Source organism: Halorubrum sp. CSM-61 (assembly GCF_003781945.1).
Taxonomy (GTDB): Archaea; Halobacteriota; Halobacteria; order Halobacteriales; family Haloferacaceae; genus Halorubrum.
Window position 1 is genome coordinate 224790 of the sequence record NZ_RJJW01000001.1, and the last position, 54202, is coordinate 278991.

Here is a 54202-nt window from a genome sequence, read left to right on the forward strand (position 1 = left end):
CGCGGCGCTCGACGGGCTGGAGCCGAGCACCCACGGGACCGGCGGGTCCGCGCCGGACCGGGGAACCGTCAGGTCGGCGTACGCGTGGTCGTCGGGGAAGGCGTCGTACAGGTGGCTCACGACCGCGCGGATGCGCTCCTCGTGGTCCTCGTCGGGGTTCTCGACGCGGCGGTCCGTGCCGAGCGCGCGGTCGGAGGCCGGCGAGCCGTTCGCTCGTCCGAGGCCGGCGTCGATCCGCCCCGGCGCGAGCCCGTCGAGCGTCCCGAACGCCTCCGCGACCTTGTACGGGCTGTAGTGGTTGAGCAGGACGGCGCCGGAGCCGATCCGGAGCTCCTCGGTGGCGCCCGCGAGGCGACCGAGCAGCACCTCCGGAGTCGTCCCGGCGAGGCGGTCGCCCATGCCGTGGTGCTCGGCGACCCAGAACCGCGAGTAGCCCAGCCGCTCGGCCCGCTCCGCGGCCGCGATCGTGTTCGCGTACGCATCGGCCGCGGTCCCGCCCGCGGGGACCGGCGAGAGGTCGACGATCGAGAGGTCCATACCCGCCGTCGGCGATCCCGGGCGTTAACGGTTGGGCTCCCGGCGGTCGCGTCGGGGGGCCGGAAGCCGCTCGGGGTCGATCGGAAGCGGCTTGAGGGCGATCGAACCCCCGGCGCGACGGCTGGGGAACTGAGAAACGAAGGCGTCGAAAGAGAGCGCGGTCGTCAGTTGTCGCCGGTCTTCGACTGCCAGGCGTAGTCGCGGCGGGAGGCGGAGTCGCCGAAGCCGCACGAGGAGCAGCGCTCCTTCTTGACGTGGTAGGATTTCTCGCCGCAGCGGCGGCACTTCACGTGAACCGTCTTGTTCTTCTTCCCCTGAGAGGGCGTTCCGGAGCCGGTCATGCTTTGATGGTGACGACGTTATCGCCGCGTATAATCGTTGTGTCTTCGATCGCGACCGCGAACTCGCCGTCGAGGTCGTCGTCGACGCGGTCGTCCACGTCGGATTCGGGTTCGATGACGACGTTCATGTGCTGGTCGTAGCCGGCGAGGACGCCGTAGTACGTCGTCCCGTCCTTCAGGTGAACCGTCACCGGCTCCTCCAGCGACGCTTCGAGCACGTCGAGGGGTCGTCCACTCATTGTCCGTATCGCCGCCCGTCGCACTAATAAAAATACCGGGACACAGGGGGATCGCGGTGCGCCACGGCGTCGTGAGGAGCGAACGGGTACCGCGTCCGAACCCGGGTGTTTTTAAAGCGGGCGGGAGTACGGCGAGATACCACACTCCCGCGGGACACGGTGAGTCGACGTCGGCTCGGCCGTAGCGGGGCCTCAACGACGCGCGGACGAACGTAGCGCTGACGGCTCCTTGCGGGGTTTCAGTGATGGACGCCCACCGCGGCGTTCGAACCACAAACCATGGAAATCGAAATTGCGACACTCGGCGGTTACGAAGAGGTCGGTCGACAGATGACGGCGGTCCGAGCGGGCGAGGACATCGTCATCTTCGACATGGGCCTGAACCTCAGTAAGGTCCTCATCCACGACAACGTGGAGACCGAGAGCATGCACAGCCTCGACCTGATCGACATGGGCGCGATCCCGGACGACCGCGTCATGAGCGAGCTGGAGGGCGACGTACAGGCGATCGTCCCCACCCACGGTCACCTCGACCACATCGCGGGCATCCCGAAGCTCGCGCACCGGTACGACGCGCCCATCGTGGGCTCGCCGTACACGATCGAGCTGGTCAAACAGCAGATCGACGACGAGGGGAAGTTCCAGGTCGACAACGACCTCGTGAAGATGAAGGCGGGCGGCACGATGGCCATCGGCGACTCCGAGCAGGTCGAGATGGAGTTCGTCAACGTCACCCACTCGATCATCGACGCGATCAACCCGGTCCTCCACACGCCCGAGGGCGCGATCGTCTACGGACTCGACAAGCGGCTGGACCACACGCCCGTCATCGGCGACCCGATCGACATGGACCGGTTCCGCGAGATCGGTCGTCAGGACGAGGGCGTTCTGGCGTACATCGAGGACTGCACGAACGCCGGTCGGAAGGGGCGGACTCCCTCCGAGTCGTACGCGAAGAAGCACGTCGAGGACACGCTGAAATCGATGGAGGACTACTCGGGCGGGATCATCGCCACGACGTTCTCCTCTCACATCGCCCGCGTGAAGACCCTCGTCGAGTACGCCCGCGAGATCGGCCGGCAGCCGGTCCTGCTCGGTCGCTCGATGGAGAAGTACTCGGGCACCGCGGAGCGGCTCGACTTCGTCGACTTCCAGGGCGACGTCGGCATGTACGGCCACCGGAAGTCGGTCGACCGCGCGTTCAAGCGGATCATGAAGGAGGGGAAGGGGAACTTCCTCCCCATCGTGACGGGCCACCAGGGCGAGCCGCGCGCGATGCTCACCCGCATGGGCCGCGGCGAGACGCCGTACGAAATCGACGACGGCGACAAGGTCGTCTTCAGCGCGAGCGTCATCCCGGAGCCGACCAACGAGGGGCAGCGGTACCAGTCCGAACAGCTCCTCCGGATGCAGGGCGCGCGCCTCTACGACGACATCCACGTCTCCGGCCACCTCCGCGAGGAGGGCCACTACGAGATGCTGCAGGCGCTCCAGCCCCAGCACGTCATCCCCGGTCACCAGACGCTGAAGGGCCGCTCGCCGTACGTCGACCTCGCGACCTCGCAGGGGTACAAGCTCGGACGTGACGTCCACGTCACGCAGAACGGCAACGTCATCCAGCTCGTCGAATGACGAGCGAGACGAAGGAGGCGCGGGTGCTGGAGGCCATCCGCGAGCGGCGTGACCTCGTCAACGCCGCTATCGACGAGGAGCTGCCGGTACAGCACCCGGAGCGGCTCTACGAGGCGACGCGGTACATCCTCGAAGCGGGCGGCAAGCGGCTCCGGCCGACGGTGACGACGCTGGCCGCGGAGGCGGTGACCGGGACCGACCCGCTCGACGCCGACTTCCGCGAGTTCGCGGCCCTCGACGGCAACACCGTCGACGTGATGCGCGCCGCGGTCGCCATCGAGGTGATCCAGTCGTTCACGCTGATCCACGACGACATCATGGACGAGGACGACCTGCGGCGGGGCGTCCCGGCCGTCCACGAGAAGTACGACACGTCGACCGCCATCCTCGCCGGAGACACGCTCTACTCGAAGGCGTTCGAGTTCATGACGGAGACGGGCGCGGACCCGCAGAACGGGCTGGAGGCGATGCGGATGCTCGCGTCCACCTGTACGGAGATCTGCGAGGGGCAGGCGCTCGACGTCTCCTTCGAGAGCCGCGACGACATCCTCCCGGAGGAGTACTTAGAGATGGTCGAGCTGAAGACCGCCGTCCTCTACGGCGCTTCGGCCGCGACGCCCGCCCTCCTGCTCGGCGCGGACGAGGAGGTCGTCGACGCCCTCTACCAGTACGGGATCGACTCCGGCCGGGCGTTCCAGATCCAGGACGACGTGCTCGACCTGACCGTCCCTTCCGAGGAGCTGGGCAAGCAGCGCGGATCCGACCTCGTCGAGGGGAAGGAGACGCTGATCACCCTCCACGCCCGCCAGCAGGGCGTCGACGTGGACGGGCTGGTCGAGGCCGACACCCCCGCCGAGGTGACCGAGGAGGCCATCGACGACGCGGTGGCGGCCCTCGAAGACGTCGGCTCGATCGCGTACGCCCGCGAGACGGCCGAGGACCTCACGGAGCGGTCGAAGGAACACCTCGAAATCCTCCCCGAGAGCGGGTCCCGAGAGCTGTTGGCCGATCTCGCGGACTACCTGATCGTTCGCGGCTACTGAGCCGAAACGGACACCGCTTTACTCCCGGACCGCCTTCGATCGGTCGTGTCCAGGTACCGAGACGTCGCCCTCTTCTTCGCGCTCGCGCTGCTTTGGGGCGGCTCCTTCGTCGCGATCGAAGTCGGCCTCGACTACTACCCGCCCGTGCTGTACGCCGCCTACCGGTTCGACTTGGCGGCGCTCGCGCTCGTGTCGTACGTCCTCCTGACGGACGCCGGCCCCTTCCCACGTACTCGCGCCGACGCGGCCGCGATCGGGTTCAGCGGCGGGCTCTCGGTCGCCGCCAACAACGCCCTGCTGTTCGTCGGCCAGCAGTACACGACCAGCGGGATCGCGTCGATTACCTACAGCCTCGTTCCCATCGCGACCGCGGCGGTGGCGGCCGTCTGGGTCGGCGGCTCGGACCTCGACGCGCGCGGCGCGCTGGGCGTGGTGCTCGCGTTCGTCGGCGTCGGGCTCGTCGCCCAGCCGAACCCCGCGAACCTCGCGGGCGGCGTCACGATCGGCGTCGGCCTCATCTCGATCGGCGTGCTCGCGGTCGCGGTCGGCAGCGTCGGGCTCAGGACGGTGGAGACGAGCCTCTCCAGCATCGCGCTCACCGGGTGGGCGATGCTGTTCGGCGGGCTGCTCATCCACGGGCTGAGCCTCGGGCTCGGCGAGCCCCAGCAGCTCCCGTCGACCGCGCTCCCGGCGGTCGCCTCGCTTTTGTTCCTCGGCGTGCTGTCCTCGGCGATCGCGTACACCATCTACTTCACGCTGCTCGACCGGCTGGGCGCGTTCGAGATCAACCTCGTCTCCTACGTCGTCCCCGTGGTCGCGACCGTCGCCGGGGCGGTCCTCCTCGCGGAGCCCGTGACGCCGCTGACCGTCGCCGGCTTCGCCGTCATCGTCGTCGGATTCACGCTGTTGAAGCGGCACGCGATCGCCGACGAGGTGCCGCGGCTCCTCTCGCGGGTCGGCGGGTTGTTTTAAACGGGTTGGTGAGGTGATCGCTGACGGGTGCGTCTTGATCGAGAGCGAGAGTACGTGGATCGGGCTTTCTCGGTTGGTGTTTATAAGTCGAATCGCGTTGTTGCCGGCGGCTGTTTATACGTTATCGACGGCTCTGCGGAGAACACCACCAAAGCTCCAGGCGCTCGTTTATAAGTGATTGCTGACAGCGGATCGGCGGTAAACATCTCCAAAGCCCCAGCCGCGAGGGCGGCGCACGTTCGCTGCGCTCCTCGCTCGCGTTGCTCGCTGCGGTGCTTGCGTCACCTGCGCCGCCCTCGCGACTGCCCCTTTGAGTCCACCCGACCGCACCGCAACCGCAGCCTCACGCCTCCCCAGCCTCGTCGGCCTCCCGTCGCTTCGCTCCGGTCGGCCGACTCCCTCGCACGCGCTCCTCGCGGCCGCCGGAGGCGGCCGCTCGAAGGCGCGCGCCACCACAGGTCATTTATAAGCGATTATCGCCGCCGCTCATCAGCCCTCCAGCGCCTCGATCTCCTCGAGGATCTCGACCGCGTGGTCCTCGGGGGAGACGCCCTCGTACGCGAGGACGACGGTCCCCTCGTCGTCGAGCACGTACGTGTTCCGGAACACGCCGTCGAAGGTGTTGCCGAACATCTGCTTCTCGCCGTAGGAGTCGTACGCGCTCGCGACCGCGCCGTCGGGGTCCGAGAGCAGCGCGAACGGGAGGTCGTACTCCTCGGCGAACGGTTCGAGGTCCTCGACGGGGTCGTCGCTGATCCCGACGACCGCGACGTCGGATCCCTCGAAGGCGTCCCACTCGTCGCGGAAGCCGCACGCCTCGGTCGTACACCCCGGCGTGTCGGCCCGCGGGTAGAAGTAGACGACCGTGTACCGCGCCGCTGACGGGTCGACGGTGACGGCCGCTCCGTGCTGGTCTGACAGCGTGATCTCGGGTGCGGGATCGCCCGGTTCGAGCATACCTGCCGTGGCTTCGCCCCGGTATTAGGACGTTCGGTCCGGTTCCTTTTTATCTGTCACTGTCATGCAGTCGGTATCGATGGAGTGGCAACCGACGCCGTACACGGCCCCGTTGCTCGTGGCGGCGCTCGCGTCCTTTTCCTTCGCCGCGTACGCCCTCCGGAACCGGTCACGCGGGGAGACGCCGCTCGTGCGGAGTTTCGTCGCCGTCACGGTCGCCAGCGGGGTCTGGTCGCTGGCGTACGCGGCGCAGCTGTCGGCGACGACGCTCGAGGCGAGCCTGTTGTGGAACCGCCTCGTCTGGGTCGGGATCGCGGCGCTCGCGGTCGCCTGGCCCGCGTTCGTGTTCGCGTACGTCGGCTGGACGTCGTGGCTCCGGCCGGGCCGCATCGCCCTCCTCTGTGCCGTCCCCGCGACCGTCCTCGGCGGCGTCCTCCTCGTCGGCGCCGACGCGCTGTTTTACGCGTCCCCGTCGCTGTCCGCGACGAACGGATACCTCGTCTTGGAGTACCTGCCGACGCCCGCGCTCCTCGCATTCATGACCTACAGCTACGCCGTGAACCTGTTCACCTTCGGCGTGCTCGGCTACGCCGCGCTCGCCCGCGACGGCGTGTTCCGGCGGCAGGCCGCGCTGCTGCTCGCGGCCGGCGTGGCGCCGATGACCGTCGGGGTCATCGGAATCGCGGGGGTTCTGGGTCCCGCCTTCGTCGACCTCACGCCGGTCACGTTCGCGGCCACCTCCGGCCTGCTCGGCTGGGTGGTGTTTCGGCACCGGCTCCTCGACCTCTCCCCGATCGCCCGCGACGCGGTGTTCTCGAACCTCTCCGACGGCGTCGTCGTCGTCGACGCCGCCGGTCGCGTCGTCGACTTGAACCAACCGGCGCGCCGGCTGTTCCCCTCCGCGGCGGTCGGCTGCGGAGTCGACGAGGCGTTCGAGCGCGCGCCGGCCGTGACCGACCTCGTGACGTCGACCGGAGGAGGCGACGGAGTGGGGTCCGCCCGCGCCCCCGGGGCGAAGCCCGACGACGACCTCAGGGTGACCGTCGACGGGGGGTCCGATCCCCGCTTCCTGACCGTCGCCGCCCACTCGATCGCCGCGGCGGGGGGCGGACACGGGGTCGACGGTGAGACGGGGTCCACGGCGGGCGGAACCGTCCTCCTGTTCCGCGACGTCACCGAGCGCGAGACGCTCCAGCGTCGCTACCGAGCGCTCATCGAGAAGTCGCCGAACGTCATCGCCGTCTGCGGGGCCGACGGCCTGCTCCGATACGTGAGCCCGTCGATAGAGCGGCTGCTCGGTCACACCCCCGCGGCGATCGAGGGGCGGCCGGTGATCGATCTGGTCCACCCGGACGACCGGCGGGAGGCGCAGCGCGCGTTCGAACAGGCGTTCGAGACCGACGAACAGCGGTCGCTCGACCACCGGATCGTCCACGCCGACGGGAACTGGCGCCGGTTCGAGACGACGGTCGAGCGTCTGTTCGAAGACACCGAGGAGGTGGTGATCACCGCCACCGACGTGACCGAGAGCCGGCGGTACGAACAGCGGCTCCAGGTCCTCAACCGGGTCCTTCGACACGACCTGAAGAACGACACGAACGTCATCGGCGGGTACGCGGACCTCCTGCGGGACCACGTCGACGGCGAGGGCGACGAGTACCTCGACGTCATCGACCGGAAGGTCGAGACGCTGACTCACCTCAGCGATCAGGCCCGCGAGATCGACGTGGCGCTTCACAGCGACGGGACGCGCGCGGTGATCGACCTGTCGGGGCTGGTCACGCGACTCTGCGACATGCTTGAGTCGTCGTTCCCGGACGCGACGGTGACGGTGTCGACGCCGGACGAGGCGGTGGTGTGCGCCGACGAGCTGTTGGAGTCCGCGGTCCGGAACGTGCTGGAGAACGCGGTCGTCCACAACGACGGCGACCAGCCGATCGTCGAGGCGGCCGTCGACCCGGACGGCGACGGGTACCGGATCGCCGTCGCCGACAACGGCCCCGGGATCCCGCCGGTCGAGCGGAGCGTGTTCTCGGAGGCGCGCGAGACGGCGCTCGAACACGCGAGCGGGCTCGGCCTCTGGCTCGTCCACTGGATCGTCACCGAGTCCGGCGGGGAACTGGAGATCCACACCCGCGAGCCGACGGGGACGCTGATCACGATGTGGTTCCCGACGCCGGACGGGGCCGCCGCGGAGGGGGAGACGACGGGGGAATCGGAAGGGGAGTCGGAGGGCGAGGAGGCCGCGGAACCCGAAGAGGAGACGGACGACGGTCCGAGCTCTGGCCGCGACCCGGCGGCCGCCGATACCCCGTCCGCCGACCGCGACCTCTGACCCCGTCGCGACCGCCCCCTTTAGCCCGCGTTGCGACCGACAACTTCGGTCCCGCCCCACGGCCCGTCTCCCGACCGCTGTGAGTCCGTGACCTCCCTCCGCAACCTCTTTGCGGTCGCTCGCCGAACCCGGTGACATGAGCCACGGATCCCTGGACGACGACGCGGTCGAGAGCTACCGGGAGGCCGGCGCGGTGCTGGTCGAGGCGATGAACGAGGCGCGCGAGATGGTCGAGCCGGGACGGACCCACCTCGAGGTGGCCGAGTGGACGGAAGACTTCATCCGCGAGCAGGACGCGGGGCTCGCGTTCCCCGTCAACATCAGCGTCGACCCCGAGGCCTCCCACGCCACCCCGAGCCGCGACGACGACACCGAGTTCGGCGAGGAGATGGTGTGTCTCGACGTCGGGGTCCACGTCGACGGCTACATCGCCGACGCGGCGGTCACGGTCGACCACACGGGGACCCCAGAGCTGGTTGAGGCCGCCGAGATGGCGCTTGAGGCCGCGGTCGACGAGGCCGGGCCGGGCGTCGAGGTCGGCGTGATCGGGCGGGCGATCGAGGACGTGATCCGCGGGTACGGCTACACCCCCGTCCTGAACCTCTCCGGGCACGGCGTCGAGCGCTACGACGCGCACACGGGGCCGACGGTCCCGAACCGCGGCGTCGACCGCTCCGTCGAGCTGGAGCCGGGACAGGCGGTCGCCATCGAGCCGTTCGCCACCGACGGCCGCGGGAAGGTCGGCGAGGGGACCGAAGAGGAGATCTTCGAGCGCGAGGGCTCCGCGAGCGTCCGCGACCGCCGCGCGCGACAGGCCCTCGAAGAGATCGAGGCGTTCGACGACCTCCCCTTCGCGGCGCGGTGGCTGGAGGGCGACCGCGTGGAGATGGCCCTGCGACGCCTCAAGCAGGCGAACGCGGTGAAGGGGTACCCCGTCCTCAAGGAGGCCGACGACGCCCTCGTGAGTCAGGCGGAACACACCCTGCTCGTCACCGACGACGGCGTCGAGATCACGACCGCGGGCATCCACGACTTCGACGGCTGATGGACCGGATCTACGCGCCGTGGCGGATCGAGTGGGTCGAGCGCGATTCCGACCCGATCGACGGCTGCCCGTTCTGCGTCCTTCCCGAGCGCGAGGACGCCCGCGAGGCGCGCGTGGTCGCCCGCAGCGAGCGCAACTACGTCCTGTTGAACAACGCGCCGTACAACCCCGGCCACGCGATGGTGATCCCGGACGAACACGTCGAGGACCCGACCGACCTCGACGACGCGGCCCTGCTCGATCACGCGAAGCTGAAGTCGGCGACGCTCGCGGCGCTGCGCGACGACGTGGACCCCGACGGGGTGAACACCGGGCAGAACCTCGGCGACTCGGCGGCCGGCGGCTCGATCGACCACCTCCACACCCACGTGGTCCCGCGGTGGAACGGCGACACGAACTTCATGCCCGTCACGGGCGACACGAAGGTGATCGTGGAGGCGATCGACCGCACCTACGAGCACCTCCACGCCGGTTTCGCCGCCGGCGACGACGTGGTCGATCCGGGCGACGCCGACGCCGGCGAGGCGGTGCGGCTGTCGTTCGATCTCGACGCGCACTCCCGGTGAGTCGGGTTCGTCCTCGCTCGCCACGGATCTCTCGGAATCGAAATTCCAGAGAAGGGTTCCGCTTCAGTATTTAAAACAACCGTGAGTGACGTCGACGATTGCTTATAAAAAAAAACGGTGCGGTCGGCGTCGCCGGCGTCGGAGCCGTCGGCTGTCACCGGGCTTCGCCCGGTTGCCCGGGGGACTGTGTCCCTCGCTGCGAGAGGCGCGTCGCGCCTCCCCGCGTGCCTCCGAGCGCCCATCGGGCGCGAATAGGGAGAGACCGAACCGGCTACTCCCCGCGCCACTGCCCGCCGAGGTCGGCGCGCTGCATCGACTCCGCGTCGCCGTCGCGGAACACGCTCACCCGCCCGCTCTCCTCGCTCAGCGTCACGGTCGCGACGACCTCCGGCCGGACCGAGGTCTCGATCGCGCTCATGTGGCGCGACCCCATCCACGGCTCGTAACTCACGTCGTCGACCAGGTCGGTCTCTCCGCTGCGGGTGCCCAGGTCCCGGAACCGAACCATCTGTTCTTCGATCTCGCCGTCGACCGCGACGACGATCCCGCCGTCCTGCTGGCGGCTCACCGACCCGACCGCCTCGACGAAGGCGCCCTCCGCGAACACCGTGGGACAGCTCTCGCGGGGCCACCGGTTCTCGCCCATCGGATCCGCGTAGTCGCCGTAGTCGCGGTCGGCGACGACCGCGAAGTAGAGCCCCGGTCCCTTGACGTGTGGCTCGTCCCAGTCGTCGAACGCGAGGCTGACGTGCTCGGCGCAGTAGGTCAGCCGGTCGACGATCTCCCGGACCCGGTCGTGGGTGCCGTACTCGATCGCGAGCCCGCTCATCGCGTCTCCTCCGGTCGGTTGTCGACGCCGTCGGCGGAGCCCGCTCCGTCGACGCCGTCGGTGGCGCGAACGCTCATGAGTACGTGAACGTTCGGGGCGTATATAAGATACTCCGAGTCGGCCGTGTAGGCCGGATCGGGTCGAGTCGGAACGAAGCGCGCCCCCTCACCGCCACTGCGTGAACAGGCTCGCGTCGAAGCGGTCGGCGCGGACGAGCCCGACGCCGAACGCGGCCGCGACGGCGGCGGGGAGCAGGTTCCCGTACCAGAGGTTGATCCCGCCCCAGAGGATCACGAAGCTCACCATGTCGTCGAGCATGAACTCGCAGTCCCACAGCCGATCGGCCAGCGTCGTCCCCGCGAACGCCCGGTCGAGCGTGACCACCGCGACGGTCGCCGACAGCACCCAGCCGGCGTAGTTCGAGAGGGGAACCCCGTAGAAGCTCCCGCCCCCGAAGCTCCAGAAGCCGAGCGCGACCGCGCCGGGGTCTAACACCACGTCCATCGCGACCACCGCGGCGATCACGCTCGCGAGCCGGAGCCATCCGTTCGACGCCCGCGGGCCGAGGAGCAGGAGACAGAGCAGGTACGCGTTTACCACGAGCGGGATGAAGAAGACCGGGAGCGCCAGCGGCACCCCGCCCAGCATCGGCCCGAGGCTCACGGTGTACTCGAAGGTGCCGTACGGCCAGCCGGTGGCGACGCCGAACAGCTCGATCGCGTAGGTGTACGCGACGAGGACGCCGACCCACCCGAGCGCGCGGCGATCGACAGCGGGCAACACCCCGACGACGAGCGGCGAGCGCATCACTAACACGCCGAACAGCACGAACCACGGGTGGAAGGCGAACGGCGCGGGCACCCATCCCTCCGCGCTGCCGACGAGCGCGATCGCGCCGACGAGGGGGAACAGCACGGCGATGGTGAACCGGTTCTCGCGGACGATCCGATCGAGGGAACGCTCCGCCTCGCGGCGCGTGTCGGGGAGCCGCGCGCGGAGCGCGGCGAGTCGCCCCGACGTCGAGGCGGAGGAGGGAGAGGGGGAGTCGCTCACGCGAGCGCCTCCGTGATCGGGTAGACGCGCCAGAGCCCGCCCATCGCCAGCAGGGTGCCGACGGCGGTGTTCAGCGCCGGGAACCACCAGTACGCCCGGTCGACCGCGATCGACGACCGGGAGACCCACGCGACGAAGGCCGGATACACGGCGAGCAGCGCGCCGAGCCGGAGGTCGACCGCGGCGAACGCGACCGCGGCGGCGACCCAGCAGGCGGCGCAGTAGGCGTAGGTCCGGCCCTCGCCGAGCAGCGTCGCCGTCGTCCGGATTCCGGCGGCGCGGTCCGGCTCGATGTCGGGGATCGCCGAGAAGGTGTGCATCCCCATCGCCCAGAGCCACGCGCCAGCGAGCGCCGCGATCGGCGGGTGCGCCCCGGCCACGGCGGCGTACGCGGCCGCGCCCGGCAGGACGTACAGCCCGTTGGAGGCGGAGTCGAGGAGCGGCGTCGTCTTGAACCGGAGCGGCGGGGCGCTGTAGCCGGCGCCGAGCAGCAGGAAGCCGGCGAGGTAGGGCCACGCGACGCGCGGCGTGGCCGCGAACGCGGCGACCCCGAGAACGCCCGAGGCGACCACCACGAGCGAGACGAGGCGGTCCCCCCGCCAGCGCGCCTCGCGGCCCTCCTTCTTCGGGTTCAGCTCGTCGACGTCGGCGTCGAAGGCGTCGTTGACGCCGTAGAGGAAGACGTTCGCCGGCACGAGGAAGTACGCCGCGAGCCCGACCGTCACCGGCGTGAACAGCCCGCTCACGTCGGCGATGCCGTAGGTGACGCCGACGGCGACGGGGCCGGCGAGGTACAGCCAGAACCGCGGTCGCGACAGCACCAGCAGGTACCGGAGGAGGCCCGGGAGCGAGCGTCGGTCGGACGGTCCGGCTCGGTCGGTGTCGCTCACGGCTCCGATCACGCCGTCTTCGACAGCTCCTCGGCTGTCAGCTGTCCGCTGATGAGACACATCGGGACGCCGATACCGGGGGTCGTCGTCGACCCCGTGAAGTAGAGCCCGTCGACCGCGGTAGAGCGGTGGGGCGGGCGGAGCAGCGAGGTCTGTCGCAGGGTGTGTGCCAGCCCGAGCGCGCTCCCCCGATAGCTGTTGTACCGGTCCGCGAAGTCGTCGACGCAGAACGTCTCCTCGAAGACGATCCGGTCGCGGAGTTCCGTGTCGGTGTTCTCGGCGACGTCGTCCAACACGAGGTCGCGGTACTGTTCGCGCAGTTCGGGCGTGTCCTCCAGCCCGGGCGCGATGGGGACGAGGGCGAACAGGTTGCTGTGGCCGTCGGGCGCGACCGTGTCGTCGGTCTCGGAGGGGACACAGAGGTAGTAGGCGGGGTCGTCCGGCCACGACGGGTCGTCGAATATCTGCTCGAAGTGGCGGTCCCACCCCGTCGGCAGCACCAGCGTGTGGTGTTCGAGGTTCGGCACGTCGCCCTCGACGCCGAGGTACAGCAGGAACGCGGAGGGCGCGTACGTCCGCGACTCCCAGTACTCCTCGCTGTACTGCCGCTTGTGTTTCGGGAGCAGCTCCTGTTCGGTGTGCGCGTAGTCGGCGTCGGAGACGACCAGGTCCGCGAGGTGGCGCTCGCCGCCGGCGGTGTCGAGCGCGAACGCTCCCTGTCGACCCTCGATGGCCGTCACCTCGGCGTCGGTGACGTACTCCACGCCGAGCTCGTCGCCGAGGTCGACGATCCCGTCGACGACGGCGCCGATCCCGCCCTCGGGGTAGTAGACGCCCATGTTGTAGTCGACGTGGCTCATCAGGTTGTACAGCGCGGGGGTGTTCGTCGGCGAGCCGCCGAGGAAGACGAGCGTGTACTGCATCAGCTGCTGGAGCTTCGGGTGATCGAAGTAGTCCTCGACGTGCCCCTGCATCTTGCCTAAAAGCGAGAGTCCCCACGAGTAGCGGAGCACGTCTTTATCGACGTAGTCGCGGAGCCGCGGGCGGTCCTCGTACACGAAGTGCTCCATCCCGATCTCGTAGGTGCGCTCGGACTCTTTCAAATAATTCTCGAACGCCTCGCCCGCGCCGGGCTCGTACTCCTCGAAGAGGGCCTTGTTCGCCTCGCGGTCGGGGAGCACGTCGACCCGGTCCCCGTCCTTCCAGAACACCCGGTAGTGGGGGTCGAGCCGCTCTAACTCGTAAAACTCCGACGGCTCGCGGTCGAAGTGGCCGAAGAACCGCTCGAACACGTCCGGCATGAGGTACCACGACGGCCCCATGTCGAACCGGAAGCCGTCGGCCTCGAGTCGGCTCGCGCGCCCGCCGAGCTGCTCGTTCTTCTCCAAGAGGGTCACGTCCGCGCCGGCGTCGGCGAGGTAACACGCGGTCGAGAGGCCGCCGAACCCGCCGCCGATCACGGCGACGGACTCGCCGGCCACGGCGTCGATGTCCGGGGCCACGTCCATGTCGGATCCTACGGCGGGAACGGTATAAATACCGGCCAGACGGTCGGGCGGTCTCGGCGGGGCGACGGGCCGAGCCCCCCGCGAGTGAGTACGCCTAAGTCGGCGACCCCCCTATGGGTTCTCACATGGATCCCACGGTCGCGATCACCGGCGCAACGAGCGGGATCGGGCGGGCCGTCGCCGAGGCGTTCGTCGACGAGGGGGCGTTCGTCGCCGTCTCCGGGCGCGACGGCGACGCGGTCGACCGGACGGTCGCGGCGCTGAACGAGGGCGGGGGAGAGGGGGACGGAGCCGGCGACGAGGGCGCCCGAACCGACGCGGCGGACACCGCGTGGGGCGCCCGCGTCGACGTGCGCGACGAGTTCGACTTAGAACGGTTCTTCGAGGGCGTCGCCCGGGAGGCCGGCCCCGTGGACGCGGTGTTCGCGAACGCCGCCGTCTTCCACGGCGCCCCCGGCGAGAGCCCGACCGACGAGACGAGCTACGCCGGCTACGACGACACGATGCGCACCAACGCCCGCGGCGTCTTCGCGACGGTCTCGGAGGCGGTCCCGCACCTCGCCGAGGACGCGCGGGTCGTCGTCCCGTCCGGGGGCGTCGCCCGCGAGTCCAGAGCCGGGATGGGCGCGTACGCCGTCTCGAAGGCGGCGGCCGAGGCGGTCGCGCGGGGGTTCGCGGCCGACCTCGACGCGGCCGTCGGCGTCGTCGACCCCGGGCTCGTCGCGACCGACCTCACCGGAAAGGAGCGCGCCAGAGACCCCGAGAGCGTCGCGCCGCTGTTCGTCTGGGCCGCCACCGAGGCGCCCGCCGAGGACTTAAACGGCGAGCGGCTCGGCCTCCGCGAGTGGAAGGCGGCGACGCGGTGAGACGCCCTCGAAGCGCCTGAGCGACCGCTATCGGGTCAGACCTCCTCGACCCGCGACGTGACGTCGAGCGGGGGCCGCTCCGACGCCAGCGCGGCGACCGCGTCCATGAACGCCGTCCGGTAGCTCGCCGGTCCCGCCGGGTCGCCCTCCGCGGCGCGCTCGCCGGCGAACCCGTACGCGGCGCACGCGGCGAGCGCGGCCTCGGTCGTCGACGCCGGCGCCCCGTCCTCCCCGACGACCGCCGAGAACGTCCCGAGCGTGCTCGCGAGCATACAGCCCGACCCGACGAACGAGCCCATGCGCTCGTGGCCGACCGCCACCCTGTAGGCACTCTCGCCCTCGTCGTCGGCGACGACGTCGGTCGGGCCGGACGCGACGACGACCGCCCCCGTCTCCGCGGCGAGCGCCCGCGCCGCGTCGGCGACGCCCGCGTCGCTCTCTCCCACGGATTCGACGCCGCGGACCCTCGCCTCCTCGCCGGCGAGCCCGCGGACCTCCCCGGCGTTGCCCTTGATAACGTCAAATGCGACCGCGTCCAGCAGTTTCCCGACCGACTCGGCGCGGTGCGGCGTGGCCCCGTACCCGACCGGGTCGAGGACGACCGGGACGCCCGCCTCGTTCGCGCGCCGGCCCGCGTCGACCATCGCGTCGACGTCGGTCGTCGACGCGGTCCCGGTGTTGATCACGACCGAGTCCGCGCCGGCGGCCATGTCGCCCGCCTCCGCCGGGGCGTCTGCCATCACCGGGAGCCCGCCCCAGTGCAGCGTGACGTTCGCGGTCTCGCTCGTCGTCACGTCGTTGGTGAGATGGTGGACCAGCGGCGCGGCCGCCTCGATCGCGGACAGGGCCTCGGCGACGACCGCGCCGTCGATCGGGGCGTCGTTGGGACCCTCGACCGGCTCACCGCTCATCGCCGACCACCTCCCGGAGCTCCGCGGTCGCGGCGCGCGGGTCGTCCGCGGCCGTGATCGCCGAGACGACCGCCACGCCGGCCGCGCCCGCCTCCGCGACCGCGCCCGCGTTGCCGGCGTCGATCCCGCCGATCCCGACCACGGGGAGGTCGACCGCGTCGGCGAGCGCCGCGACGCGCTCGGGACCCACCCCGTTCGTCTCCGCCGGCACGTCCTTGGTGTCGGTCGCGTACACCGCGCCGACGCCGAGGTAGTCCGCGCCCGCGGCGGCGGCCGCCCGCGCCTCCGGGACCGTCGACGCCGAGACGCCGACGATCGCCTCGTCGCCGAGCCGCTCGCGGGCGACCCCGACCGGCAGGTCCGACTGCCCGAGGTGGACGCCGTCGGCGTCGACCGCGGCGGCCAGGTCGACCCGGTCGTTGACGATCAGGGGGACGCCGGCGTCGGCGGTGAGATCGCGCAGCCGCCGCCCGAGCTCGTATCGCTCGCGCGCCGACCGGTCCTTCTCGCGGAGCTGCACGGCGTCGACGCCGCCGCCGAGCGCCGCCTCGACGACGTCAGCCGTTTTCCGCCCCGCCGACCGACTCTCCTGCGTCACGAGATACGTCCGCCACTCGCTGGGATTCATCAGTGGTACCTTCGGGTAGTGACTGAAAAGTGATTCCGTCCGCCCCGGCGCGATCTTTTCGGTGCGTCCGCGGTCGTCGTCGGCGACGCTCGGTCGTTCACACCTGCTCGTCTACCACCGTCTCATCGCCGTGACGGACGGCGACGCGCTCCGGAACGGAGGCCTCGACGAAGGTGATCGCGACCTCGTAGGGATGCGTTTGGCCGATGTCGGAGCACGGGCCGCCGTCCCAGTCGGGATCGTCCTCGGTGGTCAGCCGGAGCAGCAGGCGGTCGGCGTCGAGGTCCGACTCGACCAGATCGACGCGGTAGCAGTCTCGCGAGCCGTCGAGCAGGCGTCCCCTGACGGTGACGCGCGGCGGCTCGGCGTCGACCGCGCGGAGCAGGACGGCGGCCTCGTTCGGGTCCGGCTCGTCGGGATCGAACTCCCCCGTGTGCTCGCGGCGGAACGTCACCTCGGCGCCGTCGATCCGCTCGGGGATCTCTCCCCACGGCGGCGTGGGACAGCCGGCGAGCGAGGCGGTCGAGACGGCGGCCGCGGTGGCGAGGAGGGCTCTGCGGCGCATGGCGGGAGCGACGCGGAGCGGCGTGAAGTGTCTTGTGCGGTCGAGGGCGAGACCGCTCCCCCACCGCCGCATCCGAAACCACTATCCCCGATCCGGCGAATTCACCGATATGGACTGGCCACACGACCCCGACGGCGAAGAGGGGAGCGAGGGCAGGCGGCAGTACGGGCACGCGGTGCTCGCGAAGAAGATCGACGAGGAGGAGGACTTCCCGCTGTCGGCCGCCGACTACGTCGAGCAGTACGGCGATCACCCGATCCGGATCGACTACGAGACGGTCGTCTCCGTCGAGGAGATCTTCGAGGGCGTCGAGAAAGCGGAGTTCGCGGACTTCGTCGAGTTCCACCAGGAGCTCGGGCGCGCGATGCGCGAGAACGGCTACTGGTTCTACGAGGGCGCAGAGCAGTTCGTCGACGGCAGCGCCTGAGCGGCGGTCTTTCTCTTAGGCGACCTTCACACCGTCCCGCTTCACCGGCTTTCGCCGGCGACTCCCTCCCGATTCCGGAGCTCGATCCGACCCTCGATCTCGGGGTCGATCCCGTGCTCGCGGGCGTAGTCGGCGAGCACCTCGTACTGGATGTCGGCCTCGTCGACCCGGTGTCGCTGTGCGAGCGTCGGGAACTCGTGGTCGGAGTGGAGCAGGTACTCCGAGACGGCGACCGTGTAGCGCGCCTCGGGGTCGATCGGCTCGCCGCCGACGGCGGCCTCCAGAATCAGCTCGGCGTCGGCGTCCCAGACCACCCGCGCGTTCGAGACGTGGCCGTGCCACCAGTCGTCTTTCCCGAAGTCCACGTCGGGGGCGGCCATCTCGCGGAGCACGTCGCGGAGCTCCGCGCCAGTGACGGACGCGAGCGCGACGGGCTCCTCGAAGGGGATCAGGCTGATCAGGTCGGCCTTCGTCACGTCGCCGCGCCACGGGTCGCCCTGCCGGAGACCGCCCGCGTTCGACAGCCCTACGTCGGCGTCGAGCGCCCAGCGGAACGCGTCCGCGACGAAGTTTCCGACGCGGCACTCCCCGCCGTGGACGACCTCGCCGGTCCGTTCGATCGGCTCGTCGACGCGCCCGACGACCTCGCCGAGGTCGGCGGCGCCCATCCGCTCTTCGAGGGCCGCTTCGAGCGCGGCGATCGGTTCGGCACCGTCCGGCTCGTGGAGGGTCGCGGTGGGGGTAACGCTTTCATCGCCGCCGTCGACCGCTGCCGCGCCGTCGACCGCTGCCGCGCCGCCGAACTCGACCTCGACGACGGCCTCGCCGTTGACGCCGGGCCGGACCAACAGGGTGTCGCCCACGCGCTCGTTGCGCGGGCTGTGGACGTGGCCGCCGAGGACCGCGTCCACGTCGAGCTCGCGGGCGAGGTCGTCGTCGCCCGCGCCGAGGTGCGAGAGGACGACGGCGTGATCGAGTCCCTCGCCGTTCTCGGCCGCCTCGGCGCGCATCTCGGCGAGCGCGTCCCGCGCGGCGGCGACGGGGTCGTCGAAGGAGAGGTCGGCGGCCATCGGGTTCAGCGAGTCGGTCGCGGGGTCGGTGACCCCGACGAACCCGACGGTCGCGCCGTCGATCCGCCGGGTCGTCCACGGGACGACGCCCTCGTCGCGGCCGAAGGGGTCGCCGTCCTCGTCGCGGACGTTCGCGGAGACGAACGTCGCGGTGGCGTCGTCGACGAGCCCGCGCAGCGGGTCCGGCCCGTAGTCGAACTCGTGGTTGCCGAACGTGTCGAGGCGGGTGTCGGTCGCGGCGTAGAAGTCGAGGACCTGCCGGCCGGTCGCGACCAGCGAGAGGACGCCCGGCGCGGTGGTGTCGCCGGTGGCGACGACGGCGGCGTCGGGACCCGAGAGCTCCCGGATCCGGCCGGCGAGGCGGGCCGCCCGCTCCGGGGCGTCGAAGACGTTCTCGATGTCGGAGTAGTGAACGAGACGGACCATTCGATGTGCGAGGGGAGGAGCGAGCGACGCTTAAAAAGCGCGGAGTCCGAGCGGAGGGTCGCCGTCGAGGCGCGCCGGGGGATCACGAGAGGGCCGTCGCCAACGCCGCGAGTGCAGCGGGTCCGGCCCCCGTGAGCCCCGCTCGCACACGCGCAGGACATTGAAAGCGCTTTTATGGATGTCCGGACTACGTCGCTTCACAGCCTCTGCGGGGTTGATGATGTGCCGTGCCGTTAGGGACCGACCACGGTGCGAGCACGCGAGCCCGCGCGGAGGATAGGTGAACAACATATGCCCGTTTACGTAGACTACGAAACCCCAGCCGACCTCGCCGAGCGATCGCTCGAGGCGCTCGAGGTCGCCCGAGACACCGGTACCGTGAAGAAAGGAACCAACGAGACCACGAAGGCCGTCGAGCGCGGCAACGCGGACCTCGTCATCGTCGCCGAGGACGTCTCCCCCGAGGAGATCGTGATGCACCTCCCCGAACTCGCAGAGGAGAAGGGCATCCCGGTCGTCTTCGTCGACACGCAGGACGAAGTCGGCCACGCCGCCGGCCTCGAAGTCGGCTCGGCCGCCGCCGCCGTCGTCGACGCCGGCGACGCCGACGACGACGTCGAGGACATCGGCGAGAAGGTCGAGGAGCTCCGATAACCACCCATGAGCGCAGAAGAGGGTACCGGCGACTCGACGACCGCGGAGGTCATCGAGGTCGTCGGCAAGACCGGGATGCACGGCGAGGCCATGCAGGTCAAGTGCCGCATCCAGGAAGGATCGAACCAGGGCCGGATCATCACCCGGAACGTCCTGGGCCCCGTCCGCATGGGCGACGTGCTCCAGCTCCGGGAGACCCAGCGCGACGCCGACTCCATCGGAGGGCGATAACCAATGGTCGAGACACGAACCTGCGACTACACCGGCGAGGAGATCGAGCCCGGCACGGGCACGATGTACGTCAAGACGGACGGACAGATCCTCCATTTCGTCGACTCGAAGGCGGAGAAGAACTACTTCCTCGGCCGCGAGGCGCGCGACCTCGAGTGGACCGAGGAAGGGCGCGACCACGGGGGCGAGTAGATGAGCCACCACGACGAGCGCACCTTCGTGATGGTCAAGCCCGACGGCGTCCAGCGCGGTCTCATCGGCGAGATCGTCTCTCGCTTCGAGGAGCGCGGGCTGAAGCTCGTCGGGGGCAAGTTCATGCGGATCGACGAGGAGCTCGCTCACGAGCACTACGGTGAACACGAGGACAAGCCGTTCTTCGACGGCCTCGTCGACTTCATCACCTCCGGCCCCGTCTTCGCGATGGTGTGGGAGGGCGCGGACGCGACCCGACAGGTCCGCGCGATGGTCGGCGAGACCGATCCCGCCGAGTCCGCCCCGGGCACGATCCGCGGCGACTTCGGCTTGGACCTCGGCCACAACGTGATCCACGCGTCGGACCACGAGGACGAGGGCGCCAACGAGCGCGAGATCGACCTGTTCTTCGACGAGGATGAACTCGTCGACTACGGCCTCGACACCGCCGCGTGGGTGTACGAGGACGAGCAGCACTGAACGACGACGCCGCCTTTCACTTCTCAGTTCCTTCCGCCGCCGCGTCCCCGCGAGCGGTAGCTATTCCGACACACCTCGTTTCCGGTGAAATCACTTCTGAAATTCGGCGACTGCGGCGCTGATCGAACGTGCGCCGACTGATAAACCGGTCGGGAACGAGACCGACCGAGTCAGTCCGACAGCGCCACGATCCGGCCGTCCTCGGCGACCACGAGCACCTCGGCGGTCTCGTCGCCGGTCGCGTCCGCGAACAGCGGGCCCGCGTACACGACGGAGGCGCCGCTGGAACCGCCGATGTCGCCGCGAGCGATCGCCTCGCCCTGCTGGTTCAGCGCGAGCACGCCGCCGTTCCGGTTCACGGCGACCGGGCCGGGCGAGCCGTCGCCGTCGACGTCGGCGACGCCGGGGGCGTTCACCCGCGTGTCGCCGCCGTACTGCTGTTTCCAGACGACCTCGCCGTCGAGTAAGTCGACCGCCCAGACGCTCCCGCTCCCGGCGACGTGGACGCGACCGGGGTCCGCGTCGCCGACGGCGACGGGCAGGTCCTGGAGCCCGACCTCGTAGCGGGTCCCGCCGTCGGCGACGTCGATCGTCTCCAGATTCCCGTTCGCGCCGCCGAGCGCGAGCACCGGGCCGCTCCGGGTGTCGGCCGCGCTCCAGCTCAGGGGGGTGACCGACGGGGTGGTCGTCCACCGCGGCTCGCCGGTGGCGTCGAGCAGGGTGATTGAGCGCTCGTCGCCGGCCGCGGTCGCGACCGCGAGCCCGCGGGTGGTCTCGTCGCTGCTGCCCCCGTTCTCGGCCCCATCGAAGTCGACCGCCAGCGGTCGGCGGTCCACCGGCGCGTCGAGGTCGGTCTCGAACACCGGATCGCCGTCGGCGTCGACGACTCGAACCCGCCCGTCGGTCGTGACCGCGGCGACCTCGCTGTCGCCGTCGCCGTCGAGGTCCCCGATCGCCGGCCGGAGTCCGCCCGGTCCGCCGAGGTCGACCGCGAACCGTTCGGTGCCGTCGGCCGGATCGAGCGCGACGAGGGAGCCACCTTCGGTCGTGAACGCGACGACCTCGTCGCCGTCGAGCGCGCCGGCGACCAGTCCGCTCGTCGCCGGGGGATCCGTGCCGTTCCCGTCGCCGGTGTCGCCGTCCGCCCCGCCGACCCGCGATCTCCACTCCACGTCGCCGCCGACCGCGGTGGCGCGTATCCTCCGGGCCCCGTCCTCGACCGTCGGCTGGAGGACGAGCGATTCGCCGTCCATCGTGGCGACGACCGCGCCGCTGCCGTCGTCGCCGGCGACGGGCTCCGACTCCCAGACGACCTCGGCGTCCGTCGTGGCGTCGTCGACGCCGACGAACGCGAAGACGGCGACCCCGACGCCGGTCGCGCCGCCGGCGAACAGGATCAGACTCGCGAACAGAACGCGCCGGTCCATTACGTGCGGTTCGGGCGTCGCGGTGATACCCCTGTCGGATGCGGCGGGGCGGGTGGCCGCCGACCTGCAGCAGCGCGGTGCCGGGCGATCTACAGCAGCGTGGCGACGCGGTCCGCGTGCTCCGGGCCGACGCGCTCGCGGAGGGCGTCGGGGTCGCGCTCGCCGTCGACGTTCACCAGGTAGGCCGCGCCGTCCGGTCCCCCGTACGCGCCGTGGAAGTCGTAGACGAAGCCGTACACGTCGGCGGCGGCGGCCGTCTCGGTCCCGCGGGCGATCGCCACCTGCTCGTGGACGTTGTACTCGACCAGTCGATTTCGGACGTCCGCGGCCTCCTCGCTCCTCCCCTCCTCGGCTCCGGCCCCGCCCCCGCCGTCGAGCGCGTCGAGGCCCGCCTCGACGATCGGAACGAGCTCCTCCACGTCCGCCCTGACGCCGGGCTCCTCGGGGAACTCGCCGGTTCGGACCGCGGAGAGGGCCGCGCCGACCGCGCCGCACCCGGTGTGTCCGACGACCGCGAGCGCGTCCGTGCCCGTGTACGCGAGCGGGTACGCGACGCTGCCCGCGAGCACGCGCTCGCCGTCGACGCGGGCGCTCACCCGGTTCCCGATGTTGCCGGCGGTGAAGAGGAACCCCGGCCGGTCGACCGCCCACATGCCGCCCTGTGACACGCGGGAGTCAGAACAGCAGACGGAGACGACCGGCGGTCGCTGACCGTCGCGCTGTCCCCTGAAGGCGTCCACGTCGAGCGACGCGACGTGCTCGGCGTTGCGGTCGAGGAGCTCGGTCAGCAGGTCGCGTCCCATACCCGTCGACTCGCTCCCGAGTCTGAAAAGGGAGGCGGAGGGGGCGAGAAACGGGAGCAGAGCGAGAAACGGGGCGGTCGTCGTCGCTCGGTTCGGCGGCGTTCAGACCACCAGACCGACGATCTGCACGAGGAACCCGACGACGAAGACGCCGAGGAGGGCGATCGTCGCCACCACCACCGCGGGCGAGAGCGTCTCGTCGTCCTGATCCAGCACGAGCGACTCCATGTCCTTCATGCGAGACCCGTCGTCGCGGCGGGGTTTGAACGCTTCGCTCGGTCCCGAAGGGAAGCTTCATTTACCTCTCGACGGACCGTGCGGACGAATGAGCGACGGAGGGCGACGGACCACCGGGACCGAGGGGGGCGTCGATGTCGAACGGTGACGCGACCGACGGCGGGGGGTCACAGGGGGCGATCGCCGAGCCGGCCGAGCCGGCGGACCCGGCTTCCGAGGGAGAGGCCGCCGTCGATCCGTCGGCCCGATCGGCGACCGCGACCGAGCCGTCGGCCGGGAGGCTGGTCGTCGTCTGCGGGCTGCCGGGCGTCGGCAAGACGACGGTGGCGGAGCGGGTCGCCGACCACGTCGACGGCGAGATCCTCCGGACCGACGTGATCCGGAAGGAGCTGTTCGACGATCCGGAGTACACCGACGCGGAGACCGAGGCGGTCTACGCCGAGCTCGTCGACCGCGCCCGCGACCGCGTCGTCGGCGGGTCCGCCGTCGTCCTCGACGCGACGTTCGCGGACGCCCGGTTCCGCGCGGACGCCCGCGAGGTGGGCGAGCGCGTCGCGGGCGGGTTCGCGCTCGTCGAGGTGGAGTGCGACGAGCCGGTCGTCGAGCGCCGGATCGAGCGCCGCGACGGGATCAGCGACGCCGACTTCGAGGTCCACCTCCACTTCAAGGAGCTGTTCGACCGGATCGAGACCGACCACGTCGTCGTCGACAACTCCGGCGACCAGGCGGAGACGTTCGCGCAGGTCGACGCCGCGTTCGGCGGGGCGGCGCTCGGCGGCGAGTGAGCGAGGCGGCGAGTAAGAAGGGGCCGCGGTCGGCGTCGCGGTGGCCGCACCCCCGTCCCGGGGCAACAATTCGCACGAGAAACGCGCACACGCGTCTCCCATCACTTATACGGGCGACCGACATACTACCTGTATGAGCGAAGAATCCGGGCGGAAGAACCTCCGAATGCCCAACGACGACGAAGTGTTCGCCGTGGTGACGGAACACCTCGGCGGGAACCACGTGCGGCTGCGCTGCGTCGACGGCGAGACGCGGATGGGCCGGATCCCCGGCCGCATGAAGTACCGGACGTGGATCAGCGAGGGCGACGTGGTCCTCGCGGAGCCGTGGGACTGGCAGGACGAGAAGGCGAACGTCGAGTGGCGGTACGACGACGACGACGCGGATCAGCTCCGCCGCGAAGGACACATTCAGTAACGCCGCGACGCGGCGTCGACAAGAAATTCTTTTTACACTGAGCGACGGCGCCGGACGCTTATCGGCTGAACTCGATCGCCGCGCCCTGCCCGAACCCGACGCAGAGCGTCGCGAGCCCGCGGTCGGCGTCGCGCTTCCGCATCTCGTGGATCAGGGTCACGGGGAGCCGCGCGCCGGAGGCACCGAGCGGGTGGCCGACGGCGATGGCGCCACCGTTGACGTTGTACTTCTCCTCGTCGACGCCGAGTTCGCGTCGCGAGTACTCGCACTGCGAGGCGAACGCCTCGTTGAGCTCCACGAGGTCGTAGTCGTCGATCGTCCGGCCGGCGCGGTCGAGCAGGCCGCGCGTCGCGGGCACCGGGCCGATCCCCATCACGGTCGGGTCGACGCCGGCGACGTTGTTCGTGCCGACCTCCGCGAGCACGTCGAGGCCGTGGTCCTCCGCGAACGCCTTACTCGTCACCAGCGTCAGCGACGCGCCGTCGGAGATCTGCGAGGAGTTCCCCGCGGTCACCGTGCCGTCGCCAGTGAACGCGGGCGAGAGGCCGGCGAGCTTCTCGGCGGTCGTGTCCGGGCGGATCCCCTCGTCCGCCTCGACGAGCCCCTCGTCGGTCTCCACGGGGACGATCTCGTCGTCGAAGCGCCCCGACTCGGTCGCCTCGGCGGCGCGCTGATGGCTCCGCGCGGCGTACTCGTCCTGCGCCTCGCGGCTCACGTCGTACTCCTCGGCGACCTTCTCGGCGGTCATCCCCATCTGGAGCTGGAAGACGTTGTACCGCTCCGAGAGCTCCGGGTGGAGGTGCTGGTAGGCGTCGCCGTCCATCGGGACGCGGCTCATGTTCTCGACGCCGCCGGCGATGACGCAGTCGCGGTTCCCGGCCGCGACCGCGTCCGACGCCGAGATGATCGCCTGCATCGAGGAGGCGCACCAGCGGTTGATCGAGGTGGCCGGCACCGACTCGCCCAGATCGGAGAGCAGCGCGATGACCCGCGCCACGTTGTTGTCCTGTTCCGTCCGCTGCTGGGCGACACCCCACATCAGGTCGTCGACGTGATCGCTCGTCAGCCCGGTCTCCGCGAGCGTGTGGTCGATGAGGCGCGTCGAGAGGTCCTCGCTGCGGACGTCCGCGTAGACGCCCCCGTCGCGTCCCTGCGGCGTTCGGTATGCGGCGGCGATAACCGGGGTGGTCTCGTCTGTCATGATCGATCGCTGGCGCGTCAGGGACTTAAAACGGCGTGGAACCCGAGGGAATCCGGCCGGAGTTCACCGGTTTTCGGGTTCCGTCAGGAGGTTCTTTCCGGTCATCTCCGCGGGCCGATCGAGTCCGATCAGATCCACGAGCGTCGGGGCGATGTCGCAGAGCGAGCCGTTCTCGCGGACCTCGCGTCCCCCGTCGTCGCCGTCCGGCGTCAGGTAGACGAACGGGACCGGATTGAACGTGTGTGCGGTGTGGGGGTTCTCGAGCGTCCCCATGTCGTCGGCGTTGCCGTGGTCGGCCGTCACGACCGCGTGGCCGCCCGCGTCGGCGACCGCGTCGAGGAGGCGGTCGAGCTGGGCGTCCACCGCCTCGACCGCCTCGACGGCGGCGTCGAAGTCGCCGGTGTGGCCAACCATGTCCGGGTTCGCGTAGTTCAACACCAGCAGGTCCGGGTCGTCCGACTCGATGATCCCGACCGCCTCGTCGGTCACCTCGGGGGCCGACATCTCCGGCTGGAGGTCGTAGGTCGGCACGTCCGGGCTCTCGACGATCTCGCGCCGCTCGCCCGGGAACTCCACCTCGCGGCCGCCGTTGAGGAAGTACGTGACGTGGGGGTACTTCTCCGACTCGGCGATCCGGAGCTGGGTCAGGCCGGCGTCGGAGACGACCTCGCCGACGGTGTTCGCCGGCATCTGCGGCGGGAACGCCACCGGGAACGGGAACGTCTCGTCGTACTCGGTCATCGTGGTCATCCGGACGTCCGGCTGGTCCAGGTCGAACTCCCAGGCCGGCCGGGTGTCGGTGAGCATCCGGACCAGCTGCCGGGCGCGGTCCGCCCTGAAATTGAAGAAGACGACCGCGTCGCCGTCGACGAGTGCGGGCTCGTCGTCGACGAGCGTCGGCTCGATGAACTCGTCGGTCTCGCCGCGGTCGTGGGCCCGGGTCGCGGCCTCGACCGCCGTCTCGGCCTCGCGTTCGGCCTCGCGCTCGACGATGGCGTCGTACGCCTTCCTCGTCCGGTCCCAGTTCTCGTCGCGGTCCATCGCGTGGTAGCGCCCCGTCACGGTCGCGACGTGACCCGTCCCCCGCTCGTCGGCCTTCGCGGTCACCTCCGCGAGGAACCGGTCGGCGATCTCCGGGGCGGTGTCGCGGCCGTCGGTGAACGCGTGGCTCGTCGCCGGGACTCCGGCGTCGGCCGCGGCGTCGATCAGCGCCAGCAGGTGCGCCACGTCCGAGTGGACGCCGCCGTCGGAGACGAGCCCCATGAAGTGGACCCGCCCGCCGGTCGAGTCGGCGTGGTCGAGCGCGTCCGCGACGGCGTCGTTGTCCGACAGAGACCCCTCCGCGAGCGCGTCGGAGATGCGGGTGTACGCCTGTTTGACCACGCGGCCCGCGCCGATGTTCAGGTGGCCGACCTCGGAGTTCCCCATCTGTCCCTCCGGGAGCCCGACGCGCCGCCCGTGGACCACGAGCCGCCCGTCGGCGCCGCGCTCGGTCGCGGCGTCGAACGTCGGCGTGTCGGCGGCGGCGACGGCGTCGCGACCCGCGGGTCGGCCCGCGGGGTCGACCGGTTCGCCGCCCGCGCCCGCTCCGCCGCCGAGACCCCATCCGTCGAGAATGATGAGCGCCGTTTCCATACCGTCCGTTTTCGGCGATGGGGTAACTACCCTTCGCTCCGCTCAACCGCCGCGGGCTCGATCGATCGCCGAACCGCGATCGCCGAACCGCGACCGACCGATCGCCCGCAGGGAGACGACCGGGCCGTCTCGCGTAAGTCAGCCTTTTCCCTCTCCGACGCTAACCATACGTTAATGGACTCCGCGGTACTGCTCGATCTCCTCGGTAACGAGAACCGGCGGCGCATCCTCCGGCTGCTCGCCACCAAGCCCTGTTACGTCACGGAGATCTCGGAGTACCTCGACGTGAGCCCGAAGGCGGTCATCGACCACTTGCGGAAGCTGGAGGAGGCCGGCCTCATCGAGTCGACCACCGACGATCAGCGCCGCAAGTACTTCCGTATCGCCCGGAGCCTCCGGCTGGAGGTGAGCGTCTCACCGTACGGCTTCGGCGCGAAGAGCGCGTACCCCGCGAAGAACAGCTTCGACATGGCGGCGCGGTGTCAGCACATCTCGATAGAGACCCCCGACGAGTCCGAGTCGCCGAACGACTTGGCCGAACTCGCCGGCGAGTTCGGCCGGCTCCAGAACCTCGATCAGGAGCTCTCGCTGGCCCAGCGATGGGTACAGGGCCGCGTGGAGGACACGCTGGCCGAGATCGACGAGCGGCTCGGCACCGAGTCAGACAGCCGCTTCTTCGCGGCGGTCCTCGCCGCGCTGGTCGAGACCGACGGCACCCCCGAGGCGGTCGCCGACGAGGTCGGCGCCCGCGAGGAGACGGTCGCAGGCGCCCTCCGGCGGCTCGCCGACGTGGGGGTCGTCGCCCGCGACGGCTCCGCCGACGTCGACCGCTATCGGATCCGGTAGTCGGCTCCGCGAGACACCGATCCCCGCACGGCCGGCCGCTTTCGGAACCTTTTGGCACGCTCCCGGGAGAGGTCGGTGCGTGAGCAGAGCACGGAATCTCGCGTTGTTCCTCGTCCTCGCCGCGGTGTGGGGGTCGGCGTTCATGGCGATCAAGGCCGGGCTGGCGTACTTCCCGCCCGTGCTGTTCGCCGCGTTCAGGTACGACGTCGCCGGCGTCGTCATGCTCGCGTACGCCGCGTACGTCGTCGACGACCCGATACCGCGAGGGCGCGACGAGTGGGCCGTCGTCGCGGTCGGCGCGACGCTGGTGATCGCCGCCTACCACGCGTTCCTCTTCATCGGCGAGAGCGACCCGGCGGTGACGAGCGCGGTCGCCGCCGTCATCGTCAGCCTCTCGCCCGTGCTGACGACCGTCTTCGCGCGCGCCTTCCTCCCCTCTGAGCGGCTGACGGTCGTCGGGGTTATCGGGCTCCTCGTCGGGCTCGCGGGCGCCGTCGTGCTGGCCGCGCCGGACCCGAGCAACCTCGCCGGCGGCGGCACGGTCCCGAAGCTCCTCGTGCTGCTGGCGGCCGCGTCGTTCGCGCTCGGCTCGGTGCTGATGCGGGCCTCCGACGACGACCTCCCGATCGAGACGATGGAGGCGTGGTCGATGATCCTCGGCGCCGCGCTGATGCACCTGCTGTCGCTCGGGCTCGGCGAGTCGGTCGCCGACGTGGCGTGGACCGCGGAGGCGCTCCTCGCGCTCGGGTACCTCTCGATCGCCGCCAGCGGGCTCGGCTTCCTCATCTACTTCGATCTGCTCGACCGGCTCGGGCCGATCGAGATCAACCTCGTCTCGTACGTCGCCCCGGTGTTCGCCGCGGTCTCCGGGTGGCTGTTCCTGCGGGAGGCGATCACCCTCACCACCGTCGCCGGCTTCCTGATCATCTGCGTCGGCTTCGCGCTGGTGAAGCGGGAGGCCTTCGGGGAGGCGCTCCGCGAGTACGGCGTGATCGGGTAGCCGGTTCACGCAACACGGTAACGTGACTCACGTCCGGGGTGGTTTTTATACGTACCCGCGCGACGGGCGAGTATGTTCCCCGAGACGATCGAGACGGACCGGTTGCGGTTGGAACCCCGGTGGCCCGAGCGCGTCGACCTCGACGAGTGTTACCAAATTTGCTCGTCGGACCCCGGGATCGACGAGGTGACCGAACACGTCACGTGGGACCCCCACGAGACGAAAAAGGAGACGCTCGAGTTCCTCGAACGCGGCCGCGAGCGGTGGGAGGACGACGAGGCGGCGAGCTACGTCATCCGCCCCCGCGAGGGCGAGGGCGGTGCCCGCGAGATCGCGGGGTTCGGCGGCTTCGAGGTCGACTGGGAGAAGCGAACCGCCGTGCTGGGCACCTGGCTCCGCAAGCGGTTCTGGGGTCGCGGCTACTCCGGCGAGCGCGCCGCGGCGCTCGTCGAGGTCGCCTTCGAGGACCTCGATCTCGACCTCGTCGCCGTGAGCCACCTCCCCGAGAACGAGCAGTCGCAGCGGGCGATCGAGAAGTACGTGGACCGGCTCGGCGGGCGCCGGGAGGGGCTGTTGCGCAATCACATCACCTTCATGGACGGCAGCGTCCGCGACGAGGTCCGCTACTCGATCTCGCAGGACGAGTGGCGCGAGGCGACCGAGTAGCCGGGAGCCAGCGAATCGCCCTTCGATTCGCCGGTAATCCGACGACCGAACTGGTTCGGCGCCGAGAACGCCGAGTCAACAGACACTTATGAGGGCCGAAACGACTCCGGGCACATGTCTGTCCCCGACCAAACTGACCGAACGAGCGGAATCGTCGGCGGTGCGGCGGCCGGCGCCGTCGCGTACCTCCTCGGCTACCTCGTCGTGTACGTAACGCAGGGCGACCGGATCGAAGAGGGCCTCTCCGGAGTCAACTTCTTCGCCGACCTGTTCGGCGGCGACCCGATCTCCACCTGGCAGGCCGCGGGGTGGATGTTCTACAACGCCCACTTCGTCGACGTCAACGCGCCCTCGCTGATCGGGGGCGCGCAGTCGGCGAACCTCCTCACGCAGGGCGAGGGCGGGTCGCTGCTGTTCGTCCTCCCGCCGCTCCTGCTCGTCGTCGCCGGCGTCGTCGCCGGTCGGGCCGCCGGCGCGTCGGAGCCGGCCGACGGGGCGCAGGCCGGCGCGTTCGTCCTGGCCGGCTACCTCCCGCTCGCGGTGATCGGGGCGTTCCTGTTCCGGTATTCCGTCGGGGACGGGACGGTGGCGCCCGATCTGGTCACCGCGGCGCTGCTCGCCGGTGCCGTCTACCCGGCGGTCTTCGGTGCGATCGGGGGAGCCGCCTCGTCGCTGCTGAGCGACTGAGTCCGACGGAAGAATCCGCTTTCTCGTTCCCGCCCTCGTCCCCCAGAACCGTCAGTACTCGGCGTCCTCGGGGTCGATCCGGTCGCCGTACTCCCGCTCGGGGTCGACCGGTCGGCCCTCGTCGGTCTCGGGCGAGACGTAGTCGATGAACGCCTCCACGTCCGGCTCCCGGACGCGGACCTCGACGTTTATCTCGCCGAGCTCGTCGGGCTCGCCGACCGCGAAGTTGACGACGCCCTCGAAGGCCGCCTGCTTCTTCAGCGAGAAGTCGAACCCCTCGTCGGTGCTGTTCTGCAGGAAGACCCTCCGGGCCGTGTCGAGGATCTCCTGTTCGTGGAGCACGTCCGAGAAGGCGTCGAGGGTGTGCGCCTCCGCGACCAACTGACCGTCCTCGTGGACCGGCTCCGCGTCCGGGAACACGTTCCGGACCGCGTCGGCGACCCGGTCCGTCACCTCGGTGTCGTTGACGGGCGCTTCGATCCGCACGTCGACGCTGTAGATCACGAGCCGTCACCTCGGGCGTTCGCGGCCGCCGGATCGGCGTCGGGGTCAGTGTCCGCGCCGGCGTCCGCCACGTTCTCCCCGCCCGCCGCGACGCCGAGCACCTCTCGGACGCGGCGTCGGAACGCCGCCAGCGTCCCGGTGTTGTCGATCTCGACGTCGGCCCGGTCGAGGGTCTCGCCGAGGCCGAGGTCGATCTCGCGGGCGTCGCGCTCGCGGAGCGCCTCCAGGTCGGAGTCGGAGTCGTCGCGGCCGCGCTCGTCGAGCCGCTCGGCGCGGAGCTCGAAGGGCGCGCGGACCGCCACCAGCGTGAAGTCGTCGCCGAACGCCTCGCGGAAGCGCTCCAGTTCGACGGTCGAGCGCAGGCCGTCGACGAGGACGGTGCCGCGCTCGCTCTCGGCCGCCGCCTCGCGGATCAGCGGGAGCGTCCGGGCGGCGATCGCGTCGTCGCCCTCCTCCTCGCGGAGCGCGCCCGCGATCCGGCCGTGGTGTTCGGCCGGGTCGAGCCCGCGTCGGCGGCACGCGGCGCGGATCACGTCGCCCATGACGACGACCGGGATCCCCGCCTCTGCGGCCACGTTCGCCGCCTCCCCCTTCCCGCTTCCGGGGAGGCCGACGGTTCCGATGACGTTCATTAGCGGCGAGTAGTCCCGTCGCAGACTTAGGTCTGCTGTTGGGGCGGCGAGGTCGGCGCGAACCGTCGGCGTTTTTGTCGCTGGGTGTGAGAACTCCGAGTGAGGGCACATAGCTCAGCCCGGATAGAGCGTCGGACTTCTAATCCGACGGTCGTGGGTTCGAATCCCACTGTGCCCGTTCGTTCCTTCGGTCACTCACGAGCACGGTTTATTCCTGTTCGCTCTCGATAATCCATACACCCATTACAGTGGTCTAGAGCCTCCGCGACCCCTCCTTGTGGGGGATCGCGCGGCATGATATGGTTAGATAATAAATGCGACTGCGAGGACAACCAGACAGAGGAAGCAAATAACCCAGCTTAATAGAGCCATCACCTTTTCTATCAGAAACCATTCCAAAAGTCCCCATCTACTAGACGTATCTGGATTATCAACCAATTCTTGCCCTAATGTTGAGTCAGCCACCTCCTCATTAGTATGATCATTATCTACAATTCGATTTAACAAGAACCTCCCAGGGGCAGGGAATATAAAAAGAAGATTATAGGACAACAAATTCAAAATATTTGCTCCGTATGTATTAGTATAAATTGAATAACAAACAAAAAGAAACAAAATAGATATGGAAATTCGAAGTCCACCAGTGGTTACCTTCTTCCTAGTATCACTGATAAGCCTCTGATTCTTGAAAGCAGATTGGTGTAAATCGATCCACCTTTTTGCTACGGGATACTCATATTGTGGATAGAGTTCGCGGCCTAATACGACCTCATAGAGCTTGTATAGACTGATGAGGCACGCAGTAACACAGAACGATAGGAGTACAAATGAGAGAACTTGGTTCAATAAAATGAATAAGAGTAGACCTTCAGGGTGGATGCTCAGAGAGTTAGCAATACTAATATATGCGTCTGTTTCAGTCGGTACTGGTTCAATTGAGTCGTAAAAAGCTACACTCACAGATGTAATAATAGCAATAATGGCAAGTAGACTTCCTAGAAGCCCTCTTGCTAAACTCTGCTGCTGATGATATTTTTGATGTTGTAAGACTATGACTGTCTCAAGATAATCAGAATCAAAGTGGGAATTGAGATCGTCAGACATTCTCTGAAATAATAAGTGTTCCATATATTACTAATAATAGCACGACGAACGGTGTCGCGAATTGTCCTACTATAGATGACACGGTTGTTACATCGCCACCGATACTAATCCGGTAGATGGAAACAACCACGACAGCTGCGACCGCTAGTATGAATATGCTGGTGACGACTTCCTCAGGGTCAGTCATGGATTGTCTCTATCATACCCGTTTGGTTTGAATTCCAAATATAAGTGAGTACTTCACTGCCGGAGTTCATAAAGTTCATTCAGTCTAGACCAGCCACCAAGCTTTGGTTCCGTTCACTTTTTGACTTTATAATCATTTCCTAGCTTGCTTAATCGCTTGAACATTCCTGGTCGGCTATAACAGAGCATTAGAAACCCTGGCAGTCTAGAGCACAAGTCTATCTGACTCTCTAAAACCCCGCAAGAATCACACGATCTGTCGAGTTCACTGCTCGTCCGACCATACTCTCAATTCCGCTTGAAGGTATGATCTCGACGGCGGCGTACCAATTGTAAATCGCCCTCAGTCCGCCACACTCGGCGTTCCCAGATACTCCTCGTTCATTTCGTACTCGCCGTCATCGCCCTCAACTAGATACTCCCCGTAGTAGGGCACCCGATTCGCCACGACGTCCTCGAAGGTCTCGGCGATCTCGTCGCGGGTCATCTCCCCCATCGATCGGAGGTCGTCGTTGCGGTTGAGACACCCCTTCAGGTACCCCTCGTGGGTGACGCGGACGCGGCCGCAGTTGGCGCAGAAGTCCTCGTTCTCGACGGGATCGACGATCTCGACCATGCCGCCGGTGTCGTCGTCGCTCGCCTCGCCCACGAAGTACCGCTTCCGGTCGTGCATCTCGCGGCGCTCGACGCGGTCGGCCTCCTCGGCGAGCCAGTCGTGGACGCGCCCGATGTCGACGTTCCACTCCGGTTTCCCGGTCAGCTCCGGCATGTACTGGATGAGCTGGAGTTGAAGCCCCTCGTTGTCGGCGACGTGCTCGACCATCTCCTCGACGTAGCCCGCTGTGTGCGTGAACACGACCATGTTGAGCTTCACGGGGGAGAGCCCGGCGTCGACGGCGGCCTTGACCCCCTCCAGCACCTGCTCGTAGGCGCCGGATTTGGTTACCTCCGCGAAGTCGTCGGGGTCGAGCGCGTCCTGCGAGACGTTCACGCGGTCGAGCCCGGCGGCCTTCAGGCCCTCGGCGCGGCCGGGGAGGAAGGTCCCGTTCGTCGTCAGCGACACCTCCATCGAGTCGGGCGTGCGCTCGACGATCTCTTCGAGGTCCTGCCGGAGCATGGGCTCGCCGCCCGTGAACTTCACCGAGTCGACGCCGTACCCCTCGACGACCTCCAGGAAGCGGACCACGTCGTCGGCGGTCATCTCGTCGTCGCTCGGCTCCATCGGCCCCCGCGTGTCGCCTAACCCCTCGTTGTGGCAGTAGACGCAGTCGAAGTTACAGCGGTCGGTGAGCGAGATCCGAACCCCCGTCACCTCCCGTCCGAAGTCGTCCGCGAGTGGGCCGGCCATGTGCGATCGGAGCCGCCGCGTTCGCTTAAATATCGGGGTCGATCGTGCGGTTGCGTAACGTGGTTCGGTTACGTCCCGCCGGCCGCGTTCGTTCCGCCGGTCACGTTTGCGACTCGCGGTCAGGTCCGCGGCTCTCCGGCCGCGTCCGTCTCGCCGACGCGGGAGGTCGCCTCGGCGACGCCGGGCCCCCACTCCTCGCCGACGTACGCCATCTCCCAGAACGCGAGCTCGAGGCGGGCGCTCGTGAGGAACGCCTCGCGCATCGCGTCCCGGTGGCCGGGGTACGCCGCCGCGTAGTCGTCGAGGAGCTCGCGCATCGACGCGGTCTCCGCGCGGAACGCGTCGCTCGTGTACGTCTCGATGAAGGGGGTGTATCGGTGCTCCTCCTCGGCGAGCTCCGCCATGTGGTCGGCCACGTCGAGGTACCCCTGCATGCAGGGGTACAGCGCCGCGACCGCGACCGGCACGGGGCGCTCGTGTGCCGTGCGAACGAGGAAGCTCGTGTACGCCTCGCAGGTCGGACGCTTCCGGACGGCGGCCAACTCGTCGGGCGAGACGCCGTACTCGCCCGCGAACGACCGGTGGAGGTCGAGCTCCCCGTTCAACGCGGCGTCGGCCCCGCCGAGGAGCGTCGCCATCGCCGCCTCGTCGCGCGCCTTCGCGCCCGCGACGGCGTACGTGCGGGCGTAGTCGAAGAGGTACCGGTAGTCCTGTTCGAGCCACCGTCGGAACGCCGCCTCGTCGAGGTCGCCCGCGGCCAGCTCGCGCACGAACGGGTGCTCGAACTGGGCCGTCCAGACGTCCGCCCCCGCCGAGAGCAGGTCGTCGCTGAACGCCATGGGCGAGCCCTCGACGCGCCGGCTTATAACTTTGTGGTATTACTAGCTAATCCTCCTCGCCGATCGCGATCCGGAGCCCGTCGCTGGCGACCTCCACGTCGCCGTCGAACCCCGCGTCCCGCACGCTCTGGGCCATCTCGCGCTCGCGGCCGCCGGTGTGCGGGTACAGGTGCGAGCACAGTAGCGTGTCGACGTCGACGCCCGCGAGCGACTCGCCGAGCTGCGTGGGGTTCGGGTGGTTCGACACGTCGGTCCCGTCCGGGAACGAGCAGTCGTGGACCAAGAGATCGCTGCCGTCCGCGAACGACGCCATGCCCGCGAACGCCTCCGTATCCCCCGAGAGCGTGAGCGGTCCGTCCGCGGGGTCGACGTCGGCGCTCGGCGGCGAGAACCGGTAGGCGAACCCCGCCATCGAGTGGCGGGTCTCGCGGGCGGCCACGTCGAACCCGGCCGCCGCGAAGGGCCGCGCCGCCGACACCTCGCGGACCGCCAGATCGATCCGGCCGTCGAGGTACTCGTGCACGTCGAGCAGGCCGTCGAGGAGCGACTTGGTCCCGGTCGGGCCGAGGACCTCCAGGTGCTCCTCGCCGGCGAGCCACCGGGCCTTCATCAGGGGGAGCAGCGCCGAGACGTGGTCGAGGTGGTGGTGCGTCAGGAGGACGGTCGAGACCCCCTCGTAGCCGGTCTCGGTGCCGGCCAGTCGCTGGAGGACGCCGCTGCCGCAGTCGACGAGCAGGGACCGGTCGCCGTCGTCGAGGAGGTAGCCCGCCTGCACGCGGTCCGGGACCGGCATCGCGCTGCCGGACCCGAGGACGGTGAGTTCCATGCTCGCCCGTCAGTGCGCCCAGCCACCTAACCTACTTGATCAGGAACACCGGCACGCTCGCGTCGTCGGCCACGCGGTCGGAGACGCTGCCGAGCGATCGGATCCGTTCGCGGGGCGACTTCCCCTCGGGGCTCATCACGATCACGTCGATCCCGTGCTCGTCGGCGTAGTCGACGATCTCGGTGTCCGGCGTCCCCTCCACCACGTGCGTCTCGACGTCGACGCCCGCCTCCGCGGCGCGGTCGGCGACCGCACCGACCGCCGCCTCGCCCTGTGACTCGAGGTCGGCGACGACCTCGTCGTGGAGCTCGCCAGAGCTCGCGGTGGCGATGCGTCGGTCGACGACGTACAGCGCGTGGATCGTCGCGTCGTGGTCGGTCGCCAGCCGGACCGCGTGATCGAGCGCGCGGTCGACCGCCTCGCTCCCGTCGGTCGGCACCAGCAGGTCGTCGTACATGGGTCACCGTTCGATCCGGTGGCAAATAACGGTACGCCCGCGCGCTCGGTCGGTGGGAACGCGGGGCGCCGGCCCGTCGTCCATTTTCCGTCCCTCCTCCCCGACCGGCGACGTGGCAACTCCTCTCGCGCAAGCGAACGGTTTTTGCGTCGACCGACTGGAGGGGACGTATGGACGAGGACACCCCCGAAGGGGCGACGCCGCCGGTGGACGGCCCCCGAACGGACGGCGGGACCGAGCGCGCGGAACCGACCGAGGACGTCGCGCTCGACCCGTGGGGGTCGGCGTCGGTCGGCGACTACGCGGATCTCTTCGAGGAGTTCGGCATCGAGGCGTTCGACGACGTCGCCGGCGACGTGGCGGACCCGCACTACCTGATGCGCCGCGGCGTCATCTTCGGGCACCGCGAGTACGACGCGGTGGCCGAGGCGATGGCCAACGACGAGCCGTTCGCCGCGCTCTCCGGGTTCATGCCCACCGGCGACCCCCACATCGGCCACAAGCTCGTGTTCGACGAGATCATCTGGCATCAACAGCAGGGCGGCGACGCGTTCGGCCTGATCGCCGACTTAGAGGCGCACTCCGCCCGCGGGATGTCGTGGTCGGAGATCGACGAGCACGCGCGCAACTACCTCCTGAGCCTGCTCGCGCTCGGCTTCGACGCCGAGGAGGGGGAGATCTACCGCCAGTCGGACAACCGCGAGGTGCAGGACCTCGGGTTCGAGCTCGGGTCGAAGGCGAACTTCTCGGAGTTCGAGGCGATCTACGGCTTCGACGGCGAGACCAACATCTCGCACATGCAGAGCGTGATCACCCAGACCGCGGACATCCTCTACCCGCAGCTCGTCGACGAGCCGAAGCCCACCGTCATCCCGGTCGGCCCCGATCAGGACCCCCACGTCCGGCTCACCCGCGACCTGGCGACCCGCGTGCGTTACTTCAAGGTGACCGAGGCGTTCGCCTCCTTCGAGCTCGACGACGACGAGCGCCGACTGGTGCGGGCCGCCTACGACGCGCTCGCGGGCGGGAGCGACCACGACGGCGAGGAGGTCGACGCCGCCGAGACCGACGTGCGCTGTGAGGACGCCGCCGCGTGGCTCGCAGATTACGAGCCGCCGGAGACCGACGAGGAGAGCGTCGACCTCGCCGCCGCGAAGTCGACCGCCCTCGACAAGCTCCGCGCGGGCGGCAAGGAGCCCCTCCGCCCCCGCGTCCGGTTCTTCGACCGTAACGCCACCGACGAGGCGTTCGAGGCGCTGATCGAGGCCGTCGAGGGCGAGAAGCGCGTGTTCGAGGGCCACGTCGACGCGTTCGATCTCACGCGGAACGAGGCCGAGTCGGTCGCCCGCGAGGTCGAGATCGACCACGACGGGTTCGGCTTCAGGCAGCCCTCCTCGATCTACCACCGGTTCATGACCGGGCTCACCGGCGGGAAGATGTCCTCCTCGATCCCGGCGAGCCACATCTCGCTGCTCGACGACCCCGAGGACGGCTACGACAAGGTCCGCGCGGCGACCACCGGCGGCCGCGACACCGCCGAGGAGCAGCGCGAACTGGGCGGCGAGGCCGACGAGTGTCCGGTCTACGAGCTGTACGCCTACCTGCTCGCGGGCGACGACGACGAGCTGACGAAGACCGTCTACTCCGAGTGCGTCAACGGCGAACGCCTCTGCGGCGGCTGCAAGGAGCAGGCCGCGGAGCTCATGAGAGAGTTCCTCGAAGACCACCAGGAGAAGCGCGAGGAGGCCGAGGAACTGCTCGACGAGCTCGATATCGATCTGGACTCCGACCGGCGCGGGACCGGCGGCGAGCACTGAGCGCGACGGCCGATCGCGACGCCCCATTTATAAACGACTGTGCGGCGGCGCGCGCCTCCGAGGCCGCATCGCGGCCGAGGAGCGCCGCGCGAGGGATGCGGCGAACGCGAGCGGCGAAGCCGCGAGCCGTGAGCCGCGAGGCTGGGGAGGCGTGAGGTGCGGTTGCGGACGGGTGGGACTCGAAGGGGCAGCCACGAGGACGAAGCACGACGATGTAAGCACCGGAAGGAGCGAGCACCGCGAGCGACTGAGGAGCGCAACGAGTCGCGCGAGTCCTCGCGGTTGGGGCTTCGGTGGTGTCCGTGTCGGTCAGCGGTTTATAAGCGGTCACGTCCGGCCGAGCGGCTGGGGCTTCGGTGGTGTCCGCGCGGCTCACCCAGTTATAAACGGCAGACGCGATTCCGTCCGGGCACGTTCGCGACGGAACAGCCAGGTCACGCGTCAGACCGTCGCTTCGCTACAGCTCCCGTTTCACGTACGACCCGATGACCCCGCCGACCGCGCTGAGGCCCATCGTGTAAGCGAACGCGAGCGCGACGATCCCGAGGATGAGCACGGCGCTCCCGATCGCGACGCCGGCGTCCGGCGCGATCGGGACGATGAACAGGACCAGAAACAGGACCCCGAGAACAGGGAGCGACGCTATCGCCCCGGAGATCGCGCCGACCCGGAGGCCGTCGTTCGTCTCGCCGCCCTCGAGGTACCCCGCCAACGCGCCGCCGAGCACGGGTCCGATCCCCGTAAACGAGAGGAGGAAGGTCGCGACCGCGCCAATGAACGCGTTGAGGAGCGTGTTGTCGGTGTTCATGCGTCAGTTCTCGTCGGCTGAGCGTATAACTCTCGGGGGGCGGGTACCAACGCGCTCCGAGCCGATAGTTTATGAGGCGGGCGGTACCTGTCACGGGTATGACCGAGCAGGAGGCGATCCACGTCGCGGACGTCAGCGAGGGGATCGGGGGCGACGCGACGGCGGAACCGGGGTCGCCGGTGGAGCTTCCGGTCGTCGACGTGCTCACCGGCCGCTCCTTTATCACCGGGAAAAGCGGGTCGGGCAAGAGCAACACGGCGTCGGTCGTCATCGAGAACCTCCTCGACAACGGGTTCCCGGTGATGATCGTCGACACCGACGGGGAGTACTACGGGCTCAAGGAGGAGTACGAGATCCTCCACGCCGGCGCCGACGACGAGTGCGACATCGTCGTCTCGCCCGAGCACGCCGAGAAGCTCGCCAATCTCGCCTTAGAGCAGAACGTCCCGATCATCCTCGACGTCTCCGGGTACTTAGAGGAGGACACCGCCAACGAGCTCCTCTTGGAGGTCGTCAAACAGCTGTTCGCGAAAGAGAAGCGCATGAAGAAGCCCTTCCTGCTCGTCATCGAGGAGTGTCACGAGTACATCCCCGAGGGCGGCGGGATGGACGAGACGGGCAAGATGCTGATCAAGGTCGGCAAGCGCGGGCGGAAGCACGGCCTCGGCATCGTCGGGATCAGCCAGCGCCCGGCCGACGTGAAGAAGGACTTCATCACCCAGTGCGACTGGCTCTGCTGGCACCGGCTCACGTGGGACAACGACACGAAGGTCGTGGGGCGAATCCTCGGCTCGAAGTACGCGAGCGCGGTCGAGGATCTCGGCGACGGCGAGGCCTTCCTGATGACCGACTGGGACGAGTCGATCCGCCGGATCCAGTTCCACCGCAAGCAGACGTTCGACGCGGGCGCGACGCCCGGGCTCGACGACTTCGAGCGCCCGGAGCTCAAGTCGGTCTCCAGCGACCTCGTGGGAGAGCTCCAATCTATCTCCGACGAGGAGGAGCGCCGCGAGTCCGAGATCGCCGATCTCAGACAGGAGCTCGACAAGAGGGACCAGCGCATCCAGGAGCTCGAACGCGAGTTGGAGGAGGCCCGCGACCTGAGCAACATGGCCGACCAGTTCGCGCAGGCGCTCCTCGGGAAGGCCGAGGCGCCCTACCGGAGCGGGGGCGGGCGATCCGTCGCCGCCGGCGGCGGCTATCCCGGAAGCGACGAGGGCGGGGACGGCGACCAGTCGGTCCTCAAGTCGTACGACGAGGCGGTCGCCGCGACCGAGCGGGGCGACGGCGAGGCCGCGGACGGCGGGAACCCGGCGGCCGACGGCGACGCCGACGACGCGGAGAGCGACACGCCGGCCGGCGGCGCCGACGGCACGCGCGCCGATCCGGACGCCGATACGCCAGACGCCGATCCTCGGGCCGGCGACGCTCCCGCCGACGATGTCGACGACGTCGATCCGGTCACTCGTGCGGACGTGGCCGAGAGCGCGCTCCGGTTCGACGACGCGGTCGAGCTCGGCACCCGCGAGGCCGTCATCGAGGAGCTTCGGAGCCGGATCGAGGCGCTTCCGGAGCTCTCACAGGGGATGCTGCGACACTACCGGCGCGAGGGTGTGAGCGACCCCGTCGCGGCCCACATCGACGCCGGCGGCGACGGCGACTCCGGCCACGCGTACAGCCGTCACCGGCCCATCCGCCGATCGGGGCTCATCCGCCACGCCGGCAGGGGCCACTACGCCTACGCCGTCCCCGACCTGATCCGCGAGGCGTACGCCGACCGGCTCGACGAGGAGAGCGTCCGCGAGATCGTCCGCGCCGTCGAGACCGCCTTCGTCCCCCCGGCCGAGCGGAGCTATCCCCCGGACGCCGACCCGGCGGAGGTCGGCGTCGGGGACGACCCGACTGGGCCCGATACCGACGGTGAGAGCGGATCGCCCACAGACGTCGACGCCCCGGGGAAGGGGGAACGCGAGAGCGAGAACCGAGCGGAGGACGCGGAGAGCGAGGAGAACGGGAAAAACGCGAACTCGTCGACCACCGGCCTGAGCGACGCCGCACGGCGGTTCGCGGGGCGCGAGCACGCGGTCGACGAGTGACCGGTCAGAACGGGATCGAGAGGTACTCGCTCGGGACCGCGTTCCGCGCCGTCACCTGCGGGTCGACCACCTGACTCACCTCTAGCCCGCCGACCAGACTGGAGAAGAGGTACGCTTCCGTCCGGGAGAAGCCGTGTTCGTGTTCCAACAGCCGCACGACGTCGCCGTTGGCGAGCTCGACGGCGTCCTCCATCGTCTCGGCGCTCGCGACCGTCTTGACCGCGTTCCCGGTGTCGACGAGCGGTCGTTCGATGGGGACCTCCGGGTCCTCGATCACGGAGAGCGTCACGTCGATCTCGGTGCCGATCTCCGCGCCCGTCCCGCACATCTCCCCGTCGGCCATCGCCGCCTTCGAGTCGCCCATCGCGAGCATCGCGCCCTCTTGGAAGACGGGGAAGTACGCGGTCGCCCCGGCCGTCATGTCCGTCGTGTCGAGGTTGCCGCCGTGGTCGTCCGGCGTGAGCGTCGAGATCGTCTCCTCGGCGGTGGCGACCCCGATGGTGCCGATCACCGGTTCGATCGGGACCTCGATCCCCTCGAAGTCGATCCGGCCGGCCTCGTCACCGTCGCTCCCTCCGACGCCGTCGCGCTCGGCGTTACCGCTCCCGGCCTCGCCGGCCGCGTCGCTCACCTCGGTGATCCGCGTCGCCGGGTGTTCGATCTCGGGGTCGTCCTGTAAGAGGCCGAACCCGGGCGCCGTGAGGACGCGACCGACGTCCTCGGTGACGCGCACCGCCTCGATCTCGACGGCGAGCACGTCCCCCGGACTCGCCCCCTCGACGGCGATCGGGCCGGTCGCGGCGTTCACCTCCTCAGGGATCGCGTCCAGCAGGTCGTCGTCGGTCTGGATCGCGCCGTTCAGGCTGTCGATCGTCTCGATCGTGAGCGACTCGCCGTCGGCCGCCTCGTAGGTCGGCTCCATCTCCGGGCCGAACTCGTACACGTGGCCGTCGCGGTGTGAGACCACTTCTCGTGACATCGACTTCGACTCCGCCACACGCGGACAAAAATCCCCCCGACGCCGCGATCGTCCCGCAGCTGAGCGCGAGGCGCTACCGGAGCGAGGGGAGGAACTCCGCGAGCCGCGAGCGAAGGGTCGTCCGTCGGTCGGAGTCGTCGTCCGCGTCGGACGCCTCCGCGAGCTTTCGGTTCTTCTCCTCCAGCAGGTCCTCGTACTGTTCGGTGACGCGCCGGAGCTGTTCGTCCTTGCGTTCGACCTCGGCTTCGAGCCGCCTGATCTCTCGTCTCTGGGCGGTCGTCCGCTCCTCGAGATCGTCGTCAGACTGCCCCTCCGGTCGCCTCTCGCCGCCGCCGTTCGGACGATCCGGCGCGGTCCGAACGACCGTCTCGTCCGTCCGGCGCGATTCGAACCGATCGGTCGGGCTCTCAGCGGGGACTTCGAAATCCATAGGACGTGTTAGTAGTTGGCATGCGAACCCGATAAAGGTGAGTCAGACGAATGGCGTGCGCTCCGTGCTGACGCCGGCTTAACCGATTATTCATTTTATGAGTCTCGAAATTTATATGAGTTATGTCGGTGTCAGCCGACACGGACGCGCTGATTCACAACGGGAGTGGGTATTGCAGATCGGTGGCTGCGATTCAGTATTTAAACGATCGTGAGTGGCAGCGACGGCTTATAAAAGCGGTGCGGTGGCGCGTGCCTTCGAGGTCGCTCTGCGGCCGAGCCGCGAGGGACCGAAGGTCCCTCTGGAAGCCGGCGCGAAGCGCCGGCGACAGCACCGCGCGAGGGAGTCGCGACCAGCGTGGCGCGGAGCGCCACGGGCAGCCGGCGCGGAGCGCCGGCGACGAAGGGAGCGACGAGGCTGGGGAGGTGTGAGGCTGCGGTTGCGGAGCGGTCGGGATGGGACTCAAAGGGGCAGCCGTGAGGGCGGCGTAGGCGATGCAAGCACCGCAGGAACGAGCAACGCGAGTGACGAGGAGCGCAGCGAGCGTACGCCGCCCTCACGGCTGGGGCTTTGCAGGTCTTCACCGCAGAGCCGTCGATCGCTTATAAACAGCCACCAGCGACACCACTCGATCACGTATAAACAACCGCTCCCACAACGTGCTATACCCACTCTCGCACTCGATCAAAAGGTACCTTTCACCGATCGCCCGTTCCAGATGCGAATACGCTTGACATCCTCTCCGCCCTGAAGGGCGAAGATTCCCACGGTCCCGAACCGCTGGTTTGGGGTGTTTACGGTTTGTAGCTGTCCCGGTGACCGCCACTGGCTGTGCCAATCAGCCGGTACTCCTATCCCGGCATGGGATTCAGAGGTACTTCTTACTGTACCCGAACACTACAACAGAAAGGGTGCTTTCTGTGTGTGGTCGGGAATCCCGATATTGTCCGATTAAGTGGGCGGATAGACCGCCTCGGWTRASTRTTRATAYACGRKMACKCARCTTAAAACATCCGTCCGGCACGTTGAATATAGTTCGCGTAGGAGTTGTCGGATTCATCCCCGCGCTGAAGCGCGAGGCTTTCCCCTCGAACTTCCGTAACCGACCCCACCCTACTTCGCTCGCCCTGAAGGGCTGGCTCGTTGAGGGTGTCGTCAGAACGCGTTGCGTTCTGACTGCTAACCAGAAATCTCCGATTTCTGGTGATGGGGCTTTGATGTGGCCCTCGCCGTCAGTTGACGCGACGGGGCGTTTTGTGCGCCCCGCCTACCGAACGCCCTTCGAGGTCGACGAACCCACCATTTGGGGCCGGGCTACTGCGGCCCGTACTGCGCGGGACTTGTGCCAGCACAGCACTAACTGGTAGTACGGGAGGCTGCAACTTAACGGCTGCTCAGTACCATGTCGGTTTCCTCTCCGGCCTCACGGAGCGACCGGAGGGAGCGAGTAGGCCGGAGGCTCCACCTCGAAGTATGCTGAACAAGCGCAGCTCGGTACCGGTTCTCGGGCCGAGTCGCATATAAACGGTATCGAGGCCGTTCGGTGACGCATAGACCCGTCGGAACCGGCGGTCGGTCCCCGAAGGGTTGCCTTTATCAGCGCGCCGGGACTACGGTGGCGTAATGCGAACACCGACTGGCGACCTCTCCGACGGGCCCGCCGCGGAACTCGGCCGCGACCAGCCCGTCTTCGGACCTGAGATCGGCGAGTTCGAACACAGCGAACGCCGCGCGGCGCAGGCCGACGGCGAGGGCGAGATGAAGACCGGCACCACGACGGTCGGCATCAAGACCGCCGACGGCGTCGTGATGGCGACCGACATGCGCGCCTCGCTCGGCGGCATGGTCTCCTCGAAGGACGTCCAGAAGGTCGAGGAGGTCCATCCCCGCGGCGCGCTGACCATCGCCGGCTCCGTCTCCGCCGCACAGAACCTCATCTCGACGCTGAAGGCCGAGACGAGTCTCTACGAGACCCGCCGCGGCAAGGACATGTCCATGGAGGCGCTGTCGACGCTCACCGGGAACCTCCTCCGTTCCGGCGCGTTCTACATCGTCCAGCCGATCCTGGGCGGCGTCGACGACGAGGGCGCCCACATCTACTCCATCGACGCCCTCGGCGGCACCACCGAGGAGGAGTACACCGTCACCGGCTCCGGTTCCCAGTACGCCCTCGGTGTCTTAGAACAGGAGTACCGCGACGACCTGACCGTCGACGAGGCGACCGATATCGCCGCGAAGGCGATCCAGTCCGCCGTCGAGCGCGACCTCGCGTCCGGTAACGGGATCAACGTGGCCGTCGTCACCGACGACGGCGTCGACATCACCCGCTACAAGGACTTCGAAGACCTGCTGTAAGGCGTTCCGGGAAACGTCCCCGACCCTCGTTCTGCGATCCACTTCGGTCCGGTCCGACCCGTTCCGTTCCGATTCCGCGTTCTCACGCCACCCCATACGACGACGGCCTAAGCGCCGCGATCCTCGACGGTGTCGGCGTCTTTGGCGTCGGTCTCGCTTCTCGCGTTCCCCACGTCCTTCGGCGACCGGATCCCGTCCCCCCAGTAGAACCGGGGGCCGAGGACGAGGTAGCCCACGGAGAGGAACAGCAGCGCGAACGCGAACCCCTCGCCGATCCACGCCGGGAGGAGAGAGGTTGCCATGTGACCGAGCGGCGTGAGGATCACGGCCGCCTGCACGACTCCCATCACGAGCGCGTCCTGCGCGTGGAGGTCGGGATACGTGACGGTCGACCCCATCAGCAGCGCGAACGCGGCGGTCGCCGCCACGAGCAGCGCGGGGGCGGTGTAGCCGGCGATAACGGCCGCGGCGAGCACGGTGGCCGCCAGCGTCGTCGGCACGCCCACCGTCTCGCGCTCGTCCGCGTCGTAGGCCGTGTACATCCCGAGCCGGGCGACCGCCAGCGAGACGAACAGGGCCGCGGCGCCGAGCCCGGCGGCGACGAAGGTCGGGTCGGCCGCGAACGAGCGCGCGTCGAGGACGACGAACGCCACGAGCGCGGCGGGCGCGACTCCGAACGACGCCACGTCCGCGAGCGAGTCGAGGTACGGCCCGGCGTCGGTGGAGCCGCGGTGGCGCGCCACGACCCCGTCCAGCCCGTCCGCGACCGCGGCGAGCAGGATGAGGCGGGCCGCGAGCCGAGGGTCGACGGCGGCGGCGACGACCGCGAGGAAGCCGACCGCCGCGTTCGCCACCGTCACCGCGTCCGCGAGCCCGAGCCGCCCGACGAACCGCAAATGCATACGGGATCGGTCGCCGAGCCGGGTTTTAGGGTTTGTTATCTGCGGAGCGTGGGTCGGCTGTGGCGGCCGGGGAACGCGGTTCGCGAGGACCCGTCCGGCGTCGGGCGAAGTATTAAGAACGGGTTGGCCCAACTTCGGGGCATGGATCCGATTCCCCTCCAACTCGGTTTCGGCCTGGTGAGCGTCGGACTGCTCTTCCTGCTGCTCGTGGTCGTCACGCTCTGGCAGTCGTTCGAGATCGTCGACGCCTACGAGAAGAAGACGCTCACCGTGTTCGGCGAGTACCGGAAGCTGCTCGAACCCGGGATCAACCTCATTCCGCCGTTCGTCTCTCGGACGTACCCGTTCGACATGCGGACCCAGACCCTGGACGTTCCCCGCCAAGAGGCGATCACGCGGGACAACTCGCCGGTGACCGCGGACGCGGTCGTCTACATCAAGGTGATGGACGCCAAGAAGGCCTTCCTCGAAGTCGACGACTACAAGAAGGCCGTCTCGAACCTCGCTCAGACCACCCTCCGGGCCGTCCTCGGTGACATGGAGCTCGACGACACGCTGAACAAGCGGCAGGAGATCAACGCGAAGATCCGGAAGGAGCTGGACGAGCCGACCGACGAGTGGGGGATCCGCGTCGAGAGCGTCGAGGTCCGCGAGGTCAACCCCTCGAAAGACGTCCAGCAGGCGATGGAGCAGCAGACCTCCGCCGAGCGTCGCCGCCGCGCGATGATCCTCGAAGCGCAGGGGGAACGCCGCTCCGCGGTCGAGCAGGCCGAGGGTGACAAGCAGTCGAACATCATCCGCGCGCAGGGTGAAAAGCAGTCGCAGATCCTCGAAGCGCAGGGGGACGCCATTTCGACGGTCCTCCGTGCGCGGTCCGCGGAGTCGATGGGCGAGCGCGCCATCATCGAGCGCGGCATGGAGACCTTAGAGGAGATCGGAAAGGGCGAGTCCACCACGTTCGTGCTCCCGCAGGAGCTGACGAGTCTCGTCGGCCGCTACGGCAAGGCCCTCTCCGGGTCCGACGTACAGGAGATGGAGGGGCTCGACGGCAAGGAGTTCGACGACGACACGCGCAAGATGCTCGGGCTCGACGACATCGACGAGATCCTCGGTCAGATCGAGGAGTCCGCGGAGATGGACGTCGAGGAGCTAGAGAAGGAGGCCGAGGCGGTCAAGGCCGGCGGCGCCGGCGCGGACATCAAGTCGGCCGACGAGGTCATCCAGGAGATGGACGAGGAGCCGGTCGACGGCGACGTGGAGACCGAGCGCGAGAGCTGACCGCGGGAGTGAGGTCCTCGGCCGTTGTCGCGGACGGCCGTCGGGCGACCCACCGGTCGACGCCCGAGACGCGAAACGGTCCGATACCGCCCCGAACGAAGTGCTTTTGTCGAGTCGACGATTATCCCGTATCGTGACCGACGGGATCGACGGGCGGAAGCGCGAGACGCTCCGGCGGTTCGCCGCCATCGGAGCCGCCGCGCCGTTCGTCGGGACCGCGAGCGCCGAGCCCGGAGACGACGGAAGCGACGCCAACGAGACCCGCGAGGCGATCCGGGGATACGTGCCGACGACGCCGGGCGCTCACTTCTCGAAGCTCCGCGACGACCTCCGGCTCGGGACCGGCGAGGCGCAGCACCACCTGCGGAAGCTGGAGGAGGCCGGCGAGATCGAGTCGGCGAAGGACGCCGACTTCCGACGGTACTTCCCGGCCGATCGGTTCGACGACCTCGATAAGCGCGCGCTCGGGTACCTCCGGCGCGACACGCCCCGCGGGATGATCCTCGCGCTGTTGCGCGATCCGGAGTCGACCGGCGCGGAGCTGGCCGCAGACCTCGGCGTCTCCCGACCGACCGTGAGCGCCGCCGCCGCCGACCTCGACGAGGCCGGGCTCCTCGACCGGACCGACGGCTACGCGCTGACCGAGCCGGAGCGGCTGCTCACGCTCGTGGTCCGGTACGCCGACTCCTTCGACGCTGACGCCGTCGCCTTCGCGGACGAGGCGGCGTCGCTGGTCGCGTACGACCCCTCCTGAGTCCGTCCTTCCGCCCACCGCCCGTTCGGTCCGGACAGAGACCGCCCGTCAGGCGGTGACCATCCACGTCGTTCCGGACGAGTAACCCCACTTCTCGACGTCGATTTCGGCGGCCGCGTCGACGACCGCGCTCATGTTCGCGCCGACCTCTTTCGCCGAGAGGTCGAGCTCGTCCGCGATCAGTCGCGACTTGAAGTACGTCTTGTCGGCGGCGTTCTCGCGGAGGTACCGCAGGATGCGCGCCTGTTTCGCGGAGAGGCCGGCTGGTTCGACGGCGACCGCGTCGGGTTGGACCGTGCTCATACCCGATACAGGTCGTACCCCTGCATAAGGCGGTTGGTAGACCGGGTTAACACGTCGCAGTCGTGCGGTTTTCCCGTTGATCGGCGCCGGAGGGACGGGTCGATCCCCGCCTTTCGGTACGATCCTCGAACGCCGACCTCGCGACGCCGCGATCCGATCAGTACGGGTCGGCGACAGGATCAGTATAAGTCGGAGACGAACGGTCCGAAGGCACCGGCGACCGCGGTCGCGAGGGCGTCGGCGCGGGAGACCCGGCCGTTCGTGAGCGCGCCCGCGGCGCCACCCCGTCTCGCGACCCCGTTGGTGTCGAGAACGTCGTCCATCACGGGACCCAGTTCTTCCCCCTCGTCGACCCGGGCGGCGACGGCGGCGGGGAGTTCGAGGTTCGGGCCCGCGCCGCGCCCGACTCGGGAGCCGTCCGAGACGGCCGCCCACATCACGAGAAAGAGGCCGTCCGCGCCGTCGAAGCGGGCGACGCCGCCCTCGATGCCGACGCCGAGGTCGTACGCGTCCGGCCCCGCGTCGAAGACGGCCGCGGCCCGGTTCTCGGCGCCGGCGATCGTCTCGGCGTGGCCGGTCGGCTGTTCGCTCACGCCGGAGGGGACCGGGGCGGTCTCGACCGCGACCGTCTCCGGGTCGCCGGGAAGCCCGTCGAGGAGGTCCGGTTCGGTGTCGGGGGTCGCCGTTCCGGAGTCAGGATCGGGTTCGCCCGCGATACCGAGCGCCTGTTCCACCGCGCGCCGCTTCACCGGGTTTCCGCTGCCGACGCCGACTCGCATGGTCGCGGTTCGGCGGCGGGCTAGGAATAGGTCTCGATGTCGGGATGGAGAATCCCAGCCAGCCGCTCGACGCCGTCGATCAGGGCGGGGCTCGGCTGGTTCAGGAGGGAGTCGTCGATCACGTGGACGGGCGCGTCGACGGCCCAGTCGCGGCCCTCGACGGTCGCGGGGTCGATCCGGTCGCCGTGCCCGCAGACGTGGACGATCACGTGGTCGGGGTCCGCGCGCTCGACGGCGGCGACGTCGACCTCGCGGGAGCGTTCGCCGGGCTCGACGAAGGGGTACCGCCCTCCGGCGGCGCGCACGGCGTCGGGGACCCAGTTGCCGGCGGCCATCGGGGGGTCGGACCACTCCTCGCAGTAGACGGTCGGCCGCGGGCGGTCCGCGACCGCCTCGCCGACCCGGTCGAGCCGCTCTCGGGCCTCGGAGGCGAGGCGCTCGCCGGCCTCGGGCCGATCCACGTCCGCGCCGCGGGTGGCGAAGGTCGCGACCGCCTCGTCGAGCGTCGCGGGCTCGCGGTGGCGGACGTCGAACCCGCGGTCGCGGCAGTCGTCGGCGAGGTCGCTCTGGAGCCCGTCGCTGGTGAGGACGACGTCGGGATCGAGGGCGGCGGCGCGGTCGAGCTCCGGATTGAGCCAGCCGCCGACGGCGGCGGGCGCGTCGATGTCGTGCGCGTCGCCCGCCGCCTCCGAGGGATCGCAGTGGTGCGTGACGCCGACCAGGGTCTCGGCGCCGCCAAGGGCCGTCACGGTCGCGGTCGCGCTCGGCGCCAGCGAGACGACGCGGGGAGTGTTCATCGGATGCGGATCGGGCCGCCATCCGCCCAAGCGTTTCGGTCGCCGCGGGTCGCTGATCGAGCCGATCGCCGGAAACAAGTGATAGATCGTGTCCTTTCGTCGGGTTTCGGGCGACGCGTTCCGGTCGTTTTAAGTTTGGTTCCGTCGTCTATCGGGTAAGATCGCTCTCGGGCCGTGTTCAGTTACCGAGAGGGGGTTTAGCCATGAGTGAACGATTACACACGCGGGGGAGTCGCTCCCGAACGGAGACGGACGAGGAGGAATCGGAACAGACCGACGAGACGCTGAGCTGTCCGGAGTGCGGCGGTAACGTCATCAACGACGAGGAGCACGGCGAGAGCGTCTGCGCCGACTGCGGGCTCGTCGTCGAGGCCGACTCCGTCGACCGCGGGCCGGAGTGGCGCGCGTTCGACTCCCGCGAGAAGGACGAGAAGAGCCGCGTCGGCGCCCCGACGACCAACACGATGCACGACAAGGGGCTCTCGACGAACATCGACTGGCGCGACAAGGACGCGTACGGTCGGTCGCTCGGCGCGCGCCAGCGCCAGAAGATGCAGCGGCTCCGCAAGTGGAACGAGCGGTTCCGCACCCGCGACTCCAAGGAGCGAAACCTCAAGCAGGCGCTCGGCGAGATCGACCGGATGGCCAGCGCACAGGGCCTCCCGGACAACGTCCGCGAGACCGCCTCCGTCATCTACCGCCGCGCGCTCGACGAGGACCTCCTCCCCGGCCGCTCCATCGAGGGCGTCTCCACCTCCTGCGTGTACGCCGCCGCCCGGATGGCCGGCGTCCCGCGCAGCCTCGACGAGATCGCCGACGTGTCCCGAGTCGAGAAGGCCGAGATCGCGCGGACGTACCGGTACGTCGTCCGCGAGCTCAAGCTCGAAGTGAAGCCGGCCGACCCCGAGCAGTACGTCCCCCGGTTCGCCTCCGACCTCGAGCTCTCCGAGGAGTCCGAGATGCGCGCGAAGAGCCTCCTCCGCAACGCCAAGGAGAAGGGCGTCCACTCGGGCAAGTCGCCGGTGGGTCTCGCGGCCGCCGCCGTCTACGCCGCCGCGCTCCTCACCAACGAGAAGACGACGCAGGCCGCCGTCTCGGAGGTCGCCGACATCAGCGAGGTCACCATCCGGAACCGGTACCACGAGCTCCTCGAGGCCGAGGACGGCCTCGTCGCCTGAGCCGACCGACGACGCTTTTTTCACGCCGCCTTCCCGACGCCGCCGGTTCCGCGTTCCGCCGGACGCACACAGCTAAGTCCCCGGCCGCGGAACGCCCGCGTATGTTCGAGCAGTTCGTCCTGACCGCGAGCACGGCCGACCTCTCGGAGGAGCCGCGCGCCCGCGAGCACGCCGACGCCGTCGAGTTCCGGATGGATCTGGCGAGCGACCCGCTCGGCCAGATCGACGCGTACGACGGCGAGCTCCCGCTGCTCGTCACGAACCGCGCGTCGTGGGAGGGCGGCGAGGCCGACGACCTCGGCCGGTTCGACGCGCTCTCGACCGCGCTCGGGGACGAGGCGGTCGCCGCCGTCGACGTCGAGCTCGCGGCCCTCCGCGGCAACGCGCCCGAGGGCGAGCGGTCGCACGCGACCGCGCTTCGCGACACGGCTCGCGAGGAGGGAGTCAGCGTGGTCGTGTCGGTCCACGACTTCGAGTCGACGCCCGAGCCCGCCACGCTCGTCGACCTGCTCGCGGACGCGGCGAGCGAGGGCGACGTGGGGAAGCTGGCGACGACCGCGACCGGCCCTCGCGACGCGCTCGCGATGATCGAGGCGACTCACGAGGCGACCGCGGCCGGCCACCGCGTCGCGACGATGTGCATGGGCGAGCCCGGCCGCCACACCCGCGCGGTCACCCCGGTGTACGGCTCGAAGATCGGGTACGCGCCCGTCGATCCCGCGAACGCGACCGCGCCCGGACAGTACCCGCTCGCGACGCTCAGGGAGCTCGTCGACGGGCTGCGAGACGGTGACACGGGCGAGTGACTACTTATAAGCAATCGACCGCAGTTGCGGTTGTTTGGCTCTGTTGAAGCCCTCAATAGGAGATATGTTCTGATCCTCTGTAGTCAATAGAAGGTAAGGTCAGAAGACATATACCAATACCGTCGGAAGCAAGACAACATGACAAAGCCCTCCCGAAGGCAGGTTCTTTCGGCCCTCTGTACGGGTAGTGGCGTCCTCCTCGCCGGCTGTACGGCGGCACCAAAAGCGTCGAACGACAAGAACGAAACCGCGACGACGGAAGGGGACGGTGAAACAACACCACCCGAATCTAACCAATCGGTTCCGAATTTCCCCGAGAACACCACCTCGAATGCGTGCCCACTGTTTGATAGTACGGAACAGGTTGTCTGCTACGAGGCGGTCGATCCCGAAGCGATTCCAATCGTACTCGTTCCAGAGACCCAGTCAGTCCAACCGGATCAACCGGTTGGGTTCACGCTTCGGAATCGGAGTGAACAGCGGTTCGAGACCAACCACTACCACTGGCAACTGTACAAGCGCGTGGACGGCGACTGGCACTACATCGCGCCTGAGCACTGGCCGGAGCCGCTAACGCCGCTGGAGGCCGGCGACGAACACACGTGGACCGTAACGGTAGCAACCGATCGCGTTAGTGACGGGGATTCCATCGAACACGTAGAGGGGACAGAATCGCTCACGCTCGCCGGTCTCGGTGGCGGTCACTACGCGTTTGGGACCGACGGATGGTTCGCGGCCGCCTCCTACGAGGAGAGCATCGCACTCGCAACGGGGTTCGAGTTGAACGCCGATCAGCTACAGCTGACGCCGACGGCGGCGATCTCCGAGACGGAGTGGGACGGTGAAACGCTCGTCGCGCGTTCGACGCGCGGCGAATCAGACGGCGAAGATGACCAGCCGGACAAGTTCGTCCTCGAACGCGTCGACGGTTCCGAGACCGACGCAGAACGAGTCATCGCCGAGCAGGTCGTCCGCAACGACCAATTGCGCGACAGTATCGCACTGAGCCGGAGACACGACACCGATCGAGTCCAACTTGAGGAGTTCAGCAGTTCGATTCCCCCATTCGGGCTCCAAGAGACCCGCACGTACGAGTTCGAAGGCAACCGCTATCGAGTGACAGTAAGCGCAGGAGAATCGTCGTAGTGTTAGTCCTGAGCAATCTGCAGGTACAAACCGATTTACTTAGATCGGGATGTTGACCAATGAGGCACTGTGTTCCACGAGGACTTACGAATCGCTCAGTACAGGCGAAGCACAGATCGCTCAGTAAGCATCTCTCATCGACCGGCTGTTTCAGATGAGGATCTATCTGAAGAAGAGGATTTCAACAGAGCCGATTGTTTATAAACTAACACGGTGTGGCCGGCGCGTGCCTTCGAGGCCGCCCCGCGGCCGAGAAGCACGCGCGAGGGAGTCGGTGGTCCGGAGCGAAGCGGAGGACCACCGACGAGGCTGGGGAGGCGTGAGGTGCGGGGCGGTCGCTGTCGGGTGGGACTCGAAGGGGCAGCCGCGAGGCGGGCGCAGGTGACGCAAGGACCGCAGGGAACGAGCGGAGCGAGTGACCGAGGACCGCAGCGAGCGTGCGCCCGCCTCGCGGCTGGGGCTTCGGTGGTGTTCAGTCCTGCAGCAATAGATGCGATTTATGAGCCATCATCGAAGCCGTCGACCGCCTCCCCGTGCACCACGTATAGAGCCAAACCGCTTTACGACCGCCCCCGTAAGTGACGGCAATGGCGACGTGCGACGTGTGCGGGGAGTACGAGAACCTCCCGTACCAGTGTAAACGGTGCGGCCAGACGTTCTGCGCCGAACACCGCCTGCCGGAGAACCACGACTGTCCGGGGCTCTCGCAGTGGAACGATCCGGGCGGCGTCTTCGACAGCGGGTTCGACGAGAGCGTGGAGGGATCGGGAGGCGGCGGTCGAACCGGCGGCCGCGCCTCCGGGGGCGTCGTCGGCCAGTTCAAACGCCGGTTCGACCGCGCGACCGGGACCGGCGGGTTCGTGAGCTTCTTCCGCAACAACGCGACGTACGCGGTCCTGCTCGCGATGTGGCTCACCTTCGTCGCGCAGTGGGTCGCGCTGTTCGTCGGCGGTCGGGCGCTTCACGACACCCTGTTCGTGCTCCAGTCCGACGCCCTCGGCAACGTTTGGACGTGGGCCACCTCGGTGCTGTCACACTCCCCTGGGGTCCTGTTCCACATCATCGGCAACAGCATCGTGATCCTGTTCTTCGGTCCCCTCGTCGAGCGCGCGGTCGGATCGAAGAAGTTCGTCGCGTTCTTCTTCGGGGCGGGGATCCTCGCCGGCCTCGGCCACGTCCTGTTCGCGATCGCGACCGGCGCGCCGACGACCGGGGTGCTCGGGGCCAGCGGCGCCGGCTTCGCGATCCTCGGCGTGCTGACCGTCTGGCGGCCGAACATGCAGGTGCTCCTCTTTTTCGTCATCCCCATGAAGATCAAGTATCTCACGTGGGGGATCGCGCTCGTCTCGGCGGTGCTCGTGATCCAGACCGGAACGGGCGGCGTCGGCGGCATCGCGCACCTCGCCCACCTGATCGGATTCGCGATCGGCCTCGCGTTCGGCAAGCGCAACGAGGGCCTCGCGCGGTCCGCGGGCGGCGCGGGCGGGATGCGAATGGGCGGCGCGCGCGGGCCTCGCGGCCCCGGTGGACCAGGCGGCCCCGGCGGGCGCTTTTAAATGACACCGGCGATCGATCCGGACGCCGTCGCTCGGCCGGAGTTCCTCCCCGATCCGACGCTCTCCCGCGCGGAGATGGAGTCGCTCCAGCGCGAGCTGGCGGCGACGGCGACGTTCGCGGACGACCACGGGATCGACCCGGCCGCGGTCGCGATCGACGAGCCCTCCGACCTGACAGGCGGACTGCCCGACCCACACCAAGAGACGCTTCCGGGGACGC

The 54202-nt window shown here is 68.9% G+C and carries 60 protein-coding genes and 1 tRNA gene (2 of these 61 only partly in view); 29 read left to right on the forward strand and 32 right to left on the reverse strand.

What is annotated here, in order from left to right:
* The 3 genes from EDM04_RS01150 to EDM04_RS01160 all read right to left on the reverse strand — a co-directional run.
* Positions 1–537, reverse strand: the 5' portion of a protein-coding gene (locus EDM04_RS01150) for an MsnO8 family LLM class oxidoreductase (RefSeq protein WP_123619346.1). 498 nt of this gene lie to the left of the window's left edge; 537 of the gene's 1035 nt are visible here — the first part of the coding sequence; it begins with the start codon at positions 535–537; its stop codon lies beyond the left edge, outside the window.
* A 164-nt stretch (positions 538–701) separates the two neighbouring features.
* Complete coding sequence (locus EDM04_RS01155; protein WP_050026084.1) at positions 702–878, reverse strand: 50S ribosomal protein L37e; 177 nt, start codon at positions 876–878, stop codon at positions 702–704.
* Positions 875–1117, reverse strand: a complete 243-nt coding sequence (locus EDM04_RS01160; protein WP_008006650.1) for an LSM domain-containing protein — start codon at positions 1115–1117, stop codon at positions 875–877. The genes EDM04_RS01155 and EDM04_RS01160 overlap by 4 nt, the downstream gene beginning before the upstream one ends.
* 279 nt (positions 1118–1396) lie before the next feature.
* On the opposite strand from EDM04_RS01160, the gene EDM04_RS01165 reads away from it, so the two are divergent.
* Genes EDM04_RS01165 through EDM04_RS01175 form a run of 3 tightly spaced genes read left to right on the forward strand, consistent with a single transcriptional unit; the run spans position 1397 to position 4764 of the window.
* Complete coding sequence (locus EDM04_RS01165; RefSeq protein ID WP_123619347.1) at positions 1397–2749, forward strand: ribonuclease J; 1353 nt, start codon at positions 1397–1399, stop codon at positions 2747–2749.
* Entirely contained in the window at positions 2746–3792 is a 1047-nt protein-coding gene (gene idsA3, locus EDM04_RS01170) for a geranylfarnesyl diphosphate synthase (RefSeq protein WP_123619348.1), read from the forward strand. Before EDM04_RS01165 ends, idsA3 begins: the two co-directional genes overlap by 4 nt.
* A gap of 45 nt (positions 3793–3837) precedes the next feature.
* Positions 3838–4764 carry a DMT family transporter gene (locus EDM04_RS01175; protein ID WP_123619349.1) on the forward strand — a complete coding sequence of 309 codons (927 nt, stop codon included), beginning with the start codon at positions 3838–3840 and terminating at the stop codon, positions 4762–4764.
* Positions 4765–5253: 489 nt separating this feature from the next.
* Here the strand turns inward: EDM04_RS01175 and EDM04_RS01180 are convergent, their stop codons facing one another.
* Positions 5254–5721, reverse strand: a complete 468-nt coding sequence (locus EDM04_RS01180) for a peroxiredoxin (protein WP_123619350.1) — start codon at positions 5719–5721, stop codon at positions 5254–5256.
* Positions 5722–5800: 79 nt separating this feature from the next.
* On the opposite strand from EDM04_RS01180, the gene EDM04_RS01185 reads away from it, so the two are divergent.
* The 3 genes from EDM04_RS01185 to EDM04_RS01195 all read left to right on the forward strand — a co-directional run bounded on the left by EDM04_RS01185 (position 5801) and on the right by EDM04_RS01195 (position 9667).
* Complete coding sequence (locus tag EDM04_RS01185; RefSeq protein ID WP_123619351.1) at positions 5801–8056, forward strand: histidine kinase N-terminal 7TM domain-containing protein; 2256 nt, start codon at positions 5801–5803, stop codon at positions 8054–8056.
* A 136-nt stretch (positions 8057–8192) separates the two neighbouring features.
* Positions 8193–9101, forward strand: coding sequence for a type II methionyl aminopeptidase (gene map, locus EDM04_RS01190; protein ID WP_123619352.1), 909 nt, complete (start codon positions 8193–8195; stop codon positions 9099–9101).
* Positions 9101–9667 (forward strand): HIT domain-containing protein, encoded by a 567-nt coding sequence (locus tag EDM04_RS01195; RefSeq protein WP_123619353.1) that lies wholly within the window; start codon positions 9101–9103, stop codon positions 9665–9667. The genes map and EDM04_RS01195 overlap by 1 nt, the downstream gene beginning before the upstream one ends.
* Before the next feature lie 271 nt (positions 9668–9938).
* Here the strand turns inward: EDM04_RS01195 and EDM04_RS01200 are convergent, their stop codons facing one another.
* The 4 genes from EDM04_RS01200 to EDM04_RS01215 form a co-directional block, all read right to left on the reverse strand.
* Positions 9939–10496, reverse strand: a complete 558-nt coding sequence (locus EDM04_RS01200) for a diadenylate cyclase (protein ID WP_123619354.1) — start codon at positions 10494–10496, stop codon at positions 9939–9941.
* A 165-nt stretch (positions 10497–10661) separates the two neighbouring features.
* Complete coding sequence (gene cruF, locus EDM04_RS01205; RefSeq protein WP_123619355.1) at positions 10662–11549, reverse strand: bisanhydrobacterioruberin hydratase; 888 nt, start codon at positions 11547–11549, stop codon at positions 10662–10664.
* Complete coding sequence (locus EDM04_RS01210; RefSeq protein WP_123619356.1) at positions 11546–12451, reverse strand: prenyltransferase; 906 nt, start codon at positions 12449–12451, stop codon at positions 11546–11548. Before EDM04_RS01210 ends, cruF begins: the two co-directional genes overlap by 4 nt.
* A complete protein-coding gene (locus EDM04_RS01215) occupies positions 12448–13977 on the reverse strand; it encodes a phytoene desaturase family protein (protein ID WP_343198513.1) in 1530 nt (509 codons plus the stop codon). Before EDM04_RS01215 ends, EDM04_RS01210 begins: the two co-directional genes overlap by 4 nt.
* Positions 13978–14072: 95 nt before the next feature.
* Here EDM04_RS01215 and EDM04_RS01220 point away from each other — a divergent pair, with 95 nt between their 5' ends.
* Positions 14073–14813 (forward strand): SDR family oxidoreductase, encoded by a 741-nt coding sequence (locus EDM04_RS01220; protein ID WP_123619358.1) that lies wholly within the window; start codon positions 14073–14075, stop codon positions 14811–14813.
* A 35-nt stretch (positions 14814–14848) separates the two neighbouring features.
* On the opposite strand, the gene thiM is transcribed toward EDM04_RS01220, so the two are convergent.
* The 3 genes from thiM to EDM04_RS01235 form a co-directional block, all read right to left on the reverse strand.
* On the reverse strand, positions 14849–15724 hold the full coding sequence (gene thiM, locus EDM04_RS01225; RefSeq protein ID WP_123619359.1) for a hydroxyethylthiazole kinase: 876 nt from the start codon (positions 15722–15724) through the stop codon (positions 14849–14851).
* Positions 15714–16352 carry a thiamine phosphate synthase gene (gene thiE / locus EDM04_RS01230; protein ID WP_123619360.1) on the reverse strand — a complete coding sequence of 213 codons (639 nt, stop codon included), beginning with the start codon at positions 16350–16352 and terminating at the stop codon, positions 15714–15716. Before thiE ends, thiM begins: the two co-directional genes overlap by 11 nt.
* A gap of 97 nt (positions 16353–16449) precedes the next feature.
* Complete coding sequence (locus tag EDM04_RS01235) at positions 16450–16917, reverse strand: hypothetical protein (protein WP_123619361.1); 468 nt, start codon at positions 16915–16917, stop codon at positions 16450–16452.
* Positions 16918–17026: 109 nt separating this feature from the next.
* Here EDM04_RS01235 and EDM04_RS01240 point away from each other — a divergent pair, with 109 nt between their 5' ends.
* Complete coding sequence (locus EDM04_RS01240) at positions 17027–17344, forward strand: DUF5785 family protein (protein ID WP_123619362.1); 318 nt, start codon at positions 17027–17029, stop codon at positions 17342–17344.
* Between the two features lie 41 nt (positions 17345–17385).
* On the opposite strand, the gene EDM04_RS01245 is transcribed toward EDM04_RS01240, so the two are convergent.
* Entirely contained in the window at positions 17386–18840 is a 1455-nt protein-coding gene (locus tag EDM04_RS01245; RefSeq protein WP_123619363.1) for a bifunctional UDP-sugar hydrolase/5'-nucleotidase, read from the reverse strand.
* Between the two features lie 291 nt (positions 18841–19131).
* Between EDM04_RS01245 and rpl7ae the strand changes: the two genes are divergently transcribed.
* The 4 genes from rpl7ae to ndk are packed head-to-tail and all read left to right on the forward strand — an operon-like array spanning position 19132 to position 20397.
* Positions 19132–19494 carry a 50S ribosomal protein L7Ae gene (gene rpl7ae, locus EDM04_RS01250; protein ID WP_123619364.1) on the forward strand — a complete coding sequence of 121 codons (363 nt, stop codon included), beginning with the start codon at positions 19132–19134 and terminating at the stop codon, positions 19492–19494.
* 6 nt (positions 19495–19500) lie between these two features.
* The gene (locus EDM04_RS01255; RefSeq protein ID WP_004046478.1) at positions 19501–19725 is read left to right on the forward strand and encodes a 30S ribosomal protein S28e; all 225 of its coding nucleotides are present in this window, start codon (positions 19501–19503) and stop codon (positions 19723–19725) included.
* Between the two features lie 3 nt (positions 19726–19728).
* Positions 19729–19917 (forward strand): 50S ribosomal protein L24e, encoded by a 189-nt coding sequence (locus EDM04_RS01260; RefSeq protein WP_123619365.1) that lies wholly within the window; start codon positions 19729–19731, stop codon positions 19915–19917.
* A complete protein-coding gene (ndk, locus tag EDM04_RS01265) occupies positions 19918–20397 on the forward strand; it encodes a nucleoside-diphosphate kinase (protein WP_123619366.1) in 480 nt (159 codons plus the stop codon).
* Positions 20398–20567: 170 nt separating this feature from the next.
* On the opposite strand, the gene EDM04_RS01270 is transcribed toward ndk, so the two are convergent.
* The 3 genes from EDM04_RS01270 to EDM04_RS18905 all read right to left on the reverse strand — a co-directional run bounded on the left by EDM04_RS01270 (position 20568) and on the right by EDM04_RS18905 (position 22864).
* Positions 20568–21824, reverse strand: a complete 1257-nt coding sequence (locus EDM04_RS01270) for a PQQ-binding-like beta-propeller repeat protein (RefSeq protein WP_123619367.1) — start codon at positions 21822–21824, stop codon at positions 20568–20570.
* Positions 21825–21913: 89 nt separating this feature from the next.
* Positions 21914–22627, reverse strand: a complete 714-nt coding sequence (locus EDM04_RS01275; RefSeq protein ID WP_123619368.1) for a carbonic anhydrase — start codon at positions 22625–22627, stop codon at positions 21914–21916.
* A gap of 102 nt (positions 22628–22729) precedes the next feature.
* Positions 22730–22864, reverse strand: a complete 135-nt coding sequence (locus EDM04_RS18905; protein WP_277424133.1) for a hypothetical protein — start codon at positions 22862–22864, stop codon at positions 22730–22732.
* A gap of 134 nt (positions 22865–22998) precedes the next feature.
* Here EDM04_RS18905 and EDM04_RS01280 point away from each other — a divergent pair, with 134 nt between their 5' ends.
* Both EDM04_RS01280 and eif1A read left to right on the forward strand, forming a co-directional pair.
* Positions 22999–23649: an AAA family ATPase gene (locus EDM04_RS01280; protein ID WP_123619369.1), complete on the forward strand. Its 651-nt coding sequence runs from the start codon at positions 22999–23001 to the stop codon at positions 23647–23649.
* A 133-nt stretch (positions 23650–23782) separates the two neighbouring features.
* Positions 23783–24067, forward strand: a complete 285-nt coding sequence (eif1A, locus tag EDM04_RS01285) for a translation initiation factor eIF-1A (RefSeq protein WP_050024976.1) — start codon at positions 23783–23785, stop codon at positions 24065–24067.
* Positions 24068–24125: 58 nt separating this feature from the next.
* Here eif1A and EDM04_RS01290 read toward each other — a convergent pair whose 3' ends face one another.
* Positions 24126–25268: a thiolase family protein gene (locus EDM04_RS01290; RefSeq protein ID WP_123619370.1), complete on the reverse strand. Its 1143-nt coding sequence runs from the start codon at positions 25266–25268 to the stop codon at positions 24126–24128.
* 63 nt (positions 25269–25331) lie between these two features.
* Positions 25332–26903 (reverse strand): 2,3-bisphosphoglycerate-independent phosphoglycerate mutase, encoded by a 1572-nt coding sequence (gene gpmI, locus EDM04_RS01295; RefSeq protein ID WP_123619371.1) that lies wholly within the window; start codon positions 26901–26903, stop codon positions 25332–25334.
* 174 nt (positions 26904–27077) lie between these two features.
* Here gpmI and EDM04_RS01300 point away from each other — a divergent pair, with 174 nt between their 5' ends.
* The 4 genes from EDM04_RS01300 (at position 27078) to EDM04_RS01315 (ending at position 30102) form a co-directional block, all read left to right on the forward strand.
* Positions 27078–27749: an ArsR family transcriptional regulator gene (locus EDM04_RS01300; protein ID WP_123619372.1), complete on the forward strand. Its 672-nt coding sequence runs from the start codon at positions 27078–27080 to the stop codon at positions 27747–27749.
* A 79-nt stretch (positions 27750–27828) separates the two neighbouring features.
* A complete protein-coding gene (locus tag EDM04_RS01305; protein ID WP_123619373.1) occupies positions 27829–28749 on the forward strand; it encodes a DMT family transporter in 921 nt (306 codons plus the stop codon).
* A gap of 72 nt (positions 28750–28821) precedes the next feature.
* Complete coding sequence (locus EDM04_RS01310) at positions 28822–29415, forward strand: GNAT family N-acetyltransferase (protein ID WP_123619374.1); 594 nt, start codon at positions 28822–28824, stop codon at positions 29413–29415.
* A 114-nt stretch (positions 29416–29529) separates the two neighbouring features.
* Positions 29530–30102, forward strand: a complete 573-nt coding sequence (locus EDM04_RS01315) for a transporter (RefSeq protein WP_123619375.1) — start codon at positions 29530–29532, stop codon at positions 30100–30102.
* 51 nt (positions 30103–30153) lie between these two features.
* Here the strand turns inward: EDM04_RS01315 and EDM04_RS01320 are convergent, their stop codons facing one another.
* A complete protein-coding gene (locus EDM04_RS01320) occupies positions 30154–30606 on the reverse strand; it encodes an RNA-binding domain-containing protein (RefSeq protein ID WP_123619376.1) in 453 nt (150 codons plus the stop codon).
* Positions 30603–31238: an AAA family ATPase gene (locus EDM04_RS01325; RefSeq protein WP_123619377.1), complete on the reverse strand. Its 636-nt coding sequence runs from the start codon at positions 31236–31238 to the stop codon at positions 30603–30605. The genes EDM04_RS01320 and EDM04_RS01325 overlap by 4 nt, the downstream gene beginning before the upstream one ends.
* A 103-nt stretch (positions 31239–31341) precedes the next feature.
* Between EDM04_RS01325 and EDM04_RS01330 the strand changes: the two genes are divergently transcribed.
* Positions 31342–31416, forward strand: a tRNA-Arg gene (locus EDM04_RS01330).
* Between the two features lie 125 nt (positions 31417–31541).
* Here EDM04_RS01330 and EDM04_RS01335 read toward each other — a convergent pair.
* The 6 genes from EDM04_RS01335 to EDM04_RS01360 all read right to left on the reverse strand — a co-directional run bounded on the left by EDM04_RS01335 (position 31542) and on the right by EDM04_RS01360 (position 35998).
* On the reverse strand, positions 31542–32342 hold the full coding sequence (locus EDM04_RS01335) for a hypothetical protein (RefSeq protein WP_123619378.1): 801 nt from the start codon (positions 32340–32342) through the stop codon (positions 31542–31544).
* Positions 32335–32529 (reverse strand): hypothetical protein, encoded by a 195-nt coding sequence (locus EDM04_RS01340; protein WP_123619379.1) that lies wholly within the window; start codon positions 32527–32529, stop codon positions 32335–32337. Before EDM04_RS01340 ends, EDM04_RS01335 begins: the two co-directional genes overlap by 8 nt.
* 342 nt (positions 32530–32871) lie before the next feature.
* On the reverse strand, positions 32872–33876 hold the full coding sequence (gene moaA / locus EDM04_RS01345; protein WP_123619380.1) for a GTP 3',8-cyclase MoaA: 1005 nt from the start codon (positions 33874–33876) through the stop codon (positions 32872–32874).
* Positions 33877–33995: 119 nt separating this feature from the next.
* On the reverse strand, positions 33996–34715 hold the full coding sequence (gene tenA, locus EDM04_RS01350; protein WP_241154836.1) for a thiaminase II: 720 nt from the start codon (positions 34713–34715) through the stop codon (positions 33996–33998).
* A 46-nt stretch (positions 34716–34761) separates the two neighbouring features.
* Entirely contained in the window at positions 34762–35541 is a 780-nt protein-coding gene (locus tag EDM04_RS01355; RefSeq protein WP_123619381.1) for an MBL fold metallo-hydrolase, read from the reverse strand.
* A 31-nt stretch (positions 35542–35572) separates the two neighbouring features.
* Positions 35573–35998 (reverse strand): universal stress protein, encoded by a 426-nt coding sequence (locus EDM04_RS01360; RefSeq protein WP_123619382.1) that lies wholly within the window; start codon positions 35996–35998, stop codon positions 35573–35575.
* A 170-nt stretch (positions 35999–36168) separates the two neighbouring features.
* Here EDM04_RS01360 and EDM04_RS01365 point away from each other — a divergent pair, with 170 nt between their 5' ends.
* Positions 36169–37815, forward strand: a complete 1647-nt coding sequence (locus EDM04_RS01365; protein WP_123619383.1) for a tryptophan--tRNA ligase — start codon at positions 36169–36171, stop codon at positions 37813–37815.
* Positions 37816–38272: 457 nt separating this feature from the next.
* Here the strand turns inward: EDM04_RS01365 and EDM04_RS01370 are convergent, their stop codons facing one another.
* Complete coding sequence (locus EDM04_RS01370; protein WP_123619384.1) at positions 38273–38623, reverse strand: DUF5518 domain-containing protein; 351 nt, start codon at positions 38621–38623, stop codon at positions 38273–38275.
* 98 nt (positions 38624–38721) lie between these two features.
* Between EDM04_RS01370 and EDM04_RS01375 the strand changes: the two genes are divergently transcribed.
* Positions 38722–40719 carry an ATP-binding protein gene (locus EDM04_RS01375; protein ID WP_123619385.1) on the forward strand — a complete coding sequence of 666 codons (1998 nt, stop codon included), beginning with the start codon at positions 38722–38724 and terminating at the stop codon, positions 40717–40719.
* Positions 40720–40723: 4 nt separating this feature from the next.
* Here the strand turns inward: EDM04_RS01375 and EDM04_RS01380 are convergent, their stop codons facing one another.
* A complete protein-coding gene (locus tag EDM04_RS01380) occupies positions 40724–41698 on the reverse strand; it encodes an acetamidase/formamidase family protein (RefSeq protein ID WP_123619386.1) in 975 nt (324 codons plus the stop codon).
* Between the two features lie 73 nt (positions 41699–41771).
* Positions 41772–42128 (reverse strand): hypothetical protein, encoded by a 357-nt coding sequence (locus tag EDM04_RS01385; protein ID WP_123619387.1) that lies wholly within the window; start codon positions 42126–42128, stop codon positions 41772–41774.
* A gap of 1623 nt (positions 42129–43751) precedes the next feature.
* Here EDM04_RS01385 and psmB point away from each other — a divergent pair.
* Positions 43752–44483 carry an archaeal proteasome endopeptidase complex subunit beta gene (gene psmB / locus EDM04_RS01395; protein ID WP_123619388.1) on the forward strand — a complete coding sequence of 244 codons (732 nt, stop codon included), beginning with the start codon at positions 43752–43754 and terminating at the stop codon, positions 44481–44483.
* 107 nt (positions 44484–44590) lie between these two features.
* Here psmB and EDM04_RS01400 read toward each other — a convergent pair whose 3' ends face one another.
* On the reverse strand, positions 44591–45385 hold the full coding sequence (locus tag EDM04_RS01400; RefSeq protein WP_123619389.1) for a protein sorting system archaetidylserine synthase: 795 nt from the start codon (positions 45383–45385) through the stop codon (positions 44591–44593).
* Positions 45386–45526: 141 nt separating this feature from the next.
* Here EDM04_RS01400 and EDM04_RS01405 point away from each other — a divergent pair, with 141 nt between their 5' ends.
* Together EDM04_RS01405 and EDM04_RS01410 are read left to right on the forward strand one after the other, a co-directional pair.
* Positions 45527–46663 (forward strand): SPFH domain-containing protein, encoded by a 1137-nt coding sequence (locus EDM04_RS01405; protein ID WP_123619390.1) that lies wholly within the window; start codon positions 45527–45529, stop codon positions 46661–46663.
* A gap of 133 nt (positions 46664–46796) precedes the next feature.
* Complete coding sequence (locus EDM04_RS01410; protein WP_123619391.1) at positions 46797–47417, forward strand: MarR family transcriptional regulator; 621 nt, start codon at positions 46797–46799, stop codon at positions 47415–47417.
* Positions 47418–47465: 48 nt separating this feature from the next.
* On the opposite strand, the gene EDM04_RS01415 is transcribed toward EDM04_RS01410, so the two are convergent.
* The 3 genes from EDM04_RS01415 to EDM04_RS01425 all read right to left on the reverse strand — a co-directional run bounded on the left by EDM04_RS01415 (position 47466) and on the right by EDM04_RS01425 (position 49296).
* Positions 47466–47720 carry a hypothetical protein gene (locus tag EDM04_RS01415; protein WP_123619392.1) on the reverse strand — a complete coding sequence of 85 codons (255 nt, stop codon included), beginning with the start codon at positions 47718–47720 and terminating at the stop codon, positions 47466–47468.
* A 179-nt stretch (positions 47721–47899) separates the two neighbouring features.
* Positions 47900–48499, reverse strand: coding sequence for a DUF84 family protein (locus EDM04_RS01420; protein WP_123619393.1), 600 nt, complete (start codon positions 48497–48499; stop codon positions 47900–47902).
* Positions 48500–48519: 20 nt separating this feature from the next.
* A complete protein-coding gene (locus EDM04_RS01425) occupies positions 48520–49296 on the reverse strand; it encodes a cobalamin-binding protein (RefSeq protein ID WP_123619394.1) in 777 nt (258 codons plus the stop codon).
* Between the two features lie 203 nt (positions 49297–49499).
* On the opposite strand from EDM04_RS01425, the gene EDM04_RS01430 reads away from it, so the two are divergent.
* The 5 genes from EDM04_RS01430 to EDM04_RS01450 all read left to right on the forward strand — a co-directional run.
* Complete coding sequence (locus tag EDM04_RS01430; RefSeq protein WP_123619395.1) at positions 49500–50474, forward strand: transcription initiation factor IIB family protein; 975 nt, start codon at positions 49500–49502, stop codon at positions 50472–50474.
* A 101-nt stretch (positions 50475–50575) separates the two neighbouring features.
* Positions 50576–51280 (forward strand): type I 3-dehydroquinate dehydratase, encoded by a 705-nt coding sequence (locus tag EDM04_RS01435; protein ID WP_123619396.1) that lies wholly within the window; start codon positions 50576–50578, stop codon positions 51278–51280.
* A 138-nt stretch (positions 51281–51418) separates the two neighbouring features.
* Positions 51419–52426: a hypothetical protein gene (locus tag EDM04_RS01440; protein ID WP_123619397.1), complete on the forward strand. Its 1008-nt coding sequence runs from the start codon at positions 51419–51421 to the stop codon at positions 52424–52426.
* Positions 52427–53013: 587 nt separating this feature from the next.
* Positions 53014–53982 (forward strand): rhomboid family intramembrane serine protease, encoded by a 969-nt coding sequence (locus EDM04_RS01445; protein ID WP_123619398.1) that lies wholly within the window; start codon positions 53014–53016, stop codon positions 53980–53982.
* On the forward strand, positions 53983–54202 hold the start of the coding sequence (locus EDM04_RS01450; protein WP_123619399.1) for an endonuclease V. It continues 704 nt past the right edge of the window; 220 of the gene's 924 nt are visible here — the first part of the coding sequence; the start codon lies at positions 53983–53985; the stop codon falls past the right edge of the window. It abuts the gene before it with no gap.

Coding starts and splice junctions, on each gene's coding strand:
- EDM04_RS01380 (WP_123619386.1), bottom strand. CDS start 41,698: ATGTCACGAGAAGTGGTCTCACACCGCGACGGCCACGTGTACGAGTTC.
- EDM04_RS01275 (WP_123619368.1), bottom strand. CDS start 22,627: ATGGGACGCGACCTGCTGACCGAGCTCCTCGACCGCAACGCCGAGCAC.
- EDM04_RS01335 (WP_123619378.1), bottom strand. CDS start 32,342: ATGTCTGACGATCTCAATTCCCACTTTGATTCTGATTATCTTGAGACA.
- EDM04_RS18905 (WP_277424133.1), bottom strand. CDS start 22,864: ATGAAGGACATGGAGTCGCTCGTGCTGGATCAGGACGACGAGACGCTC.
- EDM04_RS01270 (WP_123619367.1), bottom strand. CDS start 21,824: ATGGACCGGCGCGTTCTGTTCGCGAGTCTGATCCTGTTCGCCGGCGGC.
- EDM04_RS01435 (WP_123619396.1), top strand. CDS start 50,576: ATGTTCGAGCAGTTCGTCCTGACCGCGAGCACGGCCGACCTCTCGGAG.
- EDM04_RS01325 (WP_123619377.1), bottom strand. CDS start 31,238: ATGAACGTCATCGGAACCGTCGGCCTCCCCGGAAGCGGGAAGGGGGAG.
- EDM04_RS01240 (WP_123619362.1), top strand. CDS start 17,027: ATGGACTGGCCACACGACCCCGACGGCGAAGAGGGGAGCGAGGGCAGG.
- EDM04_RS01405 (WP_123619390.1), top strand. CDS start 45,527: ATGGATCCGATTCCCCTCCAACTCGGTTTCGGCCTGGTGAGCGTCGGA.
- thiE (WP_123619360.1), bottom strand. CDS start 16,352: ATGAATCCCAGCGAGTGGCGGACGTATCTCGTGACGCAGGAGAGTCGG.
- EDM04_RS01180 (WP_123619350.1), bottom strand. CDS start 5,721: ATGCTCGAACCGGGCGATCCCGCACCCGAGATCACGCTGTCAGACCAG.
- EDM04_RS01420 (WP_123619393.1), bottom strand. CDS start 48,499: ATGCGAGTCGGCGTCGGCAGCGGAAACCCGGTGAAGCGGCGCGCGGTG.
- EDM04_RS01425 (WP_123619394.1), bottom strand. CDS start 49,296: ATGAACACTCCCCGCGTCGTCTCGCTGGCGCCGAGCGCGACCGCGACC.
- EDM04_RS01340 (WP_123619379.1), bottom strand. CDS start 32,529: ATGACTGACCCTGAGGAAGTCGTCACCAGCATATTCATACTAGCGGTC.
- tenA (WP_241154836.1), bottom strand. CDS start 34,715: ATGGCGTTCAGCGACGACCTGCTCTCGGCGGGGGCGGACGTCTGGACG.
- EDM04_RS01260 (WP_123619365.1), top strand. CDS start 19,729: ATGGTCGAGACACGAACCTGCGACTACACCGGCGAGGAGATCGAGCCC.
- eif1A (WP_050024976.1), top strand. CDS start 23,783: ATGAGCGAAGAATCCGGGCGGAAGAACCTCCGAATGCCCAACGACGAC.
- EDM04_RS01415 (WP_123619392.1), bottom strand. CDS start 47,720: ATGAGCACGGTCCAACCCGACGCGGTCGCCGTCGAACCAGCCGGCCTC.
- EDM04_RS01155 (WP_050026084.1), bottom strand. CDS start 878: ATGACCGGCTCCGGAACGCCCTCTCAGGGGAAGAAGAACAAGACGGTT.
- EDM04_RS01200 (WP_123619354.1), bottom strand. CDS start 10,496: ATGAGCGGGCTCGCGATCGAGTACGGCACCCACGACCGGGTCCGGGAG.
- EDM04_RS01430 (WP_123619395.1), top strand. CDS start 49,500: ATGAGTGAACGATTACACACGCGGGGGAGTCGCTCCCGAACGGAGACG.
- EDM04_RS01290 (WP_123619370.1), bottom strand. CDS start 25,268: ATGACAGACGAGACCACCCCGGTTATCGCCGCCGCATACCGAACGCCG.
- EDM04_RS01255 (WP_004046478.1), top strand. CDS start 19,501: ATGAGCGCAGAAGAGGGTACCGGCGACTCGACGACCGCGGAGGTCATC.
- rpl7ae (WP_123619364.1), top strand. CDS start 19,132: ATGCCCGTTTACGTAGACTACGAAACCCCAGCCGACCTCGCCGAGCGA.
- thiM (WP_123619359.1), bottom strand. CDS start 15,724: ATGAGCGGTGAGCCGGTCGAGGGTCCCAACGACGCCCCGATCGACGGC.
- idsA3 (WP_123619348.1), top strand. CDS start 2,746: ATGACGAGCGAGACGAAGGAGGCGCGGGTGCTGGAGGCCATCCGCGAG.
- EDM04_RS01310 (WP_123619374.1), top strand. CDS start 28,822: ATGTTCCCCGAGACGATCGAGACGGACCGGTTGCGGTTGGAACCCCGG.
- map (WP_123619352.1), top strand. CDS start 8,193: ATGAGCCACGGATCCCTGGACGACGACGCGGTCGAGAGCTACCGGGAG.
- EDM04_RS01400 (WP_123619389.1), bottom strand. CDS start 45,385: ATGCATTTGCGGTTCGTCGGGCGGCTCGGGCTCGCGGACGCGGTGACG.
- EDM04_RS01300 (WP_123619372.1), top strand. CDS start 27,078: ATGGACTCCGCGGTACTGCTCGATCTCCTCGGTAACGAGAACCGGCGG.
- EDM04_RS01385 (WP_123619387.1), bottom strand. CDS start 42,128: ATGGATTTCGAAGTCCCCGCTGAGAGCCCGACCGATCGGTTCGAATCG.
- EDM04_RS01220 (WP_123619358.1), top strand. CDS start 14,073: ATGGATCCCACGGTCGCGATCACCGGCGCAACGAGCGGGATCGGGCGG.
- EDM04_RS01375 (WP_123619385.1), top strand. CDS start 38,722: ATGACCGAGCAGGAGGCGATCCACGTCGCGGACGTCAGCGAGGGGATC.
- ndk (WP_123619366.1), top strand. CDS start 19,918: ATGAGCCACCACGACGAGCGCACCTTCGTGATGGTCAAGCCCGACGGC.
- EDM04_RS01440 (WP_123619397.1), top strand. CDS start 51,419: ATGACAAAGCCCTCCCGAAGGCAGGTTCTTTCGGCCCTCTGTACGGGT.
- EDM04_RS01185 (WP_123619351.1), top strand. CDS start 5,801: ATGGAGTGGCAACCGACGCCGTACACGGCCCCGTTGCTCGTGGCGGCG.
- EDM04_RS01245 (WP_123619363.1), bottom strand. CDS start 18,840: ATGGTCCGTCTCGTTCACTACTCCGACATCGAGAACGTCTTCGACGCC.
- EDM04_RS01160 (WP_008006650.1), bottom strand. CDS start 1,117: ATGAGTGGACGACCCCTCGACGTGCTCGAAGCGTCGCTGGAGGAGCCG.
- EDM04_RS01365 (WP_123619383.1), top strand. CDS start 36,169: ATGGACGAGGACACCCCCGAAGGGGCGACGCCGCCGGTGGACGGCCCC.
- EDM04_RS01360 (WP_123619382.1), bottom strand. CDS start 35,998: ATGTACGACGACCTGCTGGTGCCGACCGACGGGAGCGAGGCGGTCGAC.
- EDM04_RS01195 (WP_123619353.1), top strand. CDS start 9,101: ATGGACCGGATCTACGCGCCGTGGCGGATCGAGTGGGTCGAGCGCGAT.
- EDM04_RS01370 (WP_123619384.1), bottom strand. CDS start 38,623: ATGAACACCGACAACACGCTCCTCAACGCGTTCATTGGCGCGGTCGCG.
- EDM04_RS01235 (WP_123619361.1), bottom strand. CDS start 16,917: ATGCGCCGCAGAGCCCTCCTCGCCACCGCGGCCGCCGTCTCGACCGCC.
- EDM04_RS01445 (WP_123619398.1), top strand. CDS start 53,014: ATGGCGACGTGCGACGTGTGCGGGGAGTACGAGAACCTCCCGTACCAG.
- gpmI (WP_123619371.1), bottom strand. CDS start 26,903: ATGGAAACGGCGCTCATCATTCTCGACGGATGGGGTCTCGGCGGCGGA.
- EDM04_RS01280 (WP_123619369.1), top strand. CDS start 22,999: ATGTCGAACGGTGACGCGACCGACGGCGGGGGGTCACAGGGGGCGATC.
- EDM04_RS01355 (WP_123619381.1), bottom strand. CDS start 35,541: ATGGAACTCACCGTCCTCGGGTCCGGCAGCGCGATGCCGGTCCCGGAC.
- EDM04_RS01165 (WP_123619347.1), top strand. CDS start 1,397: ATGGAAATCGAAATTGCGACACTCGGCGGTTACGAAGAGGTCGGTCGA.
- psmB (WP_123619388.1), top strand. CDS start 43,752: ATGCGAACACCGACTGGCGACCTCTCCGACGGGCCCGCCGCGGAACTC.
- moaA (WP_123619380.1), bottom strand. CDS start 33,876: ATGGCCGGCCCACTCGCGGACGACTTCGGACGGGAGGTGACGGGGGTT.
- EDM04_RS01315 (WP_123619375.1), top strand. CDS start 29,530: ATGTCTGTCCCCGACCAAACTGACCGAACGAGCGGAATCGTCGGCGGT.